Below are 55,950 nucleotides of genomic sequence, written 5' to 3'. Positions count from 1 at the left end.
CGCCTGGATGCGCCGCGCGGTATCGAGCGCGCCCGCGCCGAGAATCACGATCGCGGGCGGGGTCGTCATCCTTGCCATTTTTCCCCCGGGACGACGAGCAGCGAGAAATACGGCGACGCCATCGGATCGACTTCGTCGAGCGGCACGATGCGCTGGGCCGCCATCGTCGCGCGCTCGACGTACAGCGCGCGCTTCGCGAGCCCCAGTTCGTCGAGCACGCGCCGCACCTTGTCGAAGTTGCGGCCGAGCTTCATCACGACGGCCGCGTCGGCCTGCGCGAGCCGCGCGCGCAATTCGTCCTCCGGCAGCACGCCGGACAGCACCGACAGGCTCTGGTTGCGATAGACGAGCGGCTGGCCGAGCACGGCCGTGCCGCCGAGCATCGCGCACACGCCCGGGATCACTTCGGTGTCGTAGCGCGGCGCGAGGCGATCGTGCAGGTACATGTACGACCCGTAGAAGAACGGGTCGCCTTCGCAGATCACCGCGACGTCGCGCCCGGCGTCGAGATGCGACGCGACGATCTCGGCCGCCGTGTCGTAGAAGTCGGCGATCACGGTCTCGTAGCAAAGCGGCGGCGCCAGCGCCTCGGTCGTCACCGGATAGACGAGCGGCAATTGCGTCTGCGCGTCGCGCAGGTGCGCCTCGACGATTCCGTACGCATTGCCCTTCTTGCCCTTCGCGACGAAATACGCGACCACCGGCGCGGCCTGCAGCACGCGCAGCGCCTTGATCGTCATCAGTTCAGGATCGCCGGGGCCGACGCCGACCCCGAACAGGCGTCCGCGCGGGGCCGTCATTCGGCCTCCGTCGCAAGTGCGTTGACCGCGGCGGCCGCCATTGCGCTGCCGCCGCGCCGGCCGAGCAGCGCGACGTACGGCACGCCGCGGCTGTCGGCGTCGAGCGCCGCCTTCGATTCGGCCGCGCCGATGAAGCCGACCGGAAAGCCGAGAATCAGCGCGGGGCGCGGCGCACCGGCGTCGATCATGTCGAGCAGGTGGAACAGCGCGGTCGGCGCATTGCCGATCACGACGACGCTGCCGGCCAGATGCGGGCGCCACAGTTCGAGCGCCGCGGCCGAGCGTGTGTTGCCGAGATGCCGCGCGAGGTCGGGCACTTCCGGTTCGCCGAGCGTGCAGATCACGCGATTGCCGGCCGGCAGCCGCGCGCGCGTGATGCCTTCGGCAACCATCTTCGCGTCGCACAGGATCGGCGCGCCGGCCGCGAGCGCCATACGGCCCGCCGTGCCGGCGCCGGCCGAGAAGCGCAGGTCGTAGGTGACATCGACCATCCCGCACGCGTGGATCACGCGCACCGCGAGTTTCTCGAGATCGGGCGGAACCTGCGACAGGTCGGCCTCGGCGCGGATCGTCGCGAACGACTGGCGGTAGATTTCCTGCCCGTCGCGAATGTAGTCAAGCATCGGTGGTGTCCTGGCTGTGGCGCGCGCCCGTCAGTCGGGCCGCGGCCTGGTCAATCGTCAGATGGCGCGCGAGCGGGGCGCCGAGGCCCGCGGCGGCGTCGCGCCGGTAAAGGTCGTAGCGCGCGGGCGCGACCGCGACCAGCGTATGCGTCGCGGGGTGCGGCAGCGCACAGTGGCGCTCGCAGCCGGTCAGGTGCACGTCGACCGGATGGCCGACGCGCGCGGCCAGCGCGAGCGCATCGCGTTTCGTATCGGCACGCGACTTCGCGCAGCCCGCGCTGCCGGTGCAGGCGACCAGCGCCGCCAGCGGGTCGGATGTCGTGCACACGAGCCCGAGCGACGCGAGCGCGTCGAGCACGGCCGGCGCACGTTCGTGCCGCACGCCGTGCACGAACACGCCTTGCCACGGCGTCATCGACAGCGTGCCGTCGCCGTCGGCGTCGGCCAGTGCCGCGAGCCGTTCCAGTTGCGACGCGTCGAGCCGGCCGAGCACGAACTGCGCGCCGACGCTGCAGCGATCCGCGTCGCGCGACGGCCGTGCGCCGAAACGCAGCGCGGCATCCGCTTGCGTGCGCCGCCAGCCGGCCAGTGCCGGATCGGCTTCGAGCGGGAACTGTACGTAATGCTGCGCACGCTCGCGCAACGCGCGTGCGCCGCCGGTCGCGAGCCACGCACGCATCCGCGTGACGTCGGCCGGCGCGAGATCGAGGAACGCCAGCAGCAACGCGCGCACGAGCGCGACGGTCTGGTCCGGCGCCACGTCGAACGCGGCGGGCGGATCGCCGGGCGCGACCGGCGGACAGCCGGCCAGGCCCGCGGCGATGCGGACCGCGCCGTCGCCGCGACGCCACGCGGCGAGCCAGATGTCGTGCGGATGATCGAGCGCCGCGACCGATTCGCCGCCGTCGAGTTGGATCGAGAATTTCGGCGACAGTTCGCCGCGGCGCGGCTCGTGCGTCAGCATGTCGAGCAGCGCAAGCGCGAGTGTGCGGCTGTCGAGCAGCGCGTCGGGATCGCGCCCCGCAAGCGGGCTGAGCATCAGGTTGCGGACGTCGTCGCTTGCGGCAAGCGCGGCGCGGTCGTCAGCGGCCTCGCCCGCGTTGATGCGTGGGCCCAGGCCCGCGTCGAGCAACGCGTCGACCAGCGTATCGGCCGTGCCGTCGCGAATGCCGCGCAGCTGGAGATTCGCGCGATTGGTCGCGTCGATCGCGCCGGAGCCGCAGGCACGCGCGACGGCGGCGATCGCGCGCGCCTGCCGCGCGTCGAGCCGGCCGCCCGGCAGCTTGATCCGGCACAGCCCGCCGTCGGCGGCCGCGACGACGCGCACGAGCCCCGGGCAAGCCGAAGGGCGCACGACGGGCGAAGCAGGATTCGAATCGGGGGCGGATCTCAACGGGATACCGGGACAGTGTCGCGCCGCGGCCAACGCATCGGTACACCCCGCCCGACGCCGACTGGCACGCACGCACTTTCAGGCCGGCAGGTCTCCTGGCTGACAGGTCGGCGCCGGCTCCCGGCCTTCCCGGTGAAACCAGTGGCATGAGGGGGAGATCGGCTCGCTGTCTACAGTTGCGGGGGCAGCCACAGCGGCGCGAGGCGCGCCCTGTGTTCCCTCTTCGGCCCCGAAGGGCACCGGCGAACGAACGGCCGTAGCATACCCGATTTCACCGGCATTTCGGGACCCCAAGGCGACCGTCGGGCGACCGTCGGGCAGGCGCCGTGGCCGACGCGAAACGCGGCCCGGCGTCGGCGGGCTCGCAGATGAAACGCGCGGTGGAACACGGTACCATGCCGACTTTCGCAATGCGGACGGCCGCACCGGCGCCTTCACGGCCGCCGTGCGGCGACTCGATGGAATCGGACGAAGAGGAAGGGTGCATGACGGCGTGGCTGACGGTAGTGGGCATCGGCGACGACGGCTACGCGGGGCTCGGGCGCGGCGCGCGGCGCGCGCTGCTCGAGGCGAAGCGGGTCGTCGGCGCGAAGCGGCACCTCGACATGCTGCCCGCGCGGCTGCCGGCCGAACGCGCCGCATGGCCGTCGCCGTTCGACCTGTCGGGCCTGCTCGCGCAGCGCGGCTCACCCGTCTGCGTGCTGGCGAGCGGCGACCCGATGCTGTTCGGCGTCGGCGCGACGCTCGCGCGCGAACTGTCCCCCGACGAATGGCGCGTGCTGCCCGCACCGTCGTCGCTGTCGCTGGCGGCCGCGCGGCTCGGCTGGGCGTTGCAGGACGTCGGCGCGGTGTCGCTCGTCGGCCGGCCGCTCGCGACGCTGGCGCGTCACCTGCTGCCGGGCCGGCGCCTGTTCGTGCTGAGCGCCGACGGCCGCACGCCGGCCACGGTCGCCGCCGAACTCGCCGCGCGCGGCTTCGGCCCGACGCGCATCAGCGTGTTCGAGCACCTCGGCGGCCCGCTCGAGCGGCGCATCGACGGGCTCGCGCAAGACTGGCACATCGACGAAACCGCCGCGCTCAATCTCGTCGCGCTCGACTGCCAGGCCGGCCCCGATGCGCCGCGCCGCGCACTCACGCCCGGCCTGCCCGACGACGCGTACCGCCACGACGGCCAGCTCACCAAGCGCGACATGCGCGCGCTGACGCTCGGACGCCTCGCGCCTGCCCCCGGCGAACTGTTGTGGGACGTCGGCGCGGGCAGCGGCTCGATCGGCATCGAGTGGATGCGCGCGCATCCGTCGTGCCAGGCGATCGCGATCGAGTCGCATGCGGAGCGGCAGCGCTTCATCGAGCACAACCGCGACGCGCTCGGCGTACCGGGCCTGCAACTCGTGGCCGGGCGCGCGCCCGATGCGCTCGCGGGGCTCGCCGCGCCCGATGCGATCTTCATCGGCGGCGGCGCGACCGTGCCCGGCGTGCTCGACGCGTGCTGGTCGGCACTGAAGCCCGGCGGCCGGCTCGTCGCGAACGCGGTCACGCTGCAGGGCGAGCTGGCGCTCGCCGCGTGGCGCGACGCGCACGGCGGCACGCTCACGCGCGTATCGCTCGCGCACGCCGAGCCGCTCGGCCGCTTCGACACGTGGCGGCAGCCGTTGCCCGTCACGCTGTACGACGTGCACAAGCCCGCTTCCACGGCGACCGACCTCGCGGACCCTGCCTGATGCGCGACGAAACCCCCGAACAACCGGCACCGCTGCGGTTCGGCTATACGACCGGCAGCTGCGCGACCGCGACGTCGCTTGCCGCCGCACGCGTACTGCTCGCGGGCCGCGCGGACGATGCGGTCGAGATCGTGCTGCCGAAGGGGCAGCGCGTGATGATGCGGCTCGCGTTCTGCCGAGCCACGGCCGACGGCGCGGAAGCCGGCACGATCAAGGATGCCGGCGACGATCCGGACGTCACGCACGGCGCGCTGATCTTCGCGCGGGTCGCGCTCGCCGCCGCGCCCGGCGTGCGTTTTCACGCGGGGCCGGGGGTCGGCACCGTCACGCGCGCGGGGCTCACGCTGCCGGTCGGCGAACCGGCGATCAATCCGGTGCCGCGCCAGATGATGACCGCGCACCTCGACGCGCTCGCGGCCGAATACGGCTACACGGGCGGCTTCGACGTGACGATCGGTGTCGAGGGCGGCGAGGCGCTCGCGCTGAAGACGATGAACCCGCGGCTGGGTATCGTCGGCGGCTTGTCGATTCTCGGCACGACCGGCATCGTGCGGCCGTTCTCGTGCTCGGCGTACATCGCGTCGATCCATCAGGGCATCGACGTCGCGCGCGCGAACGGGATCGCGCACATCGCCGCGTGCACCGGCAACGCGAGCGAGGATGCGATGCGCGCGCACTACGGCCTGCCCGACATGGCACTGATCGAAATGGGCGATTTCGCCGGCGCGGTGCTCAAGCACCTGCGCCGCGCGCCGGTGGCGCGCCTGTCGATGTGCGGCGGCTTCGGCAAGCTCAGCAAGCTCGCGGCCGGCCATCTCGACCTGCACAGCCGCCATTCGAGCATCGACCTGCCGCTGCTCGCGCAGTGGGCGGCCGAGGCGGGCGCGAACGACGCGCTGCAGGCCGCGATGCGCGCGGCGAACACCAGCCAGGAAGCGCTGAAGCTCGCGCTGGCCGAAGGCGTGCCGCTCGGCGACCTCGTCTGCGCGCACGCGCTGCAGGTCGCGCGCGACATCGTGCCGCCATCGGTCGCCGTCGAGATGTTCGCGATCGACCGGCAGGGCCGCTTCGTCGGGATCGCACGATGAGCGCGCGCATCCTGCTGCTCGGCGGCACTGGCGACGCGCTGAAGATCGCACGCGCGCTCGGTCCGCGGCACGTCTATAGCCTCGCGGGTCTCGGCAAGGTGCCCGACGACCTGCGCTGCGACGTGCGCGTCGGCGGCTTCGGCGGGGCGGCTGGGCTCGCCGCGTATCTGCGCGGTGCCGGCATCGGCCTCGTGATCGACGCCACGCATCCGTATGCCGCGCGCATCAGCGCGAACGCGGCGGCCGCCGCGCGCGACGCGGGCGTGCCGCTGTGGGCGCTGCGCCGCGCGCCGTGGGCGCCGCAACCCGGCGACGACTGGCGGATGGTCGACGACTGGGCCGGCATCGAGGCCGCGCTCGCGCCGTTCCGGCGGCCGCTGTTCACGCTCGGCCGCGAACCGCTCGCGCATCTCGACGCGATCCCGCCGCACCAGTTCTGGCTGGTGCGCTGCCTCGATGCGCATCCCGGCAACGCGCGCGCGCAGATCGTCGCCGCGCGCGGGCCGTTCACGCTCGAGAATGAACGCGCGCTGTTCGCGCTCGCGGGCATCGACGTCGTCGTCAGCAAGAACAGCGGCGGCGCCGCGACCGAAGCCAAGCTCGACGTCGCGCGCGAACGCCGGCTGCCGGTCGTGATGCTGCGCCGGCCGCCGCTGCCCGACGCCGACCGCGCGTTCGACTCGGCCGCCGCGCTGCTCGATGCGCTCGACCCGGCCGCGCGTGCTTGATGCCACGCGACCCGGCTGTCCCATGAATTGACGGAGATTTTTCGATGACGGTGTATTTCATCGGCGCGGGCCCCGGCGACCCGGAGCTGATCACGGTAAAGGGCCAGCGCCTCGTGCGCACGTGCCCGGTGATCCTGTATGCAGGGTCGCTCGTGCCGCCGGCCGTGCTTGACGGCCATCGTGCGGAACGGGTCGTCAATACCGCCGAGCTCGACCTCGACGCGATCGTCGCGCTGCTCGCCGACGCGCATGCGAAAGGGCAGGACGTCGCGCGCGTGCATTCGGGCGATCCGTCGCTGTACGGTGCGATCGGCGAACAGATCCGCCGGCTGAAATCGCTCGGGATTCCCTATGAAATCGTGCCGGGCGTGACGGCCACGGCCGCCTGCGCGGCGACGCTCGGGGTCGAGCTGACGCTGCCCGGTGTCGCGCAGACGGTGATCCTCACGCGCTTCGCGGGCAAGACGACGATGCCGGAAGGCGAAGCACTCGGCGCGCTCGCCGCGCATCGCGCAACGCTCGCGATTCACCTCGGCGTGCGGCATCTCGCGCGGATCGTCGACGAAGTGCTGCCGCATTACGGGCCCGCGTGCCCGGTCGCGGTGATCTACCGCGCGAGCTGGCCCGACGAGGAGCGCGTGACCGGCACGCTGGCCGACATCGTCGGCAAGGTGCAGGGCACGCAGATCGAACGCACCGCGCTGATCCTGATCGGACGCGTGCTCGACGCGGAAGGGTTCGCGGATTCGACGCTGTACGCGAGCGGGGGGTGATGACGCGTGTACGGAACGCAACGCACTTCGCGTTGCGAGGCATCGCGACAATGGGTTGCCTCGCGAGCGGGGCAACCGATCGATACCCATCGTCGAACGGCGCTCACCGCATGAACCGGCACGACCGGGTGACAACGGGCAACCGCGCGAGCCGGGCCGCCGATCGATATCCATCGTCGAACGGCGCCGCATGAACCGGCAACGGGCAACCGCGCGCCGGCCGCGAACCGGGTCGACGCCTTCCCGCGCCGCGTCTGACCGGCGCTACGCCCGCGCGACGCGCCGCGCAAACTGCGGCGCGAAGCCGGCCGCCAGCGCGAACAGCACGACGCACAGGCATGCCATCGCGATCCATGCCGGCGTCAGATCCGCGAGATGCTGGCGCACGATGCCGGCCGCGAACGGAAACAACCCGGCGACCAGATAGCCGACACCCTGCACGAACCCCGTCAGCGATGCCGCGTCGGCCGGCGTCGCCGCATGATCGACCGTGACGATCAGCGACAGCGGGAACAGCGCGCCGATCCCCGCGCCAAGCAGCAGCGCGGCCGGCATCGCGAGCGTGTCCGGCGCGGCCAGCATCACCAGCAATCCGGCAAACAGCGACGCGATCGCCGCGTGCAGCGCGGGCCGGCGATCGGGCAGGCGGTCGATCGTCGCCGAGATCGCCAGCCCCGCGACGACTTCCGCGAGCGTCACGCCGCCGAGCAGGCTGCCGGCCGTGCCTCGCCTCGAGCGCCGCGACCGCGGCCGGCAGCGCCCAGCCCGCGAGCGCGACCAGCCAGCTCCAGCGGGCCGCGGCGAACGGCGCGACGACGCTCGCGAGTACCGCGCCGCCCATGATCGACGTCGAATAGACGCCCATCGCGCCGCCGATGCGCGTCGCGAAATGCGCCTTCACGAACCCCGGCAGCAGCGCCTGCACCATCGCGATCCCGATGCCCGCGCAACCTGCGCTCGCGAGCAGCAGCCATGCGTGCTGCGCGCCGAAGCGCGACGCGCACGCGAGCCCGATCAGCACGACGCCGAGCCACACGCCGCCGGCGATCCCCGTCACGCGCTGCAGCCGCCGCGCGCCGAGCGCGCCCAGGCCCATCAGCAGGATCGGGATCGTGGTCAGCAGGCTCGCCGCGCCGTCGCCGATGCCGGTCGCACGCTGGATCATGTCGAGCAGCGGACCGATCGCGGCCAGCGCGGGCCGCAGGTTCAACCCGACCAGTACGATGGCGGCCAGCCGCCAGCCGGGGGAAGTGAAGCGATTCATGATGGAGTGGCCCTCGATATCGGTGCACGACACCTTCGTCTGCGTGCCGTGCATTTTCATGTAAAGTATCTCGACATCAAGATAAATGCGTATTTATCTCGACGTCAAGATAACTGGTGAGCCGAGGAGGGTTAATGGATCGAGCCGCGCATGCGCTCGCGCAGTGGCGCGTCGAGCGTCCGGATCTGGATGCATCGTCGATGCTCGTGATGGGACGGCTGCAGGAAGCCGCGCTCGTGATCGCGCGCGATGGTCTCAATCCGCTGTTCGCGCGCTACGGGATGCAGCCGGGCGAGTTCGACGTGCTGGCGACGCTGCGGCGCAGCGGCGCGCCGTTCGCGCTGACACCGACCGCGCTGTACGACGCGCTGATGATGTCGTCCGGCGGGATGACCGCGCGCATCGACCGGCTGCAGAAGGCCGGCTGGGTCGAGCGCCGGCCGAACCCGGCCGATGGCCGCGGCACGCTCGTCGCGCTGACCGACGCCGGCCGCGCGCTGATCGACGATGCGGTGGTCGCGCACGTCGACAATCAGCGTGCGATGCTGGCCGCGCTGTCGGAGGCGGAGCAGGCGCAACTTGCGGCGTTGCTCGAGAAGCTGCTGGCGGGATTGGGAGGAGAAGCGTCGGCGTCGGCCGAAAGGTAGCGCCGCCGTATCGTCACGTCGAACGAGCGCGACGAGCGGGAAATGGAAACGCCGACAGGAAACGCGTAAAAGAAAGGCAGCGCGTGAACCGCCCGCCGCGCGCTGCGGCGGGCCGGACAGACGGCGGGCCGCACCGCGTGGGCCCGCCGCGCGGCTCAGCCGCGTGCCGGGATGTTGAGCCCGCGCGCGACGGCCGGACGCGCGACGAACGCGTCGAGCGCCCGCGCGACATGCTTGAATTCGCCGAAGCCGACCAGGTCGCCCGCTTCATAGAAGCCGACGAGGTTGCGCACCCACGGGAAGATCGCGATGTCGGCGATCGTGTACGTATCGCCCATCACCCACTTGCGGTTCGCGAGATGCGCGTCGAGCACGCCGAGCAGGCGCTTCGATTCGGCGACGTAGCGGTCGCGCGGACGCTTGTCCTCGTAGTCGCGGCCCGCGAACTTGTGGAAGAAGCCGACCTGCCCGAACATCGGGCCGATGCCGCCCATCTGGAACATCACCCACTGGATCGTCTCGTAGCGGCCCGCCGGATCCTTCGGGATCAGCTGGCCCGTCTTGTCCGCGAGATAGATCAGGATCGCGCCGGATTCGAACAGCGCCAGCGGCCGGCCGTCGGGGCCGTTCGGATCGATGATCGCCGGGATCTTGTTGTTCGGGTTCAGCGACAGGAATTCGGGCGACAGCTGGTCGTTCGTGTCGAAGCGCACGAGGTGCGGCTCGTACGGCAGGCCGGTTTCCTCGAGCATGATCGACACCTTGACGCCGTTCGGCGTCGGCAGCGAGTACAGCTGGAGACGGTCGGGATGCTGGGCCGGCCATTTTTTCGTGATCGGGAAGGCGGACAGATCGGGCATGGAGGTTCGTTCGTCAACGTTGAGGATCCGCGCCCCGCCGGCCTGCCGCGCGTCGCCGGCAGCCGCTGACACGGCGGCAGGAACGGGACGAACGCATCGACCGGCGGGCGGGGCGCGCCGAAGACGCCCACTGTAGCCGATCCCCGCGATCGCTGCAGACGGCGGCCGCGCGTCGTGTCCGTGCGCCGCCGCGCGCAGCGCGCCTGCCTGTTTCGGTCAGCCGCCTCAACAGACGACGCATCGACGTGTCGCGAACGGATGCCTGCGGACATCGCGCCAGGCCCTGCGCGCTGCGGCACCCGTGCCACACCGCACCGCGTCGTCAGAAGTTGTGCCGCAACCCGACCATCGCCGCGGTCGTGCCGACCCCGGGCGCGACCGGCTGTCCGTACACGAGCATCTGGTTCATCGTGCCGCGGTTGTTCACGTGGCCGACCTGCGCATAGACCATCGACCGCTTCGACAGGCTGTAGTCGGCCGTGAGCACGACGGCCGTCGAGCGGTTTTCCGAACGGTTGCGGTCCTTCAGGTAATACACCGCCGACGTCACCTGCAACGCGGGCGTGAAGCGATAGCCGACGCCGGCCGACAGCATGTCGAGGTTCACCTTGTCCGCATGCGACGGATTCCTGCCGTTGCCGTACGACGCCGACACCGAGAAATCGCGGATCGTGTATTTCGCGCCGACATAGATGAAGCGGTTGTTGTCGACGCCGGTCGGCGCGACACCCGGCGCCGGATTCGTGTCGTGGCCGTTGTAGTAGACGGCCGACGCGTTGAGCCCGTAGTTCGAATACCGCAGCACGACCGATTCGCGCGTGCCGCCCTGGAACTGCCCGGCGACGCCACCGGGCGCGTATTCGAGCGCGATCGACGCGCCCGCGAAGGTCGGCGACTGATAGACGAGCGCATTGCTGTCGTACAGCGCGCCGATCGCGCCGTTGGTGCTCGTCCCCGGCCAGCCGGCCGCGGTGTTCAGGCCGAGCCACGCGGTCAGCACGCTGCCGAAGAACTGCGCGTTGCGCACGTCGGTGTCGGCCATCGCGTAGATCATCGGCACGATCTGGCGGCCGGCCGTGAAGGTGCCGAACGGCCCGGACACGCCGAGCGACGCAACCTGGTTGAAGATCGCGACGGCGCCCGGCGTGTCGCTCAGCTGCATCCTGCCGGTGCCGCTGTCGAACGAGCCCTGCAGCTTGAAGTTGACCTTGTAGCCGCCGCCGATGTCCTCGCTGCCCTTGATGCCCCAGAAGCTCGAATAGATGCCGCCGTCCTTCATGCGGAACACCTTGCCGGTGTTCGGCGCGTTCGGGCCGAACGACGCGGCCGACGTGCTCTGGTACAGCAGGCCCGTGTCGACCACCCCGTACAGCGTGACGGAGGATTGCGCGTGCGCGAGCGCCGCACTGCCGGCAAGCGCCGCGAGCGCGGCCAGTTTCGTCTTCATCGAAATCTCCAGGATCGTAATGGACCGCCCGGGATCGAGCCCGGGCGGGTGCAGCGGGGGAAGCATCGAGGCAGGCGGGAGGGCGCCGGGTGCGACGCCGGTGCGAGCCGTGCGGAAAGACTACGCAACGGCGCGCGGCCGCTCCCCCCCATGCGCGGGGGGCAGGGTTGCGGAGAATCGGCGGGGAACCCGTGCAACGCGGTTGTCATCAACGGCCGGGCAAGGCCGCTCAAGGCGGATCAAGGCCAGTTAAGTCGCTTCGGACGTGCGCAGGCGGGCAACGCGCGCGTCAAGGCGCGCTTTCGAGCAACCCGAGCACCAGCGCGCGGCGCACCGCATGCTTGCGCGAGCTGGCGTCGAGCTTGCCGAACAGGTTCTTCAGGTGCCACTTCACGGTTTCCTCGCCGACGGCGAGCGCCACCGCGATCTCCTTGTTCGACAGGTTGCGCGCGAGCAGCTCGAGGATCGCGCGCTCCTTGGGCGTCAGCACGACGCTCGGCACCGCGCGCGGGCTGGCCGTGCTGCGCGGCGCGGGCGGCACGATGCGCGGCTGCGGCTGTGCGGGCCGGGCGGGTCCGTCGCCCGCGGCCGTCTCGTCGCCGATGCGGCGCGCCCAGTCGGCGACGGCCGGATGCGCGTCGGCGAGCGTGCGCGTGAGGCCGAACATGTCCGCGAGGTTCATCGCCTCGTCGAGCAGCGCGCGGCCGCCGTGCCCGGACTGTTCGAGCGCGAACGCGCTGAGCGCCATGATCTCGATGCGCTCGCGTCCCATGCTCATTTCGCGGGCCAGCACGGCGGCTTCGTCGAGCGCCGCGCACGCATCGTCCCAGCGGCGCGCGGCAAGCGCGGCGCCCGCGTGCGCCATCGCCTGCAGCAGCACGACGGGGCGCCGCCACAGCGGCCCGTGCGACGGAAACTCGGCCGCGGCAATCGCATCGATCCGCTCGACCAGCGCATGGCAGGTCGCCTCGCGATAGCGCGCCGCGTGAATGCGCACCTGCTCGGCGAGGCTCGCGACCGACAGGCGCGGCAGCCGGCGCGCGACGCCCATCGCGTCGAGCGCCTCGAGCAGGTCGATCGCGCGATGCTCGACGCCGCGCAGCAGCGCGATGCGCGCGGCCGTCCGGTAGCCGAGCAGCACGGTGTCGGGCGTGCCCGCGTGCTCGAGCACGTCGAGCCGGTTCGCCAGTAGCGCGGCCGCCTGGTCGACGCGATCGGCTTCGCAGGCGATCGCCGCGCACATCGCCGCGAGCATGCAGGTCAGCGGATGGCGGCGGCCGAGGTCCGCTTCCGCGCGCGCGAGCGCCGGCGACAACGCGTCGTCCGCGAGCCGGATCTGGCCTTCGCGCAGATAGCTCAGGCCGGTGATCAGCTCGCCCCAGCGCGCGACGTAGCCGAACCCGGCCGCGGTCGCGCCGCGCGGCGCGGCCTGCTGGAAGCGGCGCGCCTGCGCCGGTTCGCCGACGATGATCGCGCGCGCCGACAGGCGGTTCGCGTGCATCTGCGCGAGCCAGGTCGCCGCGGGCGGCGTGAAGTCGGCCCACGGTTCGAACAGCTCGACGAAATGGTCGATTTCGTCCGCGTAGTAGGCCGCCGCACTGAGGATCAGCGCGCATTCGTAGCGCATCGCGGCCGGCGTGCCGGGGTCGGCGAGGATGCCGGCGATCTGGCGCCGCGCCTCGACATGGCGCTCGCCGAGCGCCAGCGCCCACGCGACCGCGATCCGCAGCGTCGGGCGCTTGTCGAGTTCCGCATCGGGCAGCAGCGCGAGCCAGTCGAGCACGTCGTTGATGCGGCCCTGCTTGATCGCGTCCTCGAGGCAGCGCTGCGCGAGCGCGTATGCCGTCTCGAACTGGCCGGCCGCATACGCGTGGCGCGCCGCTTCCTCCGTCATCCCGTGCGCGTCGAGCCACGCGGCCGCGCGGGCGTGCAGCGCGCTGCGGTCCGCTTCGGCGCTCGTTGTCAGACGGTCGCGCAGCGTATCGCGCACGAGCGGATGCAGCCGGCACCAGTCGGAAGCGTCGGACGCGATGAACAGCGGCGTGTCGCGCGCGAGCCGTGCGAGCCGGCCGGGGGCGGCCGCGTCGTCGAGCAGCGCGGCGCACAGCGACGGATGCAGGCGGTCGGCAACGCTCGTGCGGGTCAGGAACGCGGTGTCGTCGGCCGACAAATTCGCGAGCAGCAGTTCGACGAGCCGGTCGCGCGTGCCGTCCATGCGCGCGGCGAGCGCATCGACAGCCTGGCGCGGATCGGCCGAGCGCGCCATCGCGGCCATCGCGAGCTGCAGCCCGAGCGGCCAGCCGTCGACGCGCTCGAACAGCCGCGCGCACGCGTCGGCGTCGACCCGCTGCGCAAAGCGCGCGCCGACCAGCGCGATCGTCTCGTCGAGCGTGAAGCGCAGCCAGTCGGGGCCCGCGAGCGTGCATTGCCCGCCGGCGAGCAGGTCGCCGGCCGCGTGATCGAGCCCGCGCCGGGCCGCGACGACCACCCGCAGGTTCTGCGGCGCGTTGTGCAGCACGTAGGTCAGCGCGTCGAGGCCGGCGGCGGGCAGCCGCTCCGCATCGTCGACGATCAGCAGCGCGTCGATCGACAGTTGCGCGACCTCGGCCAGCCACGCGGTCAGCCCCTCCAGCGCGCGGGCCGCGCCGTCCGGAATCAGGCGCCCGAACGCGGGCCGCGCGCAACCGGTGCGCACCGCCTGCACGAGCCCCTGCAGCAGGCGCGGCGCGTCGTCGCGCTCGTCGGCGGACAGCCACACGACCGCGCGGCCGAGCGCGAGCGATTCGCGCCGCCATTGCGCGAGCAGCGAGGTCTTGCCGTAGCCGGCCGGCGCCTGCACGAGCGTGACGGGCCGGGCGTCGAACGCCGCCGCGGCGAGGCTCAGCCGCGCGCGCACGAGCAACTGCGCCGGCACGCGCGGCGCGGTCGTCTTCAGCACGAGTTCGGTGGGGGGCGCGTCGGCGCGATCGGGTGGGTGGGCCATCGGGGCAGCAGTCGGAATCCGGCGCTGCCGTGCAGGCCGGCGTCCGGGGTGGGCGTGGGGGGAAGGATCGGCCGAACCGCGTTCGCGCGTCAATCCCCCCCGCGGCGAGTGGGGCCGCGCCGCCGCCCGGCCGATAGCATGGGTTCCGAGGCGTGACGAACGCGATTGACCAATGCAACGGGGAGGGGGCCATGAACATCGTATCGACCGGCGCGCGCCGCAGCGCGCCGAGCGCCGGATAAACGGAGCGGCACGATGTATCGCCATCTGCTCGTGACGGTCGACGGCGTGCCCGGCGGCATCGACGCGATCGGCCATGCGCTCGAACTGGCGCGTGCGGTCGGCGCGCGGGTCACGTTCGTGCTGTCCGGCGCGGCGCCGCAATCGCCCGGCTCCGACTCGCGTTTATCCGGAGCGCGGATGCCGGAACACGGTGCGAAAGTGGAAGCCGCCGCCCGGGCGCAGGGCCTGTCCCATGCGATCGCGGCGGCCGGCGATCCGGGGGCCGGCCATCCGGCGGCCGGCGGCACGTCGCCCGCCACGCTCGCCGGCGAACTCGGCTGCGACCTGATCGGCGTCGCGGCGCTGCCGCACGATGCCGATGCCGGCGCGGCCGCGCAACGGCGGTTGCTGCTCGCGACGAGCGGCGTGCCGGTGCTCGTGTGCCCGGCGCGGCGTGCGCCGGCAGAGGCGCGCGTGATGGCCCGCTGTCTCGCCGCGCATCGCGCGCTCGGCGCGCAGTTGCAGGCGCTCACGCAGTTGCAGGCGCCGACGCTCGCGAGCGAAGACCCGGACTCGGCAACGCGGCCGGCCGCCGACGCGGCCCGCACGCTGGCGGTGCAGGCCGCGTTGGTGTCGCTCGCGGCGCTGCAGGACGCGCGTTCCGGGCCGTCCGCCGAAGCACGCCTGTGCGCGGCATTGCGCAGACGGGCGGAGAGCACCGCGGCCGAACTCGACGAGCTCGACCGCCAGCGGCGCCGCGATGCGCACGCGCTCGACGCGCTGGCGCGGCTCGCCGCCGACGGCTTGCCGTCGGCCGCGTTCGATGCAGCGCTCGCCGTCTATGCGCGCGGCGCGTTCGAGCAGATGGGGCGCATGGAAGGCGTGATTTTCCCGGCCGCGCGGCGCTATTTGAGCGACGCCGACTGGACCGAACTGGACGCGCCTCCGGCGAGCGGCTCTGCCGCGACGACGCCGGGCGCGGACGAACCCGACGATGCGTGACGCGCATCCGACTGAAATCCTACGGAGAACCAGATGGCACATGCAGTGCGATTCCACGAAACCGGCGGCCCCGATGTGCTGCGCTGGGAAGCGGTCGAAGTCGGCGACCCGGGCGCGGGGCAGGTCCGCCTGCGGCACGAGGCCGTCGGCCTGAACTTCGCCGACACGTATTTCCGCAGCGGCCTGTATCCGGTGCCGCTGCCGGCCGGCATCGGCGTCGAGGCCGCCGGCGTGGTCGAGGCCGTCGGCCCCGGCGTGACGAACGTCGCCGCCGGCGACCGGGTGACCTACACCGGCTTCCTGAACACGCTCGGCGCGTACAGCACCGAACGGCTGATCGCCGCCGCGCCGCTCGTGAAGCTGCCGGCCGGGATCGCCTGCGACACGGCCGCGGCGATGACGATGCGCGGCCTGACGTCGGCCTACCTGTTGCGCCGCATCCACGCGTTCGCGCCGGGCGACACGATCCTGCTGCACGCGGCCGCGGGCGGCGTCGGGCTGATCGTGTCGCAATGGGCGAAGCTGCTCGGGCTCACGGTGATCGGCACCGTGTCGAGCGAACCCAAGGCCGCGATCGCCCGCGCACACGGCTGCGACCATACGATCGACTACAGCCGCGAGGACGTCGCGAAGCGCGTGCGCGAACTGACTGGCGGCGCGGGCGTCGACGTCGTGTTCGACAGCGTCGGCAAGGACACCTTCGAAGGCTCGCTCGATTCGCTGAAGCGGCGCGGGCTGATGGTCTGCGTCGGCACCGCGTCGGGCCCGATCCCGCCGTTCGACCCGCAGCGCCTCGCGATGAAGGGCTCGCTGTACCTGACGCGCCCGGCGCTGGCCGACTACATCGCCGATCCGGCCGAGAAGAACGACCTGGCCGGCGAGCTGTTCGCGCACGTCGCGGCCGGCCGCATCCGGATCGAGATCAACCAGCGTTACGCGCTGCAGGACGCGGCGCAGGCGCACCGCGATCTCGAGTCGCGCAAGACGACCGGCTCGTCGGTATTCATCGTCTGAGGAGACGCGCATGCGAGTCGAACCCCTGACCTGTGCGATCGGCGCGGAGCTGCTGGACGTGAGCCTCGCCGACGCCGTGCACGACGACGGCCTGTTCGCCGAGATCCGCACGCAACTGCTGCGCCATCGCGTGCTGTTCTTGCGCGACCAGGACATCACGCGCGCCGAGCACGTCGCGTTCGCGCGCCGCTTCGGCGAGCTCGAGGATCATCCGGTCGCCGGCAGCGATCCCGAGCACCCGGGGCTCGTGCGGATCTACAAGTCGCCCGACCAGCCGAACGACCGCTACGAGAATGCGTGGCACAGCGATGCGAGCTGGCGCGTGGCGCCGCCGCTCGGCTGTGTGCTGCGCTGCATCGACGGTCCGCCGGTTGGCGGCGACACGATGTGGGCGAACATGGTGCTCGCGTACGAGAACTTGCCGGAACACGTGAAGCAGCAGATCGAAGACTTGCGTGCGCGTCACAGCATCGAGGCGAGCTTCGGCGCGGCGATGCCGGTCGACAAGCGCCTCGCGCTGAAAGCGCAGTATCCGGACGCCGAGCATCCGGTCGTGCGCACGCATCCCGAAACCGGCGAGAAGGTGCTGTACGTGAACGCGTTCACGACGCACTTCACGAACTTCCATACGCCCGGGCGCGTGCGCGTCGGGCAGGACGCGAATCCGGGCGCCGGCCAGCTGCTGCAATACCTGATCAGCCAGGCTTACATCCCCGAATACCAGGTGCGCTGGCGCTGGAAGAAGAACAGCGTCGCGATCTGGGACAACCGCAGCACCCAGCATTACGCGGTGATGGACTACCCACCGTGCGTGCGCAGGATGGAGCGCGCGGGCATCGTCGGCGACGTGCCGTTCTGAACGCGCCCGCACCTTAACCGACTCGCAACCCCGTACACGACGCGCCGGGCCAGCCGCGCGGCGCGGCGGGATACGCACGCCCGTACGCCTGCACTGAAACGATTCCCACTGGAGGACGACATGCAATTTCTCGACGATTCGCTGCACCCGGAAAACCAGGACAAGGTAGTCATCACGGTCGCGCCGTACGGCCCCGAATGGATGCCCGCCGACTTTCCGGAAGACATTCCGGTGACGATGGACGAGCACGTGCAGAAGGCCGTCGACTGCTACAACGCGGGCGCGACGGTGCTGCACCTGCACGTGCGCGAGCTCGACGGCAAGGGCAGCAAGCGGCTGTCGAAATTCAACGAGCTGCTCGGCCGGCTGCGCGAGGCGGTGCCCGACATGATCCTGCAGGTCGGCGGCTCGATCTCGTTCGCGCCGGAAGGCGACGGCGCCGAGGCGAAATGGCTGTCCGACGACACGCGCCACATGCTCGCCGAGCTGACGCCGAAGCCCGACCAGGTGACGGTCGCGATCAACACCGTGCAGATGAACATCACCGAGCTGATGAACCGCAAGGACATTGCCGGCACGTCGCTGAACGAAGCCGCGCTGTGGGACGCGTACCGCGAGATGACCGTGCCGGCCGGCCCCGGCTGGGTCGACGAGCACCTGCGCCGGCTGCAGGCGGCCGGCATCCAGCCGCATTTCCAGCTCACCGGCATGCACGCGCTGGAAACGCTCGAGCGGATCATCCGCCGCGGCGTCTATCGCGGGCCGCTGAACGTCACGTGGGTCGGCATCGGCGGCGGCTTCGACGGCCCGAATCCGTACAACTTCATGGAATTCGTGCGGCGCTGCCCGGACGGCGCGTGCATCACGCTCGAATCGCTGATGAAGAACGTGCTGCCGATCAACACGGTCGCGATGGCGCTGGGCCTGCATCCGCGCTGCGGGATCGAGGACACGATCATCGACCAGAAGGGCAACCGGATGACGTCGGTGCAGCAGGTCGAGCAGTGCGCGCGGATCGCGCGCGAACTCGGGCGCGAGATCGCCACCGGCAAGGAGGCGAAGGCGATCTACCGGATCGGCGTGCAGTACGACGGCGTCGACGAGACGCTCGCGCAGCTCGGGATGGCGCCGAACCGCCGGCCGGGCCAGCTGAGCGTGCCGCTGCGCGCGGCCTGACGCACCGGGCGACCGTGCAACCGGGCGGCCCGCGAGCGCCGCCCGCCGATCGATGTGGCGCGGCACCCACCCTCGCGCGGTGCGCGAGGCAAGCTCCGACGAACGGAGCGGGGCCGCGCAAGCCGCGCCGGCGCGTTGCCGCACCGGTGCCGGAGGAGACACGCATGCTGATTCATCACGTCGAGCCGTCGCTGCAGGACGTGGCGGCCACCGGGCGGCGCGCGCCGGCCTATGCCTGGCTCGTGTTCGGGCTGACCGTCGGCCTGCTGCTGTCGGACTACATGTCGCGGCAGGTGCTCAATGCCGTGTTTCCGCTCCTCAAGCACGCGTGGGGACTGTCGGACACGCAGCTCGGCTCGCTGTCCGGCGTCGTCGCGCTGCTGGTCGGCCTGCTGACGTTCCCGCTGTCGGTGCTCGCCGACCGCTTCGGCCGCGTGCGCAGCATCGTGCTGATGGCCGCGCTGTGGAGCGTCGCGACACTCGGCTGCGCGCTGTCGACCAACTACGCCCAAATGCTGGTTGCGCGCGGCCTCGTCGGGCTCGGCGAAGCCGCGTACGGCAGCGTCGGCGTCGCACTGATCCTCAGCATCTTTCCGGCGCGCCTGCGCGCGACGCTGACCGGCGCGTTCATGGCCGGCGGCGCGTTCGGCTCCGTCTTCGGGATGGCGCTCGGCGGCCTCGTCGGCGCGCATCTCGGCTGGCGCTGGTCGTTCGGCGTGATGGCCGTGCTCGGCATCGTGCTGCTCGTCGCGTACCGCGGCGTGGTCACCGAACGGCGGCTCGCGGCCTGCCGCGTCGAACCGTGCCGGCCCCATGCCGATGCGCCGCGCGACCTGCGCGGCAGCGTGCACGCGCTGATGTCGGGGCTGTTCGCATCGCGTTCGGTGATCTGCGCGTATGTCGGCAGCGGGCTGCACCTGTTCGTGCCCGGTGCGCTGTTCGCGTGGCTGCCGAGCTACCTGAACCGTTATTACGCGATGGCGCCGGACCGCGCCGCGGTGCTCGCGGCCGGCTTCGTGCTGCTGTCGGGCGTCGGGATGGTCGGCTGCGGGATCGTCACCGACCGCGTCGGCAAGACCGACGGCAAGCGCAAGTGGCTGACCGCGATCGCGTATTGCGTGCTGACGGGCGTGTGCCTCGCGGCCGCGTTCCGGCTGCCGCCCGGGCCGCTGCAACTCGCGCTGATCTGTGCGGGCATGCTGGTCGGTGCGGGCGCGTCCGGCGCATCGGGCGCGATGGTCGCGAACCTGACGCCCGCCGCGATCCACGCATCGGCGTTCGCGACGCTCACGCTCGCCAACAACCTGCTCGGCATGGCGCCGGGCCCGCTGCTGACGGGGTGGGTCGCCGATCGCGCCGGCCTCGTCGGCGCACTGCAATGGATTCCCGTCGTGCCGCTCGCGGCCGCCGTGCTGTTCGCGATCGGACGCGCGAGCTACGCGGCCGATCTCGCGCGCGTCGAACGCGAACGGCGCGCGTCCCACCTTTCCTGAACCGAACCCTCCCGGAGGCTGCATGACCCTGGCGACCGCACCCACCATCCTGATCGTGCCCGGCTTGCGCGATCACGTCGAAGACCATTGGCAGACACATCTGCAACGACGCCTGCCGAATGCACGGTCCGTCGCGCCGCTCGAAGCCGACAAGCTGAGCCGCGCCGCGCGCGTCGCGGCACTCGATGCGGCGCTTGCCGCGATCGACGGCCCCGTGATTCTCGTCGCGCATAGCGCGGGCGTGATGATCGCCGTGCATTGGGCTCTGCAGGCCACGCGCAAGATCCACGGCGCGCTGCTCGCGGCGCCGGCCGATCTCGATACGCCGATGCCCGCCGGTTATCCGGCGCCCGACGCGATCGCCGCGAACGGCTGGACGCCGGTACCGACCGGGCGGCTGCCGTTTCCGAGCGTCGTGGCCGCGAGCCGCAACGATCCGCTCGCGCGCTTCGAACGCGTCGAAGTGCTGGCGGCAGGGTGGGGCAGCAAGCTCGTCGATCTCGGCGAAGTCGGGCATCTGAATCCGGCGTCCGGATACGGCGAGTGGCGGGATGCGGAGCGGCTGATCGGGGAAGTCGCGGCACTCGGCAAAAGCCGTTACAGCTTGTCGGGCTGACGTCGCCGCCATCGTCCGGGCGCTTCGGCGCCACTTCGGGTGCTATGATTGTCGCCAACGCGGCCGCTCGGTTCGAGCGCAGGCAAGCGGCTGATTATTCATGCTTTTATGATGGAAAACTGTCATGGCCCCCAAAAGAAAGACGCTGTATGGGGTTGAACTGAAACCCCGCACGATCATCCGGCCCACGACGGAAGTCAAGGCTTCAACGGAAACCGAGAAAGGTGACGTGCTTCGCGCTGCCCGAAAAGTCATTTCCGAACACCGAGACGTGCTGATCGCGTTGAAGGATCGTTGATTTGCTGGACCTTGATTACGTCATCACGATTCATGACGAGATAATCCGGGACCTTGGCGGCTTGGGCGGATTTGCTCATGCCGGCCGGGGCGGTGTCGAGGCCGCCCTGCATCGCGTCGACAATCACGCCCATTACGCCGGCCTCGATGACGTGTTCGGGATTGCCGCGACCTATGCGGTTGCCATCGCGCGCGGGCATGTCTTCAACGATGCCAACAAGCGCACCGGTCTCACCTGTGCATTGACCTATATGGAACGGCAGGGGATCACGATTCCTCGCCTCGCCGATCTCGAGGACCTCATGGTCGATGTGGCGGACGGCAATGTCAGCAGCGAAGAACTGGCCGATTACTTCAGCGCAGTCTGGGAATTGTCTCTGTCCCGCTGACGACGTCGCGTCGTCGGCTTTTCAGTCGTTCTTGATCACTCGACACCACGCACTGACTCGATTGCTGCCCAGGCGTCCGATCGCGCGGAGCTTCAATCAGCGCTAATTTGATATACGACGTCCTAACACGTCGAACCTCTGCTGCCCCGGCGCGCCGCGAAATCATCAAATCGTCGACTACCGGAAGGTTTCTGTTAGGGAAATTCCCGCCCCGCGCCAGTCGGTTTTTTGTTGACCGACATCGTATAACGCCGTCATGATTTCCTGAAAAGAAAGGTCCCATCCACCGACCGAAGTGAGGAGACATGAACGCCACCCCGATCGCTCGCCGTGTCCGCCGGATCGCACTCGCGCTGGGTTTCACGCTGTCGGCCGCGGCAGCCGTTGCCGCACCCGTATCGCTGAACGTCGTCGACGTCGCGGGCAACCTGCAGCTCACGCAGAAGGCCATCGAGGCGTTCAAGGAGAAGAACCCGAATCTCGTCGCGAACGTCACGTTCACGAACGCGCCCGCGCCGCAGCTGCCGGGCAAGATCAAGGCGATGCAGGCGGCGGGGCGCGCCGACATCGATCTCGTGCTGACGGGCACCGACGCGCTGGCCGCCGGCATCGAGCAGAACCTGTGGCTGAAGCTGCTGCCCGACAACGCGGGCGCGTTTCCCGGCGTGCTCGACCGGTACGCGCCCGGCCCGCGCAAGATGCAGGATGTCGCGCAGGGCTTCGGCCTCGAAGTGACCTACATGCCGGCCGGCCCGCTGCTCGAATACAACCCGGCGAAGGTCGCCGACCCGCCGAAGACGCCCGAACAGCTGCTCGCGTGGTGCAAGGCGCATCCGAACAAGCTGATCTACGCGCGCCCTGCGAACTCGGGCCCCGGCCGCACGTTCCTGATGGGGCTGCCGTACGTGCTGGGCGACAAGAACCCGCAGGATCCGATCAACGGCTGGGACAAGACCTGGGCGTTCCTGAAGCAGCTCAACGACTGCGTGCCGTACTACCCGGGCGGCACGTCGGCCGTGATGAAGGAGCTCGGCGAAGGCACGCGCGACATGACCGTGACCGTCACCGGCTGGGACCTCAACCCGCGCGCGCTCGGCATCGTGCCGGCCGACTTCCGGATCCAGGCGTTCGACAACATGACGTGGGTCAACGACGCGCACTACATGGTGATTCCGAAGGGCGTGGCGAAGGACAAGCTCGACGTGCTGTTCAAGCTGATGAACTTCCTGCTCGAGCCGGCGCAGCAGGCGATGACCTACGACGACGGCTACTTCTATCCGGGCCCGGCGGTGAAGGGCGTGACGCTCGAGATGGCGCCCGCGCACAGCCAGGAAGTGATCAGGAAGTTCGGCCGCCCCGAGTACGCGAAGCTGCTCGCGGAGCGTCCGCACGTGCAGCCGCTCAACGCGCAGGCGATGGTCGCCGCGTTCCAGAAGTGGGACCGCGAGATCGGGTCGCAGAAGTCGAAATGACGGATGAACCCGCGGGCGCCGCGGCGCCCGCGCCGACGGAGTTCGCGAAATGAAGCACAGTTTCGAACGGTTGCGGCTCGACGGCGTGTGCCGCAGCTTCACCAATGCGGAGGGCGCGCAGGTCGCCGCACTGAACGGGCTCGATCTCGACATCCGGCGCGGCGAGTTCGTCGCGCTGCTCGGCCCGTCGGGCTGCGGCAAGTCGACCGCGCTGAACTGCATCGCCGGGCTGCAGCCGCTCACGAGCGGCGGCATCTGGCTCGACGACACGCGCATCGACGTGCTGCCGCCCGAGCGCCGCGGCTTCGGCATGGTGTTCCAGAACTACGCGCTGTTTCCGCACATGTCGGTGCTCGAGAACGTCGGCTTCGGGCTGAAGATGCGCGGCGTGCCGAAGCAGGAAACGCGGCGGCGCGCGCAGCAGGCGCTCGAACTCGTGCAACTCGTCGGCCACGAGGGCAAGCTGCCCGGGCAGCTGTCGGGCGGGCAGCAGCAGCGCGTCGCGATCGCGCGCGCGATCGTCATCGAGCCGCCGCTGGTGCTGATGGACGAGCCGCTGTCGAACCTCGACACGAAGCTGCGCATCGAGATGCGCGCCGAGATCCGCCGCATCCACACGCAACTCGAACGCGCGACGATCTACGTGACGCACGACCAGGACGAGGCGCTGTCGATGGCCGACCGGATCGTCGTGATGAAGGAGGGCGTCGTGCAGCAGGTCGCGTCGCCGAAGGACGTGTACACGCGCCCGCACAACCTGCACGTCGCGCGCTTCATGGGCTATCGCAACGTGCTGCCGTTCACGCTCGAAGGCATGGCCGGCGATTACGTGAACGTCGCCGCCGCGGGTGTGCGCATCACCGGCGTGCCGATGGCGGGCTTCGACGGCAAGGACGCCATGGTCGCGCTGCGCCCGGACGACATCGAGCGCGCGCAAGCAGGGGCCGACAACGCCTTCGACGCGACCGTCGAAACGGTCGAATACGGCGGCCGCGACTCGCTCATTCGCGCGATCACGCCGTTCGGCCCGATCTGGGCGCGCGTCGCCGGCGAATTCGCGGAGGGCGAACGGCTGCGGCTGCGCGTGAGCCCGGCGCGCACGCTCGTCTATGCGGGAGACGCGCGATGAACGGCCGCGGCGCCGCGTGCGCGGCAGCGCGCGCCCGGGCGGCCAGCATGAAAACCATCCCCGATCGCCGCCGGACGCACATTCTTGCTCAACGGAATGCTTCTGTCGGGCACTGTCGAAACAGCACTTGCAAGGGCGGGGCCGCATGAGCACGCTCGCGACCGGCGGCGCGCCGCGCGACGCGAAGGCGTGGCTCGTCACGCCCGCGCTCGCGTTCATCGTCGCGCTGTTCATCTATCCGTTCGCGTACGGCCTCGTGCTGTCGTTCCAGCCGACGAACGGCGGCGGCGTGCTCGCGAACTACGTGCAGTTCTTCACCGACACCGCGATGTGGCCGACCGTGCTCGTCACGCTGAAGCTCGCGGTGCCGGCGACGCTGATCAACGTCGGCATCGCGGTGCCCGTCGCGTTCGCGCTGCGCCGCAACTCGCCGTACCAGAAGTTCGTCACGACGCTGCTCGTGATTCCCGTCACGCTCGGCACGGTGCTCGTCGCCGACGGGATGCTCACGTACTTCGGCCCGAACGGCTGGTTCCCGCAGGCGCTGCAAGGGCTGCACCTGTACACCGACGAGGTACGCCTCACGCACAACTACTGGGGCGTGCTGCTGTCGCTGATCGTGTCGGGCTTTCCGTTCGCGTTCCTGCTGATGCTGTCGTACATCAGCGGCATCGACCCGACGCTCGCGCGCGCCGCGGCCACGCTCGGCGCGAACCCGTGGCAGCAGTTCCGGCGGATCTACCTGCCGCTGCTCGTGCCGGGGCTCACGATGGCCGCGTGCCTGTCGTTCGTGCAGGCGTTCTCGGTGTTCCCGTCGGCCGTGCTGCTCGGCGCGCCGGCCGGCCCGACGCGGGTGATCTCGATCGCGGCCGCCGAAGCCGCGTTCGAGAGCTACGACTATTCGCTCGCGTCGGCGATCGCGATCGTGATGGGCTTCGTGCAGCTGCTGGTGGTCGCGTCGATGCTCGGCGCGCGCCGCTTCTTCTATACCGGTCCGGTCACGGGAGGCAAGGGCTGATGGCGACCGACAATCATGCCGCGCCGGCGTGGCCGCCGAAGCACAGCCCGCCCGGCACGCAGCCCGTCAACGCGATGAAGCCGCGCAAACTGCGCGGCAGCCTCGCCGGTCGCGCGTGGAAGGCGCTCGTGTGGGGGCTGATGGCGTTCTTCCTGCTGAACGTGATGCTGCTGATCGCGACCGTCGCGGTGAACTCGGTCGCGACGCGCTGGTTCGGCACGCCGCTGCCGCAGGGCTTCACGCTGCACTGGTATGCCAAGGCGTGGGAAGACTTCCAGCTCGCGAGCGTGCTGTGGGTGACGCTCGAAGTGGTCGGCGCGGTGGTGCTGCTGTCGGTCGCGCTCGGCGTGCCGGCCGCCTATGCGCTCGCGCGCGTGCAATTCCGCGGCAAGCGCTTCGCGCTGCTGGTGTTCCTGCTGCCGCTGATGGTGCCGCCCGTCACGTACGGGATCCCGATGGCGACCGTGATGTACAAGGTCGGGCTCGCGGGCACGCTGCCGGGCGTGATCCTCGCGAACCTCGTGCCGGCATTGCCGTTCGTGATCCTCGTGATGACGCCGTTCATCGAGCAGATCGATCCGAACCTCGAAGCCGCCGCGCGCATCTTCGGCGCGAACACGTGGCGCTATTTCCGCTACGTGCTGCTGCCGCTGCTGGTGCCCGGCATGCTCGCGGCAGGGTTGCTCGTGCTGGTGCGCACGATCGGGATGTTCGAGCTGACCTTCTTCACCGCGGGCCCGAGCACGCAGACGCTCGTCGTCGCGCTGTATTACGCGGTGTTCTCGACCGGCGTGCGCGCGCCGCAGTCGATCGACGCGATGGCGATGATCTATATGGCCATCACGCTCGTGTGGGTCGTGATCGCGCTGCAGTTCGTGAGCCCGACGCAGCTCGTGAGCCGCGTGAAGCAGGAGCGGCAGTAGGCGTCCACGTGTGGCGGCGTGCGTTAACGCGGCTCAACGCGAAGGACAGCGGCGGCGCAGCGATGCAGGCGGTCCGCCGATGCTTGCGCGCGCCATCCGTGCAATTGGTTACAAATGGATACCGCGAACCGTGCACGGACGTTGCAGACTACGCAGCGTACCGGCCCGGCGATTCGTTCGCTCGCATCGCCGCATGCCGCCCGACGTTCACCCGATTCGCGGAGTTCCATGAAGTTTCCCACGCTGCTCACGCTCGGCTGTGCCGCCACGCTGCTTGCCGCCTGCAACCTGCTCCATGACGGCCCCGGATCGAGCGACGTCGATGCCGCGGTGCGCCGCGCGCTCGAAGCGGAAAACCACGGCGGCCTGAACGCGCTGTTCGGCCAGCCGCTGCCCGTGTCGGCCGACGTGATCTCCGCGAAACCCGACGGCGACTGCAGGAAGGTCGGCGAACGGACCTACACGTGCGACGTCGTGGTCACGTGGCGCAACCACGATTACGCGCCGTCGCGCGCGAACCTGACCTTCGTCGAGGCCGCCGACGGTTCGTGGCAGACCTCGGGCGTCGATGCGGCCATCGCGACCGGCGCCGCCAAATCGCTGATCGACAGAATCGGCAAGGCGTGGCCGGGCAACGCGGCGAGCGGTGCGTCGGCGCCGCAGTGACGCGGCCGGCGACGGGCTTCGTCGCGCTTTCTTCAGAGGACGCCCCCGGCGAGCGGAGCCGTACCGTTTTCCACAGGACCGCTGGCGGACTGCGCGAACGGTCCGGCGGGCGCCGCGACCGTGGCGGCGCCCCATCTTGTTCGACCCGCGCTCGAGCCCCGATTAGCGGCGAAAAAAGGGCACAACCGCGACCGGGTACCGGTCGAACCCATCCTCGGTATGCGGATCGGAATATAGGGAAAACCCTTAATTCGAGCTATAATCACGGCCTAGAAGAAAGGTCGAACCATGCCCGAACGTCTCCAATCCCTTGAAAAATTTGTGTTTTCCCTGGTCGTGATGTCCGCGGTCTTCTGCTCCGCGTTCCTCGCGTACGAGCGTCACCCCGAGATCAAGATCGCGCTGCACGAAGGCGAAGCGCTGATGCGCGAAAGCGCCAAGTATTCGGTCATCTGCTCGCCGTCCAAGGTCGATCCTTGCGTCGAGATGTCCGCTTACTGATCGATCTTCGCGTCGAGGCTCGCGCGCCGGTCGGCGTGCGGCAGTGAACGGCGTCTTGAGCACCGTTTCATCAGTTTTGGACTCGTCCTACAGATTTGGCGGCCAGAATTCCTTGAAGTAGCGCCCATCAGGAATTCGGAAACCGGCCGCAAGGCAGGGCGGATGCACGAACCCGTAACGTGCCGAGTCGCTGGCGTAAGCAGCCCCCATTCCGTCGGCCCCGCTTCGAGCAATCGAGCGGGGCCGCTCCATTTGCGCGGGCCATCTGCGCGCCCCATTTACACGGCCCTGACTGCACGGTCCGCAGGTTCGGTCCGCAGCGACCGGCGTCACACCACGTGCCTAGGTTCGCCGCGCGCAAACGCGGCAACGTTGTCGACGAGCTGATCGGCCAGTGCCCGCATCGCCTCGTCGCTCGCCCACGCGACATGCGGCGTCAGGATGAACGCCGGATGCGACAGGATCGCGTGGAACGGATGCGCGGCCGGCAGCGGCTCCTGCGTGACCACGTCGAAGCCGGCGCCCGAAATCTGCCCCGCCTGCAGCGCGTCGACGAGTGCACCTTCATCCACGAGCCCGCCGCGCGCGGTGTTGATCAGCAGCGGCCGGCGCGCCATCCGCGCGAACGCGGCCGCGTCGATCAGGCCGCGGGTCGCCGGCGTGAGCGGGCAGTGCAGCGTGATCACGTCGCTGTCGCGCAGCAGCGTGTCGAGCGGCACATGCCCGGCGCCCCGCGCAGCGCCGTGCGCGGCGAACAGCACGCGCATGTCGAGCGCGCGGGCGATGCCGGCCACCACACGGCCGAGCACGCCGTCGCCGACGATCCCGAGCGTCGCGCCGGCCAGGTCGCGGATCGGATGATCGAAGAAGCAGAACTGTCCGCTGTCGAGCCAGCGCCCCGCGCGCACCGCGTCGCGATACGCGACGAGGCTGCGCCGCAGCGCGAAGATCAGCGCGAACGTGTGCTCGGGCACCGTGTGCACCGCATACCCGCGAATGTTGCTGACGACGATGCCGCGCGCGGCGCACGCATCGAGATCGACGATGTCGGTACCCGTCGCGGCGATCGCGATCATTTTCAGGTGCGGCGCACGGTCGAGCGCCGTCGCGTCGAGCCGGACCTTGTTGGTGACGACGATGTCCGCGTCGCCGATACGCGCGGCCACTTCGTCCGTTGTCGTCCGTTCGAAGGTCCGCAGCGCGTGCGGAAACGGAAACGGCTTCAGCACGGTCTGCGGCGACAGCGTCGCGCGGTCGAGAAACACGATCTGCGCGGGAGAGGAACGGGAAAACATGGCGGGCCTCGCTGACGGGCGCCCGGCGGGCGCGCAACGGCAACGATTCTGCCAACGGCGCATGCGATCGGGCTTGCGCATTGCGCGAGCGCACTTTCCCGCGCGGAAAACGTCGGTGCCATCCGTGCACGGCCGGCCCGACGACTTCCCGGTTCACTGTTCCGTCGCACGAGCCGCTGTGGCAGCGCCCCGTCGTGCTGCAGGCGATGGCGCACGCGTGCGCCGCCGGGACGATGCTTGCGCGGCGCTCGCCGAAGCCGCCGTGCTGGCCCGCGAAATGAGCCACGCGCCCCTTTCCGTTCAGGAAAGGCTGGTTGAGCATCGATCGATTTTCGCCGGATGCGAACGCCGTCATGATCGCCGTCATCGACAACACGATTTTCAGGAGACAGTCATGACGCGCCCCCTGGACGGTATCCGCGTGCTGGAACTCGGCCAACTGATCGCCGGGCCGTTCGCGGGCCGGATGCTCGCCGAATTCGGCGCGGACGTGATCAAGGTGGAGCCGCCCGGCGTCGGCGACCCGCTGCGCAAATGGCGGCTGCTGCACGACGGCACGTCGGTCTGGTGGGCCGCGCAGTCGCGCAACAAGCGCTCGCTCGCGCTCGACCTGCGCACGCCCGAAGGGCAGGACGTCGTGCGCCGCCTCGTCGCCGGGACCGACGTGCTGATCGAGAACTTCCGGCCCGGCACGCTGGAAGGCTGGGGGCTCGACTGGGAGACGCTGTCCGCGATCAACCCGCGGCTCGTGATGCTGCGCGTATCGGGCTTCGGCCAGACCGGCCCGTATCGCGACCGGCCCGGCTTCGGCGTGATCGCCGAAGCGATGGGCGGCCTGCGCCACCTGACCGGCGAGCCCGGCCGCACGCCGGTGCGCGTCGGCGTGTCGCTCGGCGATTCGCTGTCGGCGCTGCACGGCGTGATCGGCATCCTGCTCGCGCTGCGCCATCGCGAACAGCAGGGCGGCAAGGGCCAGGTCGTCGACGTTGCGCTGTACGAATCCGTCTTCAACATGATGGAAAGCCTGCTGCCCGAATACTCGGCGTTCGGCGCGGTGCGAGAGCCGGCCGGCAGCAGCCTGCCCGGCATCGCGCCGACCAACGCGTACCGCTGCCGCGACGGCAGGTACGCGCTGATCGCCGGCAACGGCGACAGCATCTTCCGGCGCCTGATGGCGCTGATCGGGCGCCCCGATCTCGGCGACGATCCCGCGCTCGCGCACAACGACGGGCGCGTCGCGCAGGTCGCGCGCATCGACGCGGCGATCGGCGAATGGAGCGCGCGGCTCGATCTCGACGACGTGCTCGCCGCGCTGCACGACGCACGCATCCCGTCCGGGCGCATCTACGACGTCGCGGACATCGCGGCCGATCCGCATTACCGCGCACGCGACATGATCGTCGACGCCGCGCTGCCCGACGGCACGCCCGTGCTCGTGCCGGGCATCGTGCCGAAACTCGGCGCGACGCCCGGATGCATCGAGCGTCCGGCGCCCGCGCTCGGCGCCGATACCGACGCGGTACTCGAATCGATCGGCATCGATGCCGCGACGCGCGACGACTGGCGCACGCGCGGCGTGATCTGAAGCGACCAACCCGCCACCGGGACGACGACATGAACCAGCCCCATCCCCAACGACTTTATATTCAAGAAGTCGCGACACGCGACGGTTTCCAGAATGAAGCGGCGTTCGTCGACACCGACGACAAGATCGCGCTCGTCGACGCGTTGAGCGCGTGCGGCTACGCGAAGATCGAGGTCACGTCGTTCACGTCGCCGAAGGCGATCCCCGCGCTGCGCGACGCGGAAGCCGTGATGCACGGCATCGTGCGCGCGCCGGGCGTCGTCTATACGGTGCTCGTGCCGAACGTGCGCGGCGCTGAACGCGCGCTGTCGTGCGGCGTCAACGAGGTGAACCTCGTGATGTCGACGAGCGAGAGCCACAACCGCACGAACCTGCGGATGACACGCGAGCAGTCGTTCGCGCAACTGCGCGACGTGATCGACACGGTGCGCGGCACCGGCGTCGCGCTCAACGTGTCGCTGTCGACCGCGATGGGCTGCCCGATGGAAGGCGACGTGCGCGCGGAAACCGTGCTCGCGTGGATGCAGCGCTTCGCGGATCTCGGCGTGCACGGCTTCACGCTGTGCGACACGACCGGCATGGCGTATCCGTCCCAGGTGCGCGACCTGGCCGAACGCGCGCGCGAACGCTTCGGTGCGCTGCAGCTCACGCTGCACTTTCACAACACGCGCGGGATGGCGCTCGCGAACACGCTCGCCGCGCTCGACGCCGGCATCGACCGCTTCGACGCGTCGCTCGGCGGCCTCGGCGGCTGTCCGTACGCGCCGGGCGCGACCGGCAACGCATGCACCGAGGAGCTCGTGCACATGCTCGCGCTCGACGGCTACGATACGGGCGTCGACTTGGCGGGCGTACTCGCCGCGGCCGCGCGGTTGCCCGCGCTGATCGGGCATGACGTGCCGAGCCAGATCCTGAAGGCCGGGCGCCGCTCGGACCTGCATCCGCCGCCGCGCGCCGAAGCCGGCCACATGCCGGCGCAGCGGGCTTTCTCGTAACCGAACCGGAGCGAATCACATGGCACTGATTGACCACCTCGACCACCTCGTGCTGACTTGCGTCGATCCGGAGCGGACGAAGCATTTCTATACCGAAGTGCTGCAGATGCAGCTCGAAACCTTCGGCGCGGGCCGGCTCGCGTTCCGCTTCGGCAACCAGAAGATCAACCTGCACGTGCGCGGCGCGGAGTTCGAGCCGAAGGCGCACGTGCCGGTGCCCGGCGCGCTCGACCTGTGCTTCATCGCGTCGGTGCCGCTCGACGACGTGATCGCGCATCTGCACCGCGTCGAATGGCCGATCGTCGAAGGGCCCGTCGAGCGCACCGGTGCGACGCAGAAGATCCGGTCGGTGTACGTGCGCGACCCGGACCTGAACCTGATCGAGATCTCCGAGCTGATCTGAGTTGCGTTGAATTGAATTGCACGGGCGCGCGCGGCGGTCATGCCGAGCTGTCGTGCGGCGTGGGCGCAGCATCGCGTCGGTTCCGCCGGTTCCCGCATGCGCCGCCGCGATGCGCCCGCCACGCAGCAATCCGCCGCCGAAAGCGGACAGGCGCGTACCGCACCCGCCGATTCCGGATAGGCGCGCCGCGTTGTACTGCGGATAATGGCGTGCATCGGCGCCGGTCCGTCCGCCGCCTTCGCAGCGGGCGCGACGCGCGTCCCGCGGATCCGCAATCCGACCCACGCACATTCCGAATGACGATCCTCTATCGCGGCATGGACCGCGCGGCGCTCGACGCCGCTTACCTGAACACGAAGGCCATTCCCGACTTCCCCGCGGTGCTCGCGTCCTGCCAGGCGCGCAGTGCCGCGCTTTACGCCGCGACGCCCGCGCAGCGCGACCTGCGTTACGGGTCGCGCCCCGCGCAGCGCTTCGACTGGCTGCGCTGCGGCCGGCCCGCCGCGCCGCTGTTCGTGTTCATTCACGGCGGCTACTGGCAGCACTGCGCGAAGGAAGATTTCGCGTACGCGGCCGCCGGGCCGCTCGCACGCGGGTTCGATGTCGTGCTCGCCGAATACACGCTCGCACCGGCTGCATCGATGACCGACATCGTCGGCGAGATCGGCGCGCTGCTCGACCATCTCGCGGCCGATCCCGATCGCATCGGCACCGGCGGCCGGCCGATCCACCTGAGCGGCCACTCGGCAGGCGGTCACCTGAGCGCCGTGTATCGCGCGCATCCGGCGGTCGTGTCGGCGCTTGCGATCAGCCCGCTCGTCGATCTCGAGCCGATCTCGCTGTGCGTGCTCGGCGAGAAGCTTCGACTCACCGCGCAGGAAATCGCCGCCTACAGCCCGCTGCGTCACGTCGGACCCGGTGCGCCGACCGTCGTCGCGGTCGGCGCGGCCGAGTTGCCGGAACTCGTGCGCCATGCACATGAATACGCGCACGCATGCGAGGCGGCCGGCGAGCCGGTTGCGCGCGCGTGGCTGCCGGGCATGCAGCACTTCACGGTACTCGACGATCTCGCGCGACCGGACAGCGCGATGCTCGCCGCACTGCAGGCGATCGCGCCGCGCTGAGCGCGCTGTCCTGCATCGTTTCGCGCGATTTCGCCGCGTGCATGGCCGGGCGTATGATCGGCATCAGGCCGGTCGGGCGCCGTTCGCGCGCGTCGCATGGCACACCCCAGGATCTTCGTCATGGTGAACCCGCTTCATTTCGATCTGCAGTCGCTGCGCGTGTTCGCGCTCGTCGCCGAGCACGGCAGCCTGACCAAGGCGGCCGAACACGGTCAGCTCACGTTGTCCGCGGTCAGCAAGCGGATCGCCGAACTCGAGAGCGTGACCGGCAGCGCGCTGTTCGTCCGGCATGCGCGCGGCGTCGAGCTGACGCCCGCGGGCCGCGCGCTGCTCGAACATGCGGCGAAGGTGATCGAGCAGGTGAACCGGATGGCGCACGAGATGAGCGATTACGTCGCCGGCGTGCGCGGCCACATTCACGTGTGGACCAATACGTCGGCGATCGTCCAGTTCCTGCCGGCCGATCTCGCCGCGTTCCTCACCGACAACCCGGGCATCAAGGTCAGTCTCGAGGAGAGGCTGAGTCACGAGATCGTCGATGCGCTCGGGTCCGGCAAGGCCGATCTCGGCGTGTTCGCGGACAACGTGCCGGCGCCCGGCATCGAACGCCGGCTGTACCGGCGCGACGAGCTCGTGCTGCTCGTGCCGCGCGGGCATCGCTTCGCCGCGCGCGACAGCATCCGCTTCGCGGAGACGCTCGATGAAGACTACGTCGGCCTGAGCGACGGCAGTTCGCTGCTCGCGCGGATGACCGACGCCGCGTTCGCGGCCGAGCGCTCGCTGAAGCTGCGCATTCAGGTATCGAATTTCGACGGCGTGAGCCGGATGATCGAGGCGGGACTCGGCATCGGCGTGCTGCCGCGCGATGCGGTGACGGGCGAGCGCGCGGCGCGGCTCGGCGTCGTGACGCTCGACGACGCGTGGGCGACGCGCACGCTGTGGGTCGGCGTGAAGGCCGGCACCGTGCTGACCACGGACATCGCGAAGCTGTTCGATTTCATGTCGGCGCGTTGAACGCGCTGAATGCGAGGAATGCGCGACCTGCGTTCAACGCGCGCCAGGCGCGACGCACGGGGCACGCATGCCCCGTGCCGCAAACCGCGTCATACCGGGTTGATGTCGTCCTGGCTGCGCCGCGTGGTCAGCGGCCCGAGCACGCGCAGCGTGACCGCGACGATGCCGAGCGCGACCGAGATCACGCCGAACATCGCTCCCGCGCCGTGTTGGGCCAGCACCGGCAGCAGCACGAACGGCAGCGCGCCGCTGACGATGCGCGACAGCGAGTAGGTGCTGCCGATCGCGGTCGAACGCACGCGCGCCGGGAAGATCTCCGCCTGATACACGTGATACGCGTTGCTGAACACGTTCGACGCGCAGGTCGTCAGGAACCCGAAACAGACGATCAGCGCCGTGTTGCCCGAATACGCGAAGCACAGCCCGAACGCGGCGATCGACAGGATCGACACGATCACGAGCGTGCGGCGCTCGATCCAGTTCAGCAGCGGAATCGACAGCAGCGAGCCGATCGGATAACCGATGAACGACAGTGCGATGAACAGCGTGCTGTCGGTGACGTCGAACCCGCGGCTCTTGACGACCGTGCTCGCGAGCGTGCCGAAGCCGTAATAGCCGAAGCCCTGGAACAGGTGGAATACCGCGAGCATCAGGTAGCGCGCGCCGTAGGGCCGGCGGCGCAGCAGCGCGATGCGCTCGCTGACGCGCAGCGGCCGCTGCGGTTCGGCCGATGCCGCGAACTGGTCGGGCACGCGCACGCCGGCGCTGTCCGCGAAGCGCCGTGCAGCGGCATGCGCCTCCGCAGTGCGGCCCTGCGCGAGCAGCCAGCGCGGGCTTTCCGGCAGACGATGCTGGACCAGCAGCACGTACACGGCGCCGAGGCTGCCGATCGCGAGGATGATGCGCCAGCCGGCCACGCCCGCGACGTGCAGCGGATTCAGCCACAGCGCGAGGAAGCCGACCAGCGGCACGGCGACGTACGAAGTCGTATAGGCCCATGCGGCAAGCCGTCCGCGCTTGTCCTTCGGCAGGATTTCGGACAGGAAGCTGTCGGCGACCGGGTAGATCGCGCCGACGCCGATGCCCGTGAGAAAGCGGCATGCGACGAGCATGTCGGCGTTCACCGAGAACGCGCCGATCAGCGAAAACGCGCTGTACCAGACGAGCGTCATCAGGAACGCCTTGCGCCGGCCGATGCGGTCGGCAAGGCTGCCGAGACACAGCGCGCCGACGAACATTCCGATGAATGCCGACGCGAGCAGCAGCTTGAAATCGGCGCTTTGCCGGCTGAGCCCGTATTCGTGCTGCAGCGCGGAGCCGATCGTGCTGACGAGGAAGATCTCGTACATGTCGAAGAACAGCCCGATGCCGATCACCCAGACGACGAACCGGTGCAGCGCACCGACCGGCAAGTCGTCCATGAATTCGCCGAGCGTGATGCCGCGGGCGGGCAGGGCCGTCGCATCGGCGCCGGCCCGGGCCGCGGACGATGCGGCGGACGCGGGGCGGCCCGCGGTGCCGCCAAGGTCGAGGGATTGGCTGTTCATCGTGTCTCCTGATTATCGATTTGCCGTGGCGCAATGCCCGGCCGTTCGCGGCTATTCGCGGCCGGCATCACGGGCCCGGTCGCGCGACGCGGCGCACGTGCCCGCAAGGCCCGCGAAAGGCCGGATGCGCGGGATGGCGCCGATCGTCCGAAACATGGTCGGCGAATTTGCGCGACGCGATAATTGCGGATGCTTCAAGCATCCTTTCCCGCGCAGAAAGGCCGGGAAACGCCCGCTGGGCGGGCGTCGGACGGAAGGCGAGCCGAGGCGGGAAGGTCAGGGCAGGGAAAACGATAGGCCGCGCTGCGCGGATTCGGCGGCCGGTGATGGTGATCGCGTACCGCGCGGTTCGGTATCCTCGGTCAATCCGCCGGCGCCGCGCGACGGAACGGCGGAGCGACGCCGCGGGCCCTTGCATTCGTCAGCGTTCATCGATCGCTGCGACGCACCGAATGTGCAGCGCCGCCGCTCGTCTGCACATCCGGCTCATGGCGACGCGCACGGATCGGACCGTTCATCCGTCGCCGCCGCACCGGCATCGGTGCCGGTCCCGACCCCGACGTCGGCCCGTTCATGCCGCACCGTCTCCGACGCAACCGCCTGCAGCTTCACCGCCAGGTCCGGCGCGATGCCGAGCTGCGCGGCTGCTGGCTCCCGCGCGCCCAGGGTGCGCACGTCGACGCCGGCGATCTGCTGGAACAGCACGAGCGCGCTGAGGTAAGCGCCCGTCACGCCCGGATGCTGATAGTCGAGCCGCGAGATCGGCGGGTCGTTGTGCGCGCGCATGCCGTACCACAGCAGCGGGGCACCCGACGGCGCATACGGATCGGGATCGGCGATGCCCGCCATCCACGCGCGCTGCCATGCGCGGCCGACCGGCGCGACGGCCACGATCGACGGATCGGTGCGGCGGGCGCGTTCGAATGCATCGCGATACGCGGCGACGAGTTCGGCGAGACGCTCGACATAGCGCGCGTGAAAGCCGGCGCTGCCCGGCTCGCCCGCCAGCGCCTTCGCGAGATCGGCGCCCGGCCAGGTTTCGTACAGATAGACGCGCGCTTGCGGTGCAGCAGCGCGAATGCCGCGCGCGATCTTCGCGACGCTCGCGCAGAAGGCGGCCGGATCGCTGGCGCGGCTATGCGTGAGCACGAACGGCAGCGGCTTCGCGCTCAACTCCTGCAGCACGACCGCGTCCCAGACAGGCCGGTCGATCACGTCCGATGCAACGCGGTCGTGTTTGGCGAGACTCGTCGCCGACATCGCTTCCAGATGGACGTCATAGTCGAGCCCGGCTTCGACGGCAAACCGCGCGAAGATGCCCGGAATCCCGCCCCACGGGCCCGGCTCGCGTTCCGCGCGGGCGCCGGTCTGCCCGAAGTTCTCGTCGATCACCCGCGCCGCGGCCGCGCCTGCGGCCTGGCGGCCGGCATGCATCGCGCCGTACGAACGCACGGGCGTGTAACGGCCGTGCGTGAGACTGTCGCCGACGAACAGGATGCGTTGCGGCGTGCGGATTGCGGGCGCCGGCAACCCGGGCGGCGACACGGCCGACGAGCCGGCCATCGCCGGCCCGGCGACCAGCCACGCGACGACGCACGCCGACGCGCAACGCATGACGACGCAACGCAACGCGGGCACGGCAGGCAAGTCGGTCATCTCGAAGTTCCGCAAGGACGCGTCGCCGAAGTATTTCACGAAGCGGCGCGACCGCGCTGCCCCCGCGTTGCGCAACGCGTACGGTAGACTGCTCGCTGGCTTTTCCCGCCCACGACACGAACCCACGCGCCCCCGCACACGACATGGACCGAATCGATGCGATGAAGGTGTTCGTCGCCACGCTCGACGAGGGCAGCCTCGCGGGCGCGAGCCGCCGCCTGGGCCGCTCGCCGGCGGCCGTCAGCCGCGCGCTCGCGTTTCTCGAGGAACACACGGGCACCGCGCTGCTGTACCGGACCACCCGGACGATCCGTTTGAGCGAAGCCGGTGAACGTTACGCGGCAGCGTGCCGCCGCATCCTCGCGGATCTCGAGGAAGCCGACATGCTGATCGCCGACGAACGCTCGGCGCCGCGCGGCCTGCTGACGATCACCGCACCGGTCGCCGCGGGCGAAGACGTGCTGCGTGCGCTCATCGACGAATTCATCGACCGCCATCCGGCCGTGTCGATTCGCCTGCAACTGCTCGACCGTCCCGTCAGCCTGATCGACGAGGGCATCGACGTCGCGCTGCGCATCGCGCACCTGAGCGATTCGACGCTCGTCGCGATGCCGGTCGGTGCGGTGCGGCGTGTCGTCGTCGCGTCGCCGGACTACCTTGCGAACCATCCGCCGATTACCGCGCCGGCCGATCTCGCCCGGCACCGGATCATCTCGATGACGCACTTCGGGCTCGATTCGTGGAGCTTTCCGCCGTCCGCGCCGTCGGCGCTGCCACAGGTGGTCCAGTTCGCGCCGCGCTTCATCGTCAACACGATCCGCGGCGCCCTCGCGTCGGCGCTCGCCGGTCACGGCGTCACGCGGCTGTTCTCGTATCACGTTGCGGAGCCGGTGCGGGACGGCGCGCTGCGCATCGTGCTGCGCGACAGCGAGCACGCGCCGCTGCCGATTCATCTGGTCACGCCTTACGGACGCCTGTCGGTGCCGAAGGTGCGGACGTTCGTCGATTTCGCCGCGCCGCGATTGCGCGAGCATTTCGCGCAGCTGGCGGCCATCACCGACGGAGATTGAATCGCGTTACGGAAGAATGGCTTCCGTGCTGCATGGATTCTCCCGATACCCGGTTCAATCTAGACTTCCATCAACCGGCGGATGCGCGTGCATCCGCCCAGCGAATGGGAGGTCTCCATGCAACAAGCGCTTCTCGACCGGCCGCACGCCCCCGCATTCAACGTGTGGCGCGGCACGGTGTCCGGCGCCAGTGCGAGCCTGATCGGCATCGGCCTGGCGCGCTTTGCGTACACGCCGCTCTTGCCGGCGATCATCGGTGCGCACTGGTTTCCCGCGTCCACCGCCGCGTATCTCGGGGCGGCCAACCTCGGCGGCTATCTGGCCGGCGCGCTGGTCGCCGGCACGCTCGCGCGCCGCGCCGGCTCGACCGCCGTGCTGCGCGCGATGATGCTGCTCGCGACGCTCGCATTCGTCGCGTGCGCGGCGCCCGTGTCGTTCCTGTGGTTCTTCGTGTGGCGGTTCGCGTCCGGCCTGTCGGGCGGGGCGCTGATGGTGCTCGCGGCGCCGGCGATCCTCACGCACGTGCCGCCGTCGCGGCGCGGTTTCGCGAGCGGCGGCATCTTCACCGGGATCGGGCTCGGCATCGCGGCATCGGGCACGATCGTGCCGATCCTGCTGCGGCAAGGGCTCACCGTCACGTGGCTTGGGCTCGCGATCGTGTCGCTGCTGCTGACCGCCGTCGCGTGGCGCGGCTGGCCGGCCGACGACGCACAGCCCGCAGCCGCCGCGGCGCATGCCGCGCACGCGCGCAACCTGCCGGCCGGCAGCCTGCGCGCGCTGTACGTCGAATACGGGCTCAACGCGGTCGGGCTCGTCCCGCACATGATCTTCCTCGTCGACTACGTCGCGCGCGGACTCGGCAAGGGCGTCGACGCGGGCGCGCAGTACTGGGTGCTGTACGGCCTCGGCGCGATCGTCGGGCCGCTCGCGTGCGGGCATCTGGCCGACCGTGCGGGCTTCGGCCGCGCACTGCGGATCGCATTCGCGATCGAAGCCGTCGCGGTCGCGCTGCCGCTGCTCGGCCTGGGCCCGGCCGCGCTGATCGTGTCGAGCCTGCTCGTCGGCGCGTTCACGCCCGGCATCGTGCCGCTCGCGCTGGGCCGCGTAAACGAGCTGCTCGCGCATCATCCGTCGGTCGCGAAGCGCGCATGGCGCAGCGCGACGACCAGCTTCGCGATCATGCAGGCGGTCGCCGCCTACGGTCTGTCGTACCTGTTCGCATCGAGCGGCGGCCGTTACGAAGCGCTGTTCGGCGTCGGCACCGCCGCGCTGTTGCTGGCGCTCGCGGTCGACGTGATCTCCTCGGCGAGGGCGCGATGAGCACGACCGCCCACCCACCGGCCGCCGCACACGCCGGCCGCTCGAGCGCCGGCTACGCCGAACGCAATGCGCGCTACTGGCGCCGCAATCTCGCCGTGTGCGTGTTCGGGTCGTTCACGACGCTCGTGAGTCTCAGCATGCTGCTGCCGTTCCTGCCGCTGTACGTGCGGCAGCTCGGCGTCGACGCGCAGTCGGCCGTGATCCAGTGGTCGGGTGTCGCGTTCGGCGCGACGTTTCTCGGCACGGCCGTCACCGCACCGCCGTGGGGCCGCCTCGCGGACCGCTTCGGCCGCAAGCCGATGCTCGTGCGCGCGGCACTCGGGATGGCCGTCGTGATGTCGCTGATCGGCGTCGCGCACAACGTGGTGGAACTCGTGGCACTGCGGCTGATCGCCGGGCTCGTCGGCGGCTATGCGTCCGCGTCGACCGTGATGGTCGGCACCCAGGCGCCGCGCGAACGCGCGGGCTGGGCGCTCGGCATCCTGTCGACCGGCGCGCTCGCGGGCAATCTCGTCGGGCCGCTCGTCGGCGGCCTGCTGCCGGGCTGGCTCGGCATTCGCGGCACGTTTTTCGCGGGTGGCGCGATGATCGCCGTTGCCGCGCTGCTGACGATCGTCGTCGTGAAGGAGGACTTCGATCCGGCCACCGACGCGCACGCGCGGCACGCCCGCGCAACGTCGGCGAACCCGGCCCGGCGCACCGATCGCGTGGCGGTCGCCGCGCTGCTCGTGACGGCGATGATGGTGCTGCTCGCGAACATGTCGATCGAGCCGATCATCACGGTCTATATCGGCGGGCTCGGCGTGGACGGCAGTCATCTGGCGCGCATCGCCGGCGTCGTGATGGCCGGCTCCGCACTCGGCAGCATGCTGACCGCCGCGCGGCTCGGCGCGCTCGCCGACCGGATCGGCAGCTGGAACGTGATCGTCGGCTGCCTGCTGCTGACCGCGCTCGCGATGCTGCCGCAGGCGTTCGTCACGCACTGGTGGCAGCTCGCCGCGCTGCGCGTGCTGATGGGGATGACGCTCGCCGGGTTGCTGCCATCGATCGGCAAGCTGGTCCGGCAGTCGGTCGACGAGCGCGCGACGGGCCAGATGCTCGGCTACCTGCAGTCCGCGCAGTTCGGCGGGCAGGTGATCGGCCCGGTGATCGGCGGCCAGATCGGCGTCGCGCTCGGCCTGCATTCGGTGTTCTTCGTGACGGCCGCGCTGCTGGCGGCCTGCGCGGCCCTCGCATATCGGGTGCGCAGCCGGTAGAAGCGCTGCGCGCTGACCCGCGGGCGGCGCTCTGGCGTAGCATGGGCGCAGTTGCGGGACGGCCGGTTCGCACGCCGTGCGGAGGCGATGCCGCAACCACGCGTCGCGACGGCCGCGTCGTCGTTTGGTCAGCCGCCGTACCCGGCACCGCTTTCGCATTCGCATGACAGGGTCCCCGCGACGCACCGCGCATGCGCGACGTCGCCGGACCCACCCAAGCCGCTTCGGCCGGCAGCCGGCCCGAGCCTTCCGATCCCGGACGTTGCAGGAGGCAACGACATGAATCGACCGACCGACAACCGGACGCTGCTGCGCACGCTCGGCGTCCGCACTCCGATCATCCAGGCGCCGATGGCCGGCGTCAGCACGCCCGCGCTGGCGGCTGCCGTGTCGAACGCGGGCGGGCTCGGCTCGCTCGGCGTCGGCGCGACGAACGCCGACGGCGCGCGCAAGATGATCCGCGACACGCGCGCGCTCACCGACCGGCCGTTCAACATCAACCTGTTCTGCCACCAGCCGGCCCGTGCCGATGCCGCCGTCGAACGCGCGTGGCTCGAGTGGCTCGCGCCGGTGTTCCGCGAATACGGCGCGACGCCGCCGCCGGCGCTGTCGGAGATCTACACGAGCTTCGTCGCGGACGATGCGATGCTCGCGATGTTGCTCGAGGAAAAACCGGCGGTCGTGAGCTTTCATTTCGGGTTGCCGTCCGACGAGGCGATCGCGATGCTCAAGCGCGCCGGCATCACGCTGTTCGCGTCCGCGACGCATCCCGACGAAGCCCGCCAGATCGCCGCGGCCGGCATCGATGCGATCGTCGCGCAGGGCATCGAGGCCGGCGGGCATCGCGGCGTATTCGACTCGACGGCGCACGACGACCGGCTCGGCACGTTCGCGCTGACGCGACTGCTCGTGCGCGAATGCGCGCTGCCGGTGATCGCCGCCGGCGGCATCATGGACGGCGACGGCATCGCCGCGGCGCTCGCGCTCGGTGCGCAGGCCGCGCAACTCGGCACGGCGTTCGTCGCGTGTCCGGAAACGTCGATCGACGACGGTTATCGCCGCGCGATCCTCGGCGACGCGGCGCACCGCACGACCTTCACGACCGCGATCTCCGGCCGTGTCGCGCGCGGCATCGCGAACCGGCTGACCGCGCTCGGCGACGATCCGCACGCACCGGCGACGCCCGCCTATCCGATCGCGTACGACGCCGGCAAGGCGCTGCACGCGGCCGCGAAGGCGAAGGGCGAGTTCGGCTACGGCGCGCAGTGGGCAGGGCAGGCGGCGCCGCTCGTGCGGTCGCTGCCGGCGGCGGAACTGTTCGCGACGCTCGAGCGCGAGACGCGGGCGGCCATCGCGCGGCTGCAGCACGCGCTGGACTGAGTGCAGGATCACGCGGCGCGCGGCGGACGCGCCGGAAGGCGCGGAAATCCGCACCGTTCGCGACAAAATTGCAATGCTCTGTGTCTGCGCACCGCGCGGATACAGAGCGATACAACGCGTCCGCCCGGGTTCGTTATAAAGCAGACATCACCTCTCGAGGAGCACGACATGTCTGCTACATGGTTCAACGGATCCTGCCATTGCGGCGCCGTGAAATTCCAGGTCCGGACCGCGCTTGCGCCGGCCGTTCGCTGCAACTGCAGCCTTTGCCGCCGTCGCGGCGCGCTGATGAGCCCGATGTTCCCCGCCGCCGACCTGAAGATCGTCGCAGGCGAGGACGCGCTGACGACCTACCGTTTCAACACGCGCACGGCCCGTCACTTTTTCTGCAGCCGGTGCGGCGTCTACCCGTTTCATCAGACGCGCAAGGATCCCGCGTGCTGGCGCGTCAATCTCGGCTGCCTCGAAGGCGTCGATCCGTATGCGCTCGACGCGACCGTCGCCGACGGCGCGAGCCTGTCCGTCGTGGAGGATGCATGAAACGCTGGCTGACGATCCTGCTGTTCGCCGCGGGCGGCCTCGCGACCGAAATCGCGCATCCGGTGCAGTGTTCGCTGCTGTCGATCAGCCGGCAACGGCACGGCGAGCGCCGGGGCCGGAACGACGGCGATCGAGCCTGAGCGTGAGCGGGCATCGCTCGCGTCGCGTGCTGTCAATCGGAAACGATAATCATGCTTCCGATAAGATCGCACGCGATATATAATGCATTCATCTGCGACACGCTCCCGTGTCGATGGAGGATGCTCATGAAACCGACCGAAACCCAATCGCCCGCCACGCCGAAGCTTTCCGAGTTCCTGTGCTTTGCGATCTACTCGACGAACCTCGCGTTCGGCAAGGCCTACAAGCCGATCCTCGAGGAGCTCGGCCTCACGTACACGCAATACATCACGATCATTGCGCTGTGGGAGGAGGGCGACCAGACGGTCGGGCAGCTCGGCGAAAAGCTGTTCCTCGAATCGAACACGCTGACGCCGATCCTGAAGAAGCTCGAGGCGATGGGCTATCTGGAACGGCACCGCGATCCGTCGGACGAGCGCCAGGTGGTCGTGAGCCTGACGAAAAGCGGTCGCCGCGTGCGCGAGAAGGGGCTCGACATGAATCTCGTCGAAGCCACCGGGCTCAAACCCGACGAATTCGCGAAGATGCAGAAGGCGATCGTCACGCTGCGCGGCAACCTGATCGATTCGATCGACGAGTAAACCACGAACAGCGTGGCCGCCGGCTCGATGTCGAGCCGGCGATACGATTGCAGCCGGCTTGCTCCACGATTTCCATGCTTTTCCGGCCGTCCGGACCGACTTTTGCAATGCTGCGCTCGGTTGCTTACGGTTGACGCTCGGGCTGGCCCGTCCCGGTATCCTCACGCCCCAACACCAGCAATTGCATGTCGCGACGGATCGTGAAACCGAGCGCCAGATAGCGCTCGATTGCGACGCGATTCGACGACAGCACATGCAGAAACGGCGTTTCCGCCCGCGCGCGAATCCGAGCGATCAATGCGCGGATCAGTCCGGCCGCGAGGCCCTGGCCGCGAAAGGCGGGATCCACGCACACGGCGCTGATCTCCGTATGGCCGCCGGCAGTCAGTCGCTGACCGGCCATCGCCACGAGCCGTCCTTCTCTCCGTACACCGAGATAGCCACCGAATTCGATCGTGCGCGGGCCGAACGGACCCGGCTCCGTCGCCGCGATCAGTTCGAGCATGGCCGGTACGTCGCCGTCGGTCAGCCGGACATGCTCCAGCGGCTGCGCATCGTCAGGCGTTCCCTGCCAGATCATCTGATGCAGCACCGCGCGCCGGACCACGGAACATCCGCCCGGCGTCGGGATCTCGTCAGGCGTGACCAGTGCCGCGGGCCCGTGCGTGTCGATCAATGCGCGCAACGCGTCGAAAGCGGCGGGGCTGCGCTCGGCGAGGCCGGCAAACGGCGCGAGTTCGGGAGGAAAGCGCCGCGCGCGCTCGTCGCCGAGCGCAAAACGCTGCTGCTCGCCGGCGAGCGCATGCCACACGGCGTTGTCGAGCGGATGCGCTCCGCTTCCTTCGTTCCCCGTCGTTGCTTGCCGCATTGCCTGCTCCCTTATTGAAGGTCGTTCGTCGCACAGCATAGACGCGATCGTCCATTCAGGTCTCAGACGAACAAAATCGCATGCGATTATATCGCATACGCTTTATTTGATGGATGACGTCGTCGATTTCGGCGCGGCGCTCAATGACCGAAGTAGATCGAGCGCTCGGCCGTGCGAACGACGTTCCGGCGGCCGGCTTGCGTCGCGCCGTCGGCGTCGCTGCCGTAACCGGATGCGTCGGTATCGGCCGCTGTCGCAGCGTTGTCGCGAACCCTCTTCAGCGCGGCCTGCAGATTCTCCGGATAGTTCGGATCGTTCGGGCGATTCGGCAGGTAGCCGGCCTTCTGGAGCGCGGCCAGTTCCGCCCGCACCTGCGCGCGCGTGACGGTGCTTTCGGTCGCGAATGCCGGTGCGGCAGCGGAAGCCGACACGGCGACGAGCAGGGCAGCAATCAGTTGGGTCTTCATCATTTACCTCGACAGAAAAGAGTGATCGGAGTGTGGGCGTCGCACGCCGACAACGGGCGCCGATCGCGGTTTCATTCAATGGCCGAAGTAGATCGAGCGCTCGGCGACACGCGTGACGAGACGGCTGCCCGACTGCGTGCCGGCTGCCGCGTCGCTGCCGTAACCGGACGTCGCCGTATCGGCTGCGGCGGTGTCGTTCGCATGGATACGCGTCAACGCGGCCTGCAGGTCGTCCGGATAGTGCGGATCGTTCGCGCGGCCCGGCACATAGCCGGCTTGCTGCAGCTGGGCGAGCTCGGCACGCACTTGCGCACGCGTCACGACGGCTTCATTGGCAAAGGCGGGTGCGGCAACGGCGGCGGATACGGCAACGAGAAGGGCAGCGATCACTTGGGTTTTCATCATTTACCTCGACAGATTCAATGGAAAGAAACGGGGCGTTCAGGCGTGTGCGGCATGTCGGCGCGATTCGTCCGGAATCGCGGATCGCGCTCAACGACCGAAATAGACCGAACGCTCGGCCATCTGCACGACCGCGCGTCGGCCCGACTGCGTCGACGCGACTGCGTCGACGCCGTAGCCCGCGTTCGACGGTGCGTTGGCCACCGCGTCGTCCGCATGGATCTGCGTCAGCGCGGCCTGCAGGTTGTCCGGGTAGGTCGCGTCGCTGGCGCGGTTCAGCGGGTAGCCGGTCCGTTCGAGCTGCACGAGTTCGGCGCGCACTTGCGCACGCGTCACGACGGCTTCACTGGCGAAGGCCGGCGCGGCAACGGCAGCGGACACGGCGACGAGCAGGGCGGCGATCAGTTGAGTCTTCATCATTTACCTCGACAAGAAAATGGCAGGAGATTCGGGAGGGCGGCGCCTGGCCGCCCGATTCAACGTTCAGACGATGCGGATTTCGACGTCGATGTTGCCGCGCGTCGCTTTCGAGTACGGGCAGGTCTGATGCGCGGTGTCGACGATGTGCTGCACGACGTAACGGTCGAGCCCCGGCGCGCTCACGTTCAGGCGGGCCTGCAGGAAGTACGCGTTGCCGCCCATGCCCAGGTCCACTTCCGCATCGACCGCGAGATCGGCCGGCAGCGTGACCTTCGCCGCACGTGCCGCGAGCTGCATCGCGCCGATGAAGCAGGCCGACCAGCCGGCCGCGAACAGTTGTTCCGGATTCGTGCCGGTTCCGGCGGTGCCCGGCGACGACAGCTGGATGTCGAGGCGACCGTCGGAACTGCGCGCCGCGCCGTCGCGGCCGCCGGAAGTCGTATGCGTCTTGCCCGTGTACAGCACTTTTTCGATCTTGCTCATCGTTCACTCCGTCAGGTTGGAAGGTTCTATCTAATGCGATTCGATCGCATGCGATGCAGTTTGGTCGAGACGCCGAACCTCGTCAAGCGGATTCGATTAAATCGCATGCGATATTTTGTATTCCAATGTATCTAGATCGTGTACGGCCTTGCCGGGCAAGGATGTGCGGTGTTCCATCCCTTATATCGAAAAGATCGCGTCCCACGGAATTCCAGTCACCGGCAGGGCGGCCGCCGTCGGAACGGCGGCTGCCCGCGCAACGGCAACGCGGCTACGCCGGCCGGATTTCGGCGATCACGACCAGAATCACGGCTGCGTCGGCCGGCAACTGGCGCTGGGAAAACGCCGAGCGCGCGTGTCCGGCCTTGTCGCCGAGCACGGAGGCGAACAGATCGGAGGCGCCGTCGATCACGGCCGGCTGGCCGAAAAAGCCGTCCGCCGACGCAACGTGCCCCTCGACACGCACGATGTGATGCAGGCGGTCGAACCCGCCGAGGTGCTTGCGGATCTGCGCAAGCACGTTCAGCGCGGCGAGTTGCGCCGCATGCCGCCCGTCGTCGACGCTCAGCCGTTCACCGACGCGGCCTGTATAGGCAACCTTGCCGTCGACGAGCGGCAGTTGTCCGGAGATGAACAACAGGTTGCCGGCTTCGCTGACGGCCGTGTAGCTGCCGAGCGGTTGCGGCGGTTCGGGTAACGTGAGGCCGAGTTCGGCCAGCTTCTGTTCGATCGTCATCGCTTGCTCCTTCGGGGAAAATTGAGAGGCGCCCAGGCTCGGAAGATTCACTCGCACGGGTCTCTGGCAGTCACTCTATTGAGGCGATCGAAGCCGGTAAATATCGTTCGCGCAATTGAATCGACACGCGATGTAACGAATCGCGCGCGGCGCAATGTGGCGCGAACGGTTGCCGGCGACGGTCGTCGGTACGCTGGTTTCCCGGCCGGGATTCATGCACACTCGCTGCTTCAGCGTCACGCGACGAAACGGCGCGCGCCGGCTCGCCGCGAGCGCGATTCCGTGATGCCTACGTTCGCGTTGCCGGCCACGCCACGCACGAAGCAGCAGGAGCGCCCCATGCAGAGAAAATTCGACGACCTGCTGCTCGGCAGCATCGAGCTGTTCTGCCTGGCCGCGGAACTCGGCAGCTTCACGCTCGCGGCGACGGCTGCGAGCGTCACGCCGGCCGCGGTCAGCCGCTCGGTCGCGCGCCTCGAGGAGCGTCTCGGCGTACGCCTGTTCGTGCGGACGACACGGCAGATCCGCCTGACCGATTCCGGCCGGCGCTATTTCGAGCAATGCCGTGATGCGCTGTCGCAACTCGTCGACGCCGAGCGCGAAGCGACGGGCCAGCAGGCCACGCCGGCCGGCGTGCTACGCATCAGCATGCCGACGCCGTACGGACACTATCGCGTGTTGCCGCTGTTACCCGCGTTTCGCGAGCGATATCCGGACGTGCGCGTCGAAACGCATCTGAGCAACCGCAACATCGACTTCGCCGAGGAGGGTTTCGATCTTGCGATCCGCGGCCGCGCGCCGGCGGATTCGAGCCTGGTCGCGCGCAAGCTGGAGGATGCGGAACTCGTTGTCGTCGCGACGCCCGGCTACCTGAAACGCGCCGGCGTGCCGCGCGCCGTCGACGATCTGCACGCGCACGAATGCATCCAGTTCGAGCTCCCGAGCAGCGGCCGGCCGGTTCCGTGGTTGTTCAACGACGGCTCGGCGGAAATCGACGTCGCGACGACCGGCGGCTACGGCACGTCGGGCGACGTCCTCGCCGGCGTCACGCTCGCGCGCAGCGGTGCGGGCCTGTTCCAGACCTATCGCTTCATCGTCGACCGGGATCTGCGCGAGGGCACGCTCACGGAGGTGCTGTCCGGCCAGGGCGGCCGGTCGCGGCCGTTCATGCTGCTGTATCCCCATGCGCGCTATCTGTCTTCGCGCGTGCGCGTCTTCGTCGACTTTCTCGTCGAACATCTGCAACAGGCGCCCGGCAAGCGGGCGCGCTAGCTGCGTCTGGGGGAATGCCGGCAACGGGGCAGAGCGGGGCGCGAATGGCGCGGCTGCGCCGTTGCCGGGCCGCCGCTCACCATTTGCCCCCTTTGCCCCGGCGCAGTCTCCCATCGTCGCCGCTCAATGCCCGGCGCTCTGGCCGCCATCCACGTGCAGGATCTCGCCCGTAACGAACGGCGCCGAATCGAGATACAGGATCGCGCCGACGATGTCGCTCATCTCGCCCATCCGGCCGACCGGATGCAGCGAAGCGAGCGTCGCGTGCGTGTCGGGCGCATGCATCGGCGACTTGATGATGCCGGGGGACACGGCATTCACGCGGATGCCGGCCTTCGCGTACTCGATTGCGAGCGACTTCGTCGCCGCATTGAGCCCGCCTTTCGTCAGCGACGCGAGCACCGACGGCACGTTGCTGTTCGCGTGGTCAACGAGGCTCGTCGTGATGCTGACCACGTGTCCGCCGCCGTTGCGCTGCATCGCCGCGATCGCGCGCTGCGTGACGTGGAAGAACCCGTCCAGGTTCACACGGGTGATGGTCGCATAGTCGTCCGCGGTGTATTGCGTGAACGGCTTCGCGATGAACACGCCGGCGTTGTTGACGAGCGTGTCGACCCGGCCGAAGCGCTCGAGTGCGGTATCGACCACCCGCCGCGCGACAGCCGGGTCGCCGATGTCGCCCGCGACGGTGACCAGATCGGGATCGTCCGACGCGCCGATCGAACGGGACGTCGCGACCACCCGATGACCGTGGGCGCGGAATGCGTTGACTGTCTCCGCGCCGATGCCTTGCGATGCGCCGGTGACGATGATGACTTTGGATGTGCTCATGATATGCCTCGACAGGTGACTGGTTTTCGGCGTTGGTGCCGACCGGATCGATGAATCCGATGGACCAGACTTTAGGCGCGTCGCGCCGGAGTTCGAACACCCACCGTGGACCAACAGTCTTGCGTCGCGGGAACAAATGCGGGAAAGAACGGGGCGGCCGCGACGGCGATCGTTGCGGCGGAAGGGGAATCGAGGCGGCTGCGAACGAAGCTTCGAGCGAGGCTGCAATCGTGGGCGACACCGCGCGTCGAATCGCTGTGAAATCCGGGATTCGTGCGAGGAAGTGCTGTCAATGCCGCGCGATGGTGTGCTCGGACACGTCGGGTACTTCGATGGTTTATCAGATCTATCCGGATAACTTTTCTTATCACAATAGCATCGATATAAATCGAAACCGGCGAGTACGAAAACGCGTCTGAACGGTCCGTACGTCTCCGTTTTCTCGCTTACGTCGGCCGCCGACTCAAGCCTCGGAGAACAGTCGGGCAAGGTGCGGTTCGAGATCGGGGAGAGCATCTGCGTGCCGATCTCCGAGCCGGTCTGGCGTCGAGGGCTTGGGTTCCGCGACCAACCTGGCCGATCTCTGACCGCCCCGATACCGCGGCAGATCGATGGACGACGCCTTGATCATCGCCATCGAATTGCTGCACATCGCATTCCGCGTGCGCTTTGGACGAAAGACCGAATCCCCCGGGCAATCGAGTCGCCCGTGGTCCGCTATTGCGCGAACCAGGAACGTGCGCAGGCGCCATTGCGCGCGCCAGTGCAGGGCGGCGGCGTCAGCGTGAGCTCAGCGTCGTCTGCGCATCGTGCGATGCCGGGTCCCAGCCGCCGCCGAGCGCCTTGAACGTCGAGATCGCTGCACGAGCGGATTCCGTCTGTGCCTGTGCACGCGCGTCGGCGGCCTGGAGCAGGGTCTCGTTGGCGTGCAATACGTCGATGAAACTCGCTGCACCGCTGCGGTACGCGGTCATCGACGAATCCTTGGCGCGGGAGAACGACGACTCGGCATGCGACAGCGTGGCAGCCTGCGCCTCTCGATTCACCAATGACGAGAGCGAGTTTTCGACGTCCTCGGAGGCGCGGAGCACGGCCTGCCGATATGCTGCGAGCGCCTGCGCGTCGGCGCCTTTCGCCGCGTCGACATCGGCACCGATGCGCGCGAAATCGAACAGTCGCCAGCGCAGCCCGACGAGGCCGGCCGCCTGGTTGGCGCCGCCCGAGAACAACGTACCGGCGGCGGCCGAGGTCGCGCTGCCGAGGAAGGCGTTCAGCGAGACCGTCGGGTAGTACTCGCCGATCGCAGCGCCGATGCGCGCATTGGCGGCGGCGAGGTGACGTTCGGCGGCGATCAGATCGGGACGTCTTTGCAGCAGATCGGCTGGCGTGCCCATTTCCGCGAGCGCCGGCGCGACGGGGATCGGGAAAGGCGAGCCCAGCTCTGCGCGGTGCGTGCCAGGAGGTGTACCGAGCATCACGTCGAGGGCGTTCGACGCCGCATCGAGCGCCGCGAGGAGGACGGGCACGCTGGCCTGCACCTGGTCGAGCGCACCTTGCGCCTGCTGAACCTGATAGTCGGCTGCCGCGCCCTTCGAATACAGGAGTTTCACGTCTGCGAGAAGCGCCTGCTGCGTCTGCACCTGCCGGGTCGCGATATCCAGACGGGCCTGGAGCCCTCGGATCGTGACGTAGATATCGGCAGTCTGGGCCGCGACGGCAAGCCGGGTAGCAACTGCCGCCGCCTGCGTTGCCGAGTAATCGGCGAGCGCGGCTTCACGCTGACGGCGCAGACCGCCAAAAATGTCGAACTCCCAACCGGCCTCCAGGTTGGTTTCGTACGCGGTGCCCCAGCGCTCGTACCCCGGCGTGGCATTGAGCACTCGCCCCAACGGCGTATCGACAGACTGATAGGCTCGTGCCGCCGATGCAGAAACCGAGGCCGACGGCAGGAGCGCCGCGTTGGCCGTGCCGAGGCGCGCGCGCGCCTGAGTGATTTGCGCGACGGCCTGGGCCAGGTCCAGGTTCTCGGCCAGCGCCAGCGAAACGTAATGCGTGAGCAGCGGGTCGTTGAAGCTTTCCCACCATGCGGACAGGTCGGCAACCGGAGCCTTTGCCGCGCGGGCGGGCGGCTGGGTCATGTAGTGCTGCGCCAGCGGCGCATCCGGGCGGTGGTAGTCGGGACCCACGGCGCACGCCGAAAGGGCGGCGACGCTAGTCAGGAGAACAAGTGGACGGCGCAAGGGCATGATCATCTCGGGAGCGACAACGGGAGAGGAAATATAGTGACCAATATACAATATGGTCACACGTTGTCAACTGACGAGCGTCGGACTAAGCTTGACGCATGAACAAACCGACTCCCTCCACCTCTTCGTCCCGTGGCCCCTCGGACCACGAAGTTCGCGCCCAGATCGTCGACGCCGCAACGGAATACTTCAGCCGCTACGGCTACGAAAAAACCACGGTCTCCGACCTCGCGAAGGAAATCGGGTTTTCAAAAGCCTATATTTACAAATTTTTCGACTCCAAACAGGCGATCGGTCAGGTCATCTGCGCCAATCGGCTCGCCGCGATCGTGGCCGCAGTCAGCGAAAATGTCGACGGCGCGCACGGTGCAACCGAGAAATTTCGCCGTATGTTCAAGACCTTGCTTGCGTCTGGAAGTCAGCTTTTCTTCCAGGATCGCAAGCTCTACGATATCGCCGCCGAGGCGGCCGCGTCGCCCTGGCCCTCCGTCAAAGGCTACGAGGACCAGATCCGGCAACTCATCGCCGATATCCTGCGACTCGGACGCGAAACCGGCGAATTCGAACGCAAGACCCCGCCAGACGAGGCAGTGAACGCGATCTTTCTGGTGATGAAGCCTTACTTCAATCCGTTGATGCTCCAGTACAACCTCGATGGTGCGGAAGAGGCGACGGCCCAACTCGCGAACCTCGTCCTCAGAAGTCTTGCTCCATGAATCTTGTTGTGACTATTGACTGATTTGGTCACTGGTATCAGAATGAGGTCTCCTGTTCTTTGCGAGAGGGGATCTCATGTTCCGGCGCCATCGTCTTGTCTACACATTGGGCCTGGCTTCGCTTGCGCTCGCAGCATGCGGCGAGCATCCGGCTGCTGATCCGCGTACCGAGGCGCCACTTGTGCGTACCAGCGCCGTTCACGGCGCGGCGCGTACGAGCCGGTCGTTTTCGGGTGTCGTGGGCGCCCGCGTTCAGAGCGATCTCGGTTTCCGCGTTCAGGGTAAAGTCATCGAGCGACTGGTCGACGCGGGCCAAACGGTCAAGCGCGGCCAGCCCCTGATGCGCATCGATCCGATCGATCTGGGGCTGCAGGCCCGTGCGCAGCAGAAACTCGTGGACGCTGCGCAGGCGCGCGCGACGCAGACGGCTGCCGACGAGGCGCGGTATCGGGATCTCGTCGGGGCTGGCGCGGTGTCGGCATCGACCTACGACCAGCTCAAGGCGGCGGCCGATTCCGCCAGGGCCCAGCTCGTCGCAGCGCAGGCGCAGGCCGTGCTCGCCAACAATGCTTCCGGATACGCCGTCGTCATGGCGGACGCCGACGGCGTGGTGGTCGAGACGCTGGCGGAGCCGGGCCAGGTCGTCGCGCCGGGACAAATCGTCGTGCGGCTCGCGCATGCCGGCCCCCGCGAGGCCGTCGTCCAGCTTCCCGAGACGCTGCGTCCCGCGTCCGGCTCGATTGCCGCGGCGACGCTTTACGGCGCGGACCAGAAGCCCGTTCCCGCCGTCCTGCGCCAGCTCTCCGATTCTGCGGATCGGCTGACACGAACCTACGAGGCGAGATACGTCCTCGAGGGCGCGCTCTCGAATGCACCGCTCGGCGCGACCGTGACCATCGATCTCGCCGGCAATGCCGGCCAGACACAGGCCGGCATGGTGGTGCCGGTCGGCGCCTTGTTCGATCCGGGCACGGGAACCGGCACCGGCGTCTGGACCGTCGATCGATCTCAATCGCGTGTGACCTGGCACAAGGTTCGTGTCACCGCATTGAGCGACGACAGTGCGACGGTGACTGGCGATCTTCGCGAAGGCGACCAGGTCGTCGCGCTCGGTGCCCAGTTGTTGCACGACGGAGAGCGCGTGCGTCTCGCCAACGACAAGCTGGCCGCGGCATCCGTCTCCACGCAAGGAGCAGCGCAATGAGCGGCTTCAATTTGTCGGCTCTTGCGGTGCGGGAGCGCTCGGTCACGCTGTTTCTGATCATCCTGATTTCGATCGCCGGCGTGATTGCCTTCCTGAAACTGGGGCGGGCAGAAGATCCGCCATTCACCGTCAAGTCGATGACGGTCATTACGGCATGGCCCGGCGCGACCGCGCAGGAAATGCAGGACCAGGTGGCCGAGCCGCTCGAAAAGCGCATGCAGGAGCTGCGCTGGTACGACCGGACCGAGACCTATACGCGTCCGGGGCTGGCCTTCACCACCGTGACCTTGCTCGACAGTACGCCGCCCGCGGACGTGCCCGAGGAGTTCTATCAGGCGCGCAAGAAGCTGCACGACGAAGCGGGCAACCTGCCGCCCGGCGTGATCGGCCCGCTCGTCAATGATGAGTATTCCGACGTAACGTTCGCGCTGTTCGCGCTCAAGGCGAAAGGCGAGCCGCAACGATTGCTGGTGCGCGACGCCGAGGGGTTACGCCAGCGGCTTCTTCATGTGCCGGGCGTCAAGAAGGTGAACATCATCGGCGAGCAGGCGGAACGGATCTACGTGTCGTTTTCGCACGACCGGCTCGCGACGCTCGGCGTGACCCCGCAGGAGATCTTTGCCGCGCTGAACAACCAGAACGTTCTCACGCCGGCTGGTTCGATCGATACGGCGGGCGCGCAGGTCTTCATTCGTGTCGAAGGCGCCTTCGACAAGCTGCAGACCATCCGTGACACGCCGATCGTCGTTCAGGGCCGCACACTGAAGCTCTCCGATGTGGCGACCGTCGAACGCGGTTACGAAGACCCGGCCACGTTCCAGATTCGCAACAAAGGCGAACCGGCGTTGCTCCTCGGCGTCGTGATGCGGGACGGCTGGAACGGGCTCAATCTCGGCAAGGCGCTCGACACGGAAGTCGCATCGATCAATGCCGGGCTGCCGCTGGGCGTGAGCCTCACGAAAGTGACCGACCAGGCCGTCAACATCCATTCGGCCATCGACGAATTCATGGTGAAGTTCTTTGTCGCGCTGCTCGTGGTGATGGTCGTGAGCTTCGCGAGCATGGGATGGCGTGTCGGCATCGTCGTGTCGGCGGCGGTGCCGCTGACACTCGCGGGCGTCTTCGTCGTCATGGCCGCAACGGGCAAGAGCTTCGACCGCATCACGCTCGGTTCGCTGATTCTCGCGCTCGGCCTGCTCGTCGACGACGCGATCATCGCCATCGAAATGATGGTCGTGAAAATGGAGGAGGGCTATAGCCGCGTCCAGGCATCAGCTTACGCGTGGAGCCACACGGCCGCACCGATGCTGTCGGGCACGCTGGTCACGGCTGTCGGCTTCATGCCGAATGGCTTTGCGCGCTCGACGGCCGGCGAATACACCAGCAACATGTTCTGGATCGTCGGCATCGCGCTGGTCACCTCGTGGATCGTGGCCGTCGTCTTCACACCGTATCTCGGCGTCAAGCTGTTACCCGACATCGCCGTGATCGAAGGCGGCCACGAGGCGATCTACAACACGCCGAACTACCGGCGCTTTCGCCGCTTCCTCGGGCGCGTGATCGCACGCAAGTGGATGGTCGCCGGGATCGTGGTGGCATCGTTCGTGGTCGCCGTGATGGGCATGGGGCTCGTGAAGAAGCAATTCTTCCCGACTTCCGATCGCCCGGAAGTGCTCGTCGAAGTGCAGATGCCCTATGGGACTTCGATCGAGCAGACCGCGTCGGCAACGGAAAAAGTCGAGGCATGGCTCGCGAAGCAGCCGGAAGCGCAGATCGTGACCTCGTACATCGGGCAGGGCGCTCCGCGCTTCTATCTGGCCATGTCTCCGGAACTGCCGGATTCGTCCTTCTCGAAGATCGTGATCCGCACGAATGACGAGCGCCAACGGGAAGCGCTCAAATTCCGTCTGCGCAAGGTCATCGCCGAAGGGTTGGTGCCCGGGGCGCAGGTTCGCGTCACGCAGCTGGTGTTCGGCCCTTACTCGCCTTACCCCGTCGCGTTCAGGGTCATGGGCCCGGACGCCCAGACGTTGCGCACCATCGCCGCACAGGTCGAACGGACCATGAACGCCAGCCCGATGATGCGAACGGTGAACGCCGACTGGGGGCCGCGCGTTCCCACCGTGCATTTCACGCTCGATCAAAATCGTCTCGGGGCGTTCGGACTGACGTCCAGCTCGGTCGCGCAGCAACTGCAATTCCTGCTGACCGGCATTCCCGTCACGCACGTACGCGAGGACATTCGTTCCGTGGAGCTCGTCGCGCGTTCGGCGGGCGACATCCGGCTCGACCCGCAACGGATCGACGGATTCACGCTGATCGGCGCCGCAGGGCAGCGGGTGCCGCTCTCGCAGGTCGGCAAAGTCGACATCCGCATGGAGGATCCGATCCTGCGCCGGCGCGATCGAACGCCGACGATCACCGTGCGCGGCGATATCGCCGAAGGGTTGCAGCCACCCGATGTGTCGACCGCGATGCTCGCGCAGCTTCAGCCCATCATCGCGAAGCTGCCGGGCGGCTACCGGATCGAGGAGGCCGGCTCCATCGAGGAGGCCAACAAGGCGACAACTGCGCTCGCGCCGCTGTTCCCGATCATGATCGCGCTGACGCTGCTCATCATCATTTTTCAGACCCGCTCGATTTCCGCCACGATGATGGTGTTCGCGACCAGTCCGCTGGGATTGATCGGTGTGGTGCCGACACTCCTGCTGTTCAATCAGGCATTCGGCATCAACGCATTGGTGGGACTCATTGCGCTCTCCGGCATCCTGATGCGCAACACGCTGATCCTGATCGGCCAGATCGAAGAGAACGCGCGCGCGGGCATGACGCCGTTCGATGCGGTGGTGGAGGCCACGCTGCAGCGCTCGAGGCCCGTGATCCTGACCGCGGTTGCCGCGATGCTTGCGTTCATTCCGCTGACCCATTCCGTGTTCTGGGGCACGCTGGCTTATACGCTTATCGGAGGAACATTCGCCGGAACGGTTCTGACGTTGGTGTTTCTGCCGGCTATGTACTCGATCTGGTTCAAGATCCGTCCCGGGGCAGGGGAAAACAATCCTGCGCTCGAACCCAGCGCCAGCGTGACGACGTAGGCAGGTGCGCTCCGGGCGATGACGGTCTCGCCCGGGGCCGTCGATGTGAACCAGCAACGATGCGTCCGGACGGAAGGCAACTCCGCCCGTGACATTCCGGGAGCTTCTCGCAGGCCAGCGTCGGGCCAAAATCGGCGTAGCGATCACGGATGATCGACAGCACCCGGTCAGCCGTCATGCTGTCCAATCGGTTGTTGCT

At 69.0% G+C, this 55,950-nt stretch carries 53 protein-coding genes, 1 pseudogene and 1 riboswitch (1 of these 55 only partly in view); of the genes and pseudogenes, 35 read left to right on the top strand and 19 right to left on the bottom strand.

Annotated features, from left to right (window positions below; translation table 11 throughout):
• The 4 genes in view from cobJ to cobG are tightly spaced (each overlapping or abutting the next) and all read right to left on the bottom strand, a layout consistent with a single transcriptional unit that may run on beyond the window.
• A protein-coding gene (gene cobJ / locus PL79_RS20490; RefSeq protein ID WP_044843549.1) for a precorrin-3B C(17)-methyltransferase crosses the window boundary here: on the bottom strand, window positions 1-69 show its 5' portion. The gene continues 1,728 nt to the left of window position 1, outside the view; only the first 69 of its 1,797 coding nucleotides appear in the window; the start codon lies at window positions 67-69; its stop codon lies off the left edge, out of view.
• Window positions 66-800 (bottom strand): precorrin-2 C(20)-methyltransferase, encoded by a 735-nt coding sequence (locus PL79_RS20485; protein ID WP_044843548.1) that lies wholly within the window; start codon window positions 798-800, stop codon window positions 66-68. The genes cobJ and PL79_RS20485 overlap by 4 nt, the downstream gene beginning before the upstream one ends.
• A complete protein-coding gene (locus tag PL79_RS20480; RefSeq protein WP_044843547.1) occupies window positions 797-1,423 on the bottom strand; it encodes a precorrin-8X methylmutase in 627 nt (208 codons plus the stop codon). Before PL79_RS20480 ends, PL79_RS20485 begins: the two co-directional genes overlap by 4 nt.
• Window positions 1,416-2,777 (bottom strand): precorrin-3B synthase, encoded by a 1,362-nt coding sequence (gene cobG / locus PL79_RS20475; RefSeq protein WP_328592069.1) that lies wholly within the window; start codon window positions 2,775-2,777, stop codon window positions 1,416-1,418. Before cobG ends, PL79_RS20480 begins: the two co-directional genes overlap by 8 nt.
• A 107-nt stretch (window positions 2,778-2,884) precedes the next feature.
• Window positions 2,885-3,075, bottom strand: a riboswitch (cobalamin riboswitch).
• A gap of 226 nt (window positions 3,076-3,301) precedes the next feature.
• Here cobG and PL79_RS20470 point away from each other — a divergent pair.
• Genes PL79_RS20470 through cobM form a run of 4 tightly spaced genes read left to right on the top strand, consistent with a single transcriptional unit; the run spans window position 3,302 to window position 7,126 of the window.
• A complete protein-coding gene (locus PL79_RS20470; protein WP_044843625.1) occupies window positions 3,302-4,537 on the top strand; it encodes a bifunctional cobalt-precorrin-7 (C(5))-methyltransferase/cobalt-precorrin-6B (C(15))-methyltransferase in 1,236 nt (411 codons plus the stop codon).
• A complete protein-coding gene (locus tag PL79_RS20465; protein WP_044843545.1) occupies window positions 4,537-5,625 on the top strand; it encodes a cobalt-precorrin-5B (C(1))-methyltransferase in 1,089 nt (362 codons plus the stop codon). The genes PL79_RS20470 and PL79_RS20465 overlap by 1 nt, the downstream gene beginning before the upstream one ends.
• Window positions 5,622-6,353, top strand: a complete 732-nt coding sequence (locus PL79_RS20460) for a cobalt-precorrin-6A reductase (protein ID WP_044843544.1) — start codon at window positions 5,622-5,624, stop codon at window positions 6,351-6,353. The genes PL79_RS20465 and PL79_RS20460 overlap by 4 nt, the downstream gene beginning before the upstream one ends.
• 44 nt (window positions 6,354-6,397) lie before the next feature.
• A complete protein-coding gene (gene cobM / locus PL79_RS20455; protein WP_044843543.1) occupies window positions 6,398-7,126 on the top strand; it encodes a precorrin-4 C(11)-methyltransferase in 729 nt (242 codons plus the stop codon).
• 264 nt (window positions 7,127-7,390) lie between these two features.
• Here the strand turns inward: cobM and PL79_RS20450 are convergent.
• Window positions 7,391-8,390: pseudogene (locus PL79_RS20450) on the bottom strand (MFS transporter).
• A 134-nt stretch (window positions 8,391-8,524) separates the two neighbouring features.
• Between PL79_RS20450 and PL79_RS20445 the strand changes: the two are divergent.
• Window positions 8,525-9,037 (top strand): MarR family winged helix-turn-helix transcriptional regulator, encoded by a 513-nt coding sequence (locus PL79_RS20445; protein WP_044843542.1) that lies wholly within the window; start codon window positions 8,525-8,527, stop codon window positions 9,035-9,037.
• 155 nt (window positions 9,038-9,192) lie between these two features.
• Here PL79_RS20445 and PL79_RS20440 read toward each other — a convergent pair whose 3' ends face one another.
• From PL79_RS20440 to PL79_RS20430, 3 genes are all read right to left on the bottom strand, one after another.
• Entirely contained in the window at window positions 9,193-9,897 is a 705-nt protein-coding gene (locus tag PL79_RS20440) for a glutathione S-transferase N-terminal domain-containing protein (RefSeq protein ID WP_044843541.1), read from the bottom strand.
• A 322-nt stretch (window positions 9,898-10,219) separates the two neighbouring features.
• The gene (locus tag PL79_RS20435) at window positions 10,220-11,344 is read right to left on the bottom strand and encodes a porin (RefSeq protein WP_044843540.1); all 1,125 of its coding nucleotides are present in this window, start codon (window positions 11,342-11,344) and stop codon (window positions 10,220-10,222) included.
• Window positions 11,345-11,633: 289 nt separating this feature from the next.
• The gene (locus tag PL79_RS20430) at window positions 11,634-14,327 is read right to left on the bottom strand and encodes a LuxR C-terminal-related transcriptional regulator (RefSeq protein WP_044843539.1); all 2,694 of its coding nucleotides are present in this window, start codon (window positions 14,325-14,327) and stop codon (window positions 11,634-11,636) included.
• A gap of 255 nt (window positions 14,328-14,582) precedes the next feature.
• On the opposite strand from PL79_RS20430, the gene PL79_RS20425 reads away from it, so the two are divergent.
• The 14 genes from PL79_RS20425 (at window position 14,583) to PL79_RS20365 (ending at window position 27,104) form a co-directional block, all read left to right on the top strand.
• Entirely contained in the window at window positions 14,583-15,551 is a 969-nt protein-coding gene (locus PL79_RS20425; RefSeq protein WP_044843538.1) for a universal stress protein, read from the top strand.
• A 33-nt stretch (window positions 15,552-15,584) separates the two neighbouring features.
• Window positions 15,585-16,565, top strand: a complete 981-nt coding sequence (locus tag PL79_RS20420) for a quinone oxidoreductase family protein (protein ID WP_044843537.1) — start codon at window positions 15,585-15,587, stop codon at window positions 16,563-16,565.
• A 10-nt stretch (window positions 16,566-16,575) separates the two neighbouring features.
• On the top strand, window positions 16,576-17,424 hold the full coding sequence (locus PL79_RS20415; RefSeq protein WP_044843536.1) for a TauD/TfdA dioxygenase family protein: 849 nt from the start codon (window positions 16,576-16,578) through the stop codon (window positions 17,422-17,424).
• A 120-nt stretch (window positions 17,425-17,544) separates the two neighbouring features.
• Window positions 17,545-18,600 carry a 3-keto-5-aminohexanoate cleavage protein gene (locus tag PL79_RS20410; RefSeq protein WP_044843535.1) on the top strand — a complete coding sequence of 352 codons (1,056 nt, stop codon included), beginning with the start codon at window positions 17,545-17,547 and terminating at the stop codon, window positions 18,598-18,600.
• A 164-nt stretch (window positions 18,601-18,764) separates the two neighbouring features.
• Window positions 18,765-20,093, top strand: coding sequence for an MFS transporter (locus PL79_RS20405; RefSeq protein ID WP_044843534.1), 1,329 nt, complete (start codon window positions 18,765-18,767; stop codon window positions 20,091-20,093).
• A 22-nt stretch (window positions 20,094-20,115) separates the two neighbouring features.
• Window positions 20,116-20,709: an RBBP9/YdeN family alpha/beta hydrolase gene (locus PL79_RS20400; RefSeq protein ID WP_044843533.1), complete on the top strand. Its 594-nt coding sequence runs from the start codon at window positions 20,116-20,118 to the stop codon at window positions 20,707-20,709.
• 124 nt (window positions 20,710-20,833) lie between these two features.
• A complete protein-coding gene (locus PL79_RS36195; RefSeq protein ID WP_174389514.1) occupies window positions 20,834-21,007 on the top strand; it encodes a hypothetical protein in 174 nt (57 codons plus the stop codon).
• A gap of 1 nt (window position 21,008) precedes the next feature.
• A complete protein-coding gene (locus tag PL79_RS20395; protein ID WP_044843532.1) occupies window positions 21,009-21,395 on the top strand; it encodes a type II toxin-antitoxin system death-on-curing family toxin in 387 nt (128 codons plus the stop codon).
• Between the two features lie 305 nt (window positions 21,396-21,700).
• Window positions 21,701-22,867, top strand: coding sequence for an ABC transporter substrate-binding protein (locus PL79_RS20390; RefSeq protein WP_044843531.1), 1,167 nt, complete (start codon window positions 21,701-21,703; stop codon window positions 22,865-22,867).
• 49 nt (window positions 22,868-22,916) lie between these two features.
• Complete coding sequence (locus PL79_RS20385; RefSeq protein WP_044843530.1) at window positions 22,917-23,996, top strand: ABC transporter ATP-binding protein; 1,080 nt, start codon at window positions 22,917-22,919, stop codon at window positions 23,994-23,996.
• Window positions 23,997-24,141: 145 nt separating this feature from the next.
• On the top strand, window positions 24,142-25,014 hold the full coding sequence (locus tag PL79_RS20380; RefSeq protein WP_044843529.1) for an ABC transporter permease: 873 nt from the start codon (window positions 24,142-24,144) through the stop codon (window positions 25,012-25,014).
• A complete protein-coding gene (locus tag PL79_RS20375; protein WP_044843528.1) occupies window positions 25,014-25,937 on the top strand; it encodes an ABC transporter permease in 924 nt (307 codons plus the stop codon). Before PL79_RS20380 ends, PL79_RS20375 begins: the two co-directional genes overlap by 1 nt.
• Before the next feature lie 228 nt (window positions 25,938-26,165).
• Window positions 26,166-26,603, top strand: a complete 438-nt coding sequence (locus tag PL79_RS20370; RefSeq protein WP_044843527.1) for a hypothetical protein — start codon at window positions 26,166-26,168, stop codon at window positions 26,601-26,603.
• A gap of 288 nt (window positions 26,604-26,891) precedes the next feature.
• Window positions 26,892-27,104: a hypothetical protein gene (locus PL79_RS20365; RefSeq protein ID WP_044843526.1), complete on the top strand. Its 213-nt coding sequence runs from the start codon at window positions 26,892-26,894 to the stop codon at window positions 27,102-27,104.
• A gap of 329 nt (window positions 27,105-27,433) precedes the next feature.
• Here PL79_RS20365 and PL79_RS20360 read toward each other — a convergent pair whose 3' ends face one another.
• The gene (locus PL79_RS20360) at window positions 27,434-28,399 is read right to left on the bottom strand and encodes a D-2-hydroxyacid dehydrogenase (RefSeq protein WP_044843525.1); all 966 of its coding nucleotides are present in this window, start codon (window positions 28,397-28,399) and stop codon (window positions 27,434-27,436) included.
• Between the two features lie 394 nt (window positions 28,400-28,793).
• Between PL79_RS20360 and PL79_RS20355 the strand changes: the two genes are divergently transcribed.
• The 5 genes from PL79_RS20355 to PL79_RS20335 all read left to right on the top strand — a co-directional run bounded on the left by PL79_RS20355 (window position 28,794) and on the right by PL79_RS20335 (window position 33,520).
• On the top strand, window positions 28,794-29,984 hold the full coding sequence (locus PL79_RS20355; RefSeq protein ID WP_044843524.1) for a CaiB/BaiF CoA transferase family protein: 1,191 nt from the start codon (window positions 28,794-28,796) through the stop codon (window positions 29,982-29,984).
• Window positions 29,985-30,013: 29 nt separating this feature from the next.
• Entirely contained in the window at window positions 30,014-30,979 is a 966-nt protein-coding gene (locus PL79_RS20350; protein ID WP_044843523.1) for a hydroxymethylglutaryl-CoA lyase, read from the top strand.
• Window positions 30,980-30,998: 19 nt separating this feature from the next.
• A complete protein-coding gene (locus PL79_RS20345; RefSeq protein WP_044843522.1) occupies window positions 30,999-31,382 on the top strand; it encodes a VOC family protein in 384 nt (127 codons plus the stop codon).
• Between the two features lie 296 nt (window positions 31,383-31,678).
• The gene (locus PL79_RS20340; protein ID WP_044843521.1) at window positions 31,679-32,506 is read left to right on the top strand and encodes an alpha/beta hydrolase; all 828 of its coding nucleotides are present in this window, start codon (window positions 31,679-31,681) and stop codon (window positions 32,504-32,506) included.
• 120 nt (window positions 32,507-32,626) lie between these two features.
• On the top strand, window positions 32,627-33,520 hold the full coding sequence (locus PL79_RS20335) for a LysR family transcriptional regulator (RefSeq protein ID WP_044843520.1): 894 nt from the start codon (window positions 32,627-32,629) through the stop codon (window positions 33,518-33,520).
• Between the two features lie 89 nt (window positions 33,521-33,609).
• Here PL79_RS20335 and PL79_RS20330 read toward each other — a convergent pair whose 3' ends face one another.
• Window positions 33,610-35,067, bottom strand: coding sequence for an MFS transporter (locus tag PL79_RS20330; protein ID WP_044843519.1), 1,458 nt, complete (start codon window positions 35,065-35,067; stop codon window positions 33,610-33,612).
• A gap of 486 nt (window positions 35,068-35,553) precedes the next feature.
• On the bottom strand, window positions 35,554-36,723 hold the full coding sequence (locus tag PL79_RS20325; protein WP_044843623.1) for a hypothetical protein: 1,170 nt from the start codon (window positions 36,721-36,723) through the stop codon (window positions 35,554-35,556).
• A 143-nt stretch (window positions 36,724-36,866) separates the two neighbouring features.
• On the opposite strand from PL79_RS20325, the gene PL79_RS20320 reads away from it, so the two are divergent.
• The 7 genes from PL79_RS20320 to PL79_RS20295 all read left to right on the top strand — a co-directional run bounded on the left by PL79_RS20320 (window position 36,867) and on the right by PL79_RS20295 (window position 43,011).
• Entirely contained in the window at window positions 36,867-37,793 is a 927-nt protein-coding gene (locus tag PL79_RS20320) for a LysR family transcriptional regulator (RefSeq protein ID WP_044843518.1), read from the top strand.
• A 117-nt stretch (window positions 37,794-37,910) separates the two neighbouring features.
• Window positions 37,911-39,113, top strand: coding sequence for a YbfB/YjiJ family MFS transporter (locus tag PL79_RS20315; protein WP_044843622.1), 1,203 nt, complete (start codon window positions 37,911-37,913; stop codon window positions 39,111-39,113).
• Window positions 39,110-40,369 carry an MFS transporter gene (locus tag PL79_RS20310; RefSeq protein WP_044843517.1) on the top strand — a complete coding sequence of 420 codons (1,260 nt, stop codon included), beginning with the start codon at window positions 39,110-39,112 and terminating at the stop codon, window positions 40,367-40,369. Before PL79_RS20315 ends, PL79_RS20310 begins: the two co-directional genes overlap by 4 nt.
• Before the next feature lie 279 nt (window positions 40,370-40,648).
• Window positions 40,649-41,749, top strand: a complete 1,101-nt coding sequence (locus PL79_RS20305; protein ID WP_044843516.1) for an NAD(P)H-dependent flavin oxidoreductase — start codon at window positions 40,649-40,651, stop codon at window positions 41,747-41,749.
• Between the two features lie 168 nt (window positions 41,750-41,917).
• Window positions 41,918-42,289 carry a GFA family protein gene (locus PL79_RS20300; protein ID WP_044843515.1) on the top strand — a complete coding sequence of 124 codons (372 nt, stop codon included), beginning with the start codon at window positions 41,918-41,920 and terminating at the stop codon, window positions 42,287-42,289.
• Window positions 42,286-42,429, top strand: a complete 144-nt coding sequence (locus tag PL79_RS36190) for a hypothetical protein (RefSeq protein WP_185500367.1) — start codon at window positions 42,286-42,288, stop codon at window positions 42,427-42,429. The genes PL79_RS20300 and PL79_RS36190 overlap by 4 nt, the downstream gene beginning before the upstream one ends.
• Before the next feature lie 126 nt (window positions 42,430-42,555).
• On the top strand, window positions 42,556-43,011 hold the full coding sequence (locus PL79_RS20295) for a MarR family winged helix-turn-helix transcriptional regulator (RefSeq protein ID WP_044843621.1): 456 nt from the start codon (window positions 42,556-42,558) through the stop codon (window positions 43,009-43,011).
• 124 nt (window positions 43,012-43,135) lie between these two features.
• On the opposite strand, the gene PL79_RS20290 is transcribed toward PL79_RS20295, so the two are convergent.
• The 6 genes from PL79_RS20290 to PL79_RS20265 all read right to left on the bottom strand — a co-directional run bounded on the left by PL79_RS20290 (window position 43,136) and on the right by PL79_RS20265 (window position 46,387).
• The gene (locus tag PL79_RS20290) at window positions 43,136-43,879 is read right to left on the bottom strand and encodes a GNAT family N-acetyltransferase (protein WP_044843514.1); all 744 of its coding nucleotides are present in this window, start codon (window positions 43,877-43,879) and stop codon (window positions 43,136-43,138) included.
• A 140-nt stretch (window positions 43,880-44,019) separates the two neighbouring features.
• On the bottom strand, window positions 44,020-44,349 hold the full coding sequence (locus tag PL79_RS20285; protein ID WP_044843513.1) for a DUF4148 domain-containing protein: 330 nt from the start codon (window positions 44,347-44,349) through the stop codon (window positions 44,020-44,022).
• 72 nt (window positions 44,350-44,421) lie between these two features.
• Window positions 44,422-44,748: a DUF4148 domain-containing protein gene (locus PL79_RS20280; protein ID WP_044843620.1), complete on the bottom strand. Its 327-nt coding sequence runs from the start codon at window positions 44,746-44,748 to the stop codon at window positions 44,422-44,424.
• Window positions 44,749-44,838: 90 nt separating this feature from the next.
• On the bottom strand, window positions 44,839-45,168 hold the full coding sequence (locus PL79_RS20275) for a DUF4148 domain-containing protein (protein ID WP_044843512.1): 330 nt from the start codon (window positions 45,166-45,168) through the stop codon (window positions 44,839-44,841).
• 63 nt (window positions 45,169-45,231) lie between these two features.
• Window positions 45,232-45,651, bottom strand: a complete 420-nt coding sequence (locus PL79_RS20270; protein WP_044843511.1) for an organic hydroperoxide resistance protein — start codon at window positions 45,649-45,651, stop codon at window positions 45,232-45,234.
• A gap of 271 nt (window positions 45,652-45,922) precedes the next feature.
• Entirely contained in the window at window positions 45,923-46,387 is a 465-nt protein-coding gene (locus tag PL79_RS20265) for a RidA family protein (protein WP_044843510.1), read from the bottom strand.
• Between the two features lie 339 nt (window positions 46,388-46,726).
• Between PL79_RS20265 and PL79_RS20260 the strand changes: the two genes are divergently transcribed.
• On the top strand, window positions 46,727-47,659 hold the full coding sequence (locus PL79_RS20260; protein ID WP_044843509.1) for a LysR family transcriptional regulator: 933 nt from the start codon (window positions 46,727-46,729) through the stop codon (window positions 47,657-47,659).
• A 123-nt stretch (window positions 47,660-47,782) separates the two neighbouring features.
• Here the strand turns inward: PL79_RS20260 and PL79_RS20255 are convergent, their stop codons facing one another.
• A complete protein-coding gene (locus PL79_RS20255) occupies window positions 47,783-48,490 on the bottom strand; it encodes an SDR family NAD(P)-dependent oxidoreductase (protein ID WP_044843508.1) in 708 nt (235 codons plus the stop codon).
• Between the two features lie 779 nt (window positions 48,491-49,269).
• On the bottom strand, window positions 49,270-50,742 hold the full coding sequence (locus PL79_RS20250; protein ID WP_442861564.1) for an efflux transporter outer membrane subunit: 1,473 nt from the start codon (window positions 50,740-50,742) through the stop codon (window positions 49,270-49,272).
• Window positions 50,743-50,834: 92 nt separating this feature from the next.
• On the opposite strand from PL79_RS20250, the gene PL79_RS20245 reads away from it, so the two are divergent.
• From PL79_RS20245 to PL79_RS20235, 3 genes are all read left to right on the top strand, one after another.
• Window positions 50,835-51,452, top strand: a complete 618-nt coding sequence (locus tag PL79_RS20245) for a TetR/AcrR family transcriptional regulator (protein ID WP_044843507.1) — start codon at window positions 50,835-50,837, stop codon at window positions 51,450-51,452.
• A 76-nt stretch (window positions 51,453-51,528) separates the two neighbouring features.
• A complete protein-coding gene (locus PL79_RS20240) occupies window positions 51,529-52,656 on the top strand; it encodes an efflux RND transporter periplasmic adaptor subunit (RefSeq protein WP_044843506.1) in 1,128 nt (375 codons plus the stop codon).
• Window positions 52,653-55,751 carry an efflux RND transporter permease subunit gene (locus tag PL79_RS20235; protein ID WP_044843505.1) on the top strand — a complete coding sequence of 1,033 codons (3,099 nt, stop codon included), beginning with the start codon at window positions 52,653-52,655 and terminating at the stop codon, window positions 55,749-55,751. Before PL79_RS20240 ends, PL79_RS20235 begins: the two co-directional genes overlap by 4 nt.
• Window positions 55,752-55,950 lie beyond the last annotated feature (199 nt).

Source organism: Burkholderia sp. USMB20 (assembly GCF_000949135.2).
GTDB lineage: Bacteria > Pseudomonadota > Gammaproteobacteria > Burkholderiales > Burkholderiaceae > Burkholderia.
This window is presented reverse-complemented; position numbering and strand designations above follow the sequence as displayed.

What these genes read in the sequence shown, in the direction of transcription:
- PL79_RS20370 (WP_044843527.1), top strand. Translation starts at nt 26,166, where the DNA reads ATGAAGTTTCCCACGCTGCTCACGCTCGGCTGTGCCGCCACGCTGCTT.
- PL79_RS20420 (WP_044843537.1), top strand. Translation starts at nt 15,585, where the DNA reads ATGGCACATGCAGTGCGATTCCACGAAACCGGCGGCCCCGATGTGCTG.
- PL79_RS20280 (WP_044843620.1), bottom strand. Translation starts at nt 44,748, where the DNA reads ATGAAAACCCAAGTGATCGCTGCCCTTCTCGTTGCCGTATCCGCCGCC.
- PL79_RS20245 (WP_044843507.1), top strand. Translation starts at nt 50,835, where the DNA reads ATGAACAAACCGACTCCCTCCACCTCTTCGTCCCGTGGCCCCTCGGAC.
- PL79_RS20335 (WP_044843520.1), top strand. Translation starts at nt 32,627, where the DNA reads ATGGTGAACCCGCTTCATTTCGATCTGCAGTCGCTGCGCGTGTTCGCG.
- PL79_RS20260 (WP_044843509.1), top strand. Translation starts at nt 46,727, where the DNA reads ATGCAGAGAAAATTCGACGACCTGCTGCTCGGCAGCATCGAGCTGTTC.
- PL79_RS20355 (WP_044843524.1), top strand. Translation starts at nt 28,794, where the DNA reads ATGACGCGCCCCCTGGACGGTATCCGCGTGCTGGAACTCGGCCAACTG.
- PL79_RS20350 (WP_044843523.1), top strand. Translation starts at nt 30,014, where the DNA reads ATGAACCAGCCCCATCCCCAACGACTTTATATTCAAGAAGTCGCGACA.
- PL79_RS20480 (WP_044843547.1), bottom strand. Translation starts at nt 1,423, where the DNA reads ATGCTTGACTACATTCGCGACGGGCAGGAAATCTACCGCCAGTCGTTC.
- PL79_RS20430 (WP_044843539.1), bottom strand. Translation starts at nt 14,327, where the DNA reads ATGGCCCACCCACCCGATCGCGCCGACGCGCCCCCCACCGAACTCGTG.
- PL79_RS20365 (WP_044843526.1), top strand. Translation starts at nt 26,892, where the DNA reads ATGCCCGAACGTCTCCAATCCCTTGAAAAATTTGTGTTTTCCCTGGTC.
- PL79_RS20340 (WP_044843521.1), top strand. Translation starts at nt 31,679, where the DNA reads ATGACGATCCTCTATCGCGGCATGGACCGCGCGGCGCTCGACGCCGCT.
- PL79_RS20410 (WP_044843535.1), top strand. Translation starts at nt 17,545, where the DNA reads ATGCAATTTCTCGACGATTCGCTGCACCCGGAAAACCAGGACAAGGTA.
- PL79_RS20290 (WP_044843514.1), bottom strand. Translation starts at nt 43,879, where the DNA reads ATGCGGCAAGCAACGACGGGGAACGAAGGAAGCGGAGCGCATCCGCTC.
- PL79_RS36195 (WP_174389514.1), top strand. Translation starts at nt 20,834, where the DNA reads ATGGCCCCCAAAAGAAAGACGCTGTATGGGGTTGAACTGAAACCCCGC.
- PL79_RS36190 (WP_185500367.1), top strand. Translation starts at nt 42,286, where the DNA reads ATGAAACGCTGGCTGACGATCCTGCTGTTCGCCGCGGGCGGCCTCGCG.
- PL79_RS20360 (WP_044843525.1), bottom strand. Translation starts at nt 28,399, where the DNA reads ATGTTTTCCCGTTCCTCTCCCGCGCAGATCGTGTTTCTCGACCGCGCG.
- PL79_RS20440 (WP_044843541.1), bottom strand. Translation starts at nt 9,897, where the DNA reads ATGCCCGATCTGTCCGCCTTCCCGATCACGAAAAAATGGCCGGCCCAG.
- PL79_RS20465 (WP_044843545.1), top strand. Translation starts at nt 4,537, where the DNA reads ATGCGCGACGAAACCCCCGAACAACCGGCACCGCTGCGGTTCGGCTAT.
- PL79_RS20240 (WP_044843506.1), top strand. Translation starts at nt 51,529, where the DNA reads ATGTTCCGGCGCCATCGTCTTGTCTACACATTGGGCCTGGCTTCGCTT.
- PL79_RS20305 (WP_044843516.1), top strand. Translation starts at nt 40,649, where the DNA reads ATGAATCGACCGACCGACAACCGGACGCTGCTGCGCACGCTCGGCGTC.
- PL79_RS20460 (WP_044843544.1), top strand. Translation starts at nt 5,622, where the DNA reads ATGAGCGCGCGCATCCTGCTGCTCGGCGGCACTGGCGACGCGCTGAAG.
- PL79_RS20435 (WP_044843540.1), bottom strand. Translation starts at nt 11,344, where the DNA reads ATGAAGACGAAACTGGCCGCGCTCGCGGCGCTTGCCGGCAGTGCGGCG.
- PL79_RS20445 (WP_044843542.1), top strand. Translation starts at nt 8,525, where the DNA reads ATGGATCGAGCCGCGCATGCGCTCGCGCAGTGGCGCGTCGAGCGTCCG.
- PL79_RS20400 (WP_044843533.1), top strand. Translation starts at nt 20,116, where the DNA reads ATGACCCTGGCGACCGCACCCACCATCCTGATCGTGCCCGGCTTGCGC.
- PL79_RS20285 (WP_044843513.1), bottom strand. Translation starts at nt 44,349, where the DNA reads ATGATGAAGACCCAACTGATTGCTGCCCTGCTCGTCGCCGTGTCGGCT.
- PL79_RS20255 (WP_044843508.1), bottom strand. Translation starts at nt 48,490, where the DNA reads ATGAGCACATCCAAAGTCATCATCGTCACCGGCGCATCGCAAGGCATC.
- PL79_RS20325 (WP_044843623.1), bottom strand. Translation starts at nt 36,723, where the DNA reads ATGACCGACTTGCCTGCCGTGCCCGCGTTGCGTTGCGTCGTCATGCGT.
- PL79_RS20275 (WP_044843512.1), bottom strand. Translation starts at nt 45,168, where the DNA reads ATGATGAAGACTCAACTGATCGCCGCCCTGCTCGTCGCCGTGTCCGCT.
- PL79_RS20470 (WP_044843625.1), top strand. Translation starts at nt 3,302, where the DNA reads ATGACGGCGTGGCTGACGGTAGTGGGCATCGGCGACGACGGCTACGCG.
- PL79_RS20385 (WP_044843530.1), top strand. Translation starts at nt 22,917, where the DNA reads ATGAAGCACAGTTTCGAACGGTTGCGGCTCGACGGCGTGTGCCGCAGC.
- PL79_RS20375 (WP_044843528.1), top strand. Translation starts at nt 25,014, where the DNA reads ATGGCGACCGACAATCATGCCGCGCCGGCGTGGCCGCCGAAGCACAGC.
- PL79_RS20485 (WP_044843548.1), bottom strand. Translation starts at nt 800, where the DNA reads ATGACGGCCCCGCGCGGACGCCTGTTCGGGGTCGGCGTCGGCCCCGGC.
- PL79_RS20345 (WP_044843522.1), top strand. Translation starts at nt 30,999, where the DNA reads ATGGCACTGATTGACCACCTCGACCACCTCGTGCTGACTTGCGTCGAT.
- PL79_RS20270 (WP_044843511.1), bottom strand. Translation starts at nt 45,651, where the DNA reads ATGAGCAAGATCGAAAAAGTGCTGTACACGGGCAAGACGCATACGACT.
- PL79_RS20295 (WP_044843621.1), top strand. Translation starts at nt 42,556, where the DNA reads ATGAAACCGACCGAAACCCAATCGCCCGCCACGCCGAAGCTTTCCGAG.
- PL79_RS20415 (WP_044843536.1), top strand. Translation starts at nt 16,576, where the DNA reads ATGCGAGTCGAACCCCTGACCTGTGCGATCGGCGCGGAGCTGCTGGAC.
- PL79_RS20390 (WP_044843531.1), top strand. Translation starts at nt 21,701, where the DNA reads ATGAACGCCACCCCGATCGCTCGCCGTGTCCGCCGGATCGCACTCGCG.
- PL79_RS20315 (WP_044843622.1), top strand. Translation starts at nt 37,911, where the DNA reads ATGCAACAAGCGCTTCTCGACCGGCCGCACGCCCCCGCATTCAACGTG.
- PL79_RS20380 (WP_044843529.1), top strand. Translation starts at nt 24,142, where the DNA reads ATGAGCACGCTCGCGACCGGCGGCGCGCCGCGCGACGCGAAGGCGTGG.
- PL79_RS20405 (WP_044843534.1), top strand. Translation starts at nt 18,765, where the DNA reads ATGCTGATTCATCACGTCGAGCCGTCGCTGCAGGACGTGGCGGCCACC.
- cobM (WP_044843543.1), top strand. Translation starts at nt 6,398, where the DNA reads ATGACGGTGTATTTCATCGGCGCGGGCCCCGGCGACCCGGAGCTGATC.
- PL79_RS20310 (WP_044843517.1), top strand. Translation starts at nt 39,110, where the DNA reads ATGAGCACGACCGCCCACCCACCGGCCGCCGCACACGCCGGCCGCTCG.
- PL79_RS20425 (WP_044843538.1), top strand. Translation starts at nt 14,583, where the DNA reads ATGTATCGCCATCTGCTCGTGACGGTCGACGGCGTGCCCGGCGGCATC.
- PL79_RS20265 (WP_044843510.1), bottom strand. Translation starts at nt 46,387, where the DNA reads ATGACGATCGAACAGAAGCTGGCCGAACTCGGCCTCACGTTACCCGAA.
- PL79_RS20330 (WP_044843519.1), bottom strand. Translation starts at nt 35,067, where the DNA reads ATGAACAGCCAATCCCTCGACCTTGGCGGCACCGCGGGCCGCCCCGCG.
- PL79_RS20235 (WP_044843505.1), top strand. Translation starts at nt 52,653, where the DNA reads ATGAGCGGCTTCAATTTGTCGGCTCTTGCGGTGCGGGAGCGCTCGGTC.
- PL79_RS20300 (WP_044843515.1), top strand. Translation starts at nt 41,918, where the DNA reads ATGTCTGCTACATGGTTCAACGGATCCTGCCATTGCGGCGCCGTGAAA.
- PL79_RS20320 (WP_044843518.1), top strand. Translation starts at nt 36,867, where the DNA reads ATGGACCGAATCGATGCGATGAAGGTGTTCGTCGCCACGCTCGACGAG.
- PL79_RS20250 (WP_442861564.1), bottom strand. Translation starts at nt 50,742, where the DNA reads ATGATCATGCCCTTGCGCCGTCCACTTGTTCTCCTGACTAGCGTCGCC.